The 46,689-nt window shown below is 45.4% G+C and carries 45 protein-coding genes and 1 pseudogene (1 of these 46 cut by a window edge); 30 read left to right on the plus strand and 16 right to left on the minus strand.

Features of this window, described 5'->3' with window-relative positions; translation table 11 throughout:
- Nucleotides 1–625, plus strand: the 3' portion of a protein-coding gene (gene thrS, locus NLX78_RS15045; protein ID WP_254350834.1) for a threonine--tRNA ligase. Its footprint begins 1,289 nt before the window's first position; only the last 625 of its 1,914 coding nucleotides appear in the window; the start codon falls outside the window, past its left edge; it ends in the stop codon at nucleotides 623–625.
- Between the two features lie 157 nt (nucleotides 626–782).
- Here the strand turns inward: thrS and NLX78_RS15050 are convergent, their stop codons facing one another.
- Nucleotides 783–1,583, minus strand: a complete 801-nt coding sequence (locus NLX78_RS15050) for a GTP pyrophosphokinase (protein ID WP_061829985.1) — start codon at nucleotides 1,581–1,583, stop codon at nucleotides 783–785.
- 275 nt (nucleotides 1,584–1,858) lie between these two features.
- Between NLX78_RS15050 and NLX78_RS15055 the strand changes: the two genes are divergently transcribed.
- Genes NLX78_RS15055 through NLX78_RS15065 form a run of 3 tightly spaced genes read left to right on the plus strand, consistent with a single transcriptional unit; the run spans nucleotide 1,859 to nucleotide 4,003 of the window.
- Nucleotides 1,859–2,320: an S-ribosylhomocysteine lyase gene (locus NLX78_RS15055; RefSeq protein WP_029515967.1), complete on the plus strand. Its 462-nt coding sequence runs from the start codon at nucleotides 1,859–1,861 to the stop codon at nucleotides 2,318–2,320.
- 5 nt (nucleotides 2,321–2,325) lie between these two features.
- Nucleotides 2,326–3,096, plus strand: coding sequence for an SDR family NAD(P)-dependent oxidoreductase (locus tag NLX78_RS15060; RefSeq protein ID WP_254350835.1), 771 nt, complete (start codon nucleotides 2,326–2,328; stop codon nucleotides 3,094–3,096).
- A gap of 25 nt (nucleotides 3,097–3,121) precedes the next feature.
- The gene (locus NLX78_RS15065; protein WP_250259534.1) at nucleotides 3,122–4,003 is read left to right on the plus strand and encodes a MetQ/NlpA family ABC transporter substrate-binding protein; all 882 of its coding nucleotides are present in this window, start codon (nucleotides 3,122–3,124) and stop codon (nucleotides 4,001–4,003) included.
- A 44-nt stretch (nucleotides 4,004–4,047) separates the two neighbouring features.
- Here the strand turns inward: NLX78_RS15065 and NLX78_RS15070 are convergent, their stop codons facing one another.
- Nucleotides 4,048–4,887 (minus strand): AraC family transcriptional regulator, encoded by an 840-nt coding sequence (locus NLX78_RS15070; RefSeq protein WP_250259533.1) that lies wholly within the window; start codon nucleotides 4,885–4,887, stop codon nucleotides 4,048–4,050.
- A gap of 238 nt (nucleotides 4,888–5,125) precedes the next feature.
- Here NLX78_RS15070 and NLX78_RS15075 point away from each other — a divergent pair, with 238 nt between their 5' ends.
- From NLX78_RS15075 to NLX78_RS15100, 6 genes are all read left to right on the plus strand, one after another.
- A complete protein-coding gene (locus tag NLX78_RS15075; RefSeq protein ID WP_254350836.1) occupies nucleotides 5,126–7,309 on the plus strand; it encodes an alpha-galactosidase in 2,184 nt (727 codons plus the stop codon).
- Between the two features lie 119 nt (nucleotides 7,310–7,428).
- Nucleotides 7,429–9,210 (plus strand): cache domain-containing sensor histidine kinase, encoded by a 1,782-nt coding sequence (locus NLX78_RS15080; RefSeq protein ID WP_254350837.1) that lies wholly within the window; start codon nucleotides 7,429–7,431, stop codon nucleotides 9,208–9,210.
- A complete protein-coding gene (locus NLX78_RS15085; protein WP_254350838.1) occupies nucleotides 9,207–10,757 on the plus strand; it encodes a response regulator transcription factor in 1,551 nt (516 codons plus the stop codon). Before NLX78_RS15080 ends, NLX78_RS15085 begins: the two co-directional genes overlap by 4 nt.
- 87 nt (nucleotides 10,758–10,844) lie before the next feature.
- Complete coding sequence (locus tag NLX78_RS15090; RefSeq protein WP_061829979.1) at nucleotides 10,845–11,801, plus strand: ABC transporter permease; 957 nt, start codon at nucleotides 10,845–10,847, stop codon at nucleotides 11,799–11,801.
- Nucleotides 11,802–11,815: 14 nt separating this feature from the next.
- Nucleotides 11,816–12,754 (plus strand): carbohydrate ABC transporter permease, encoded by a 939-nt coding sequence (locus tag NLX78_RS15095; protein ID WP_165178879.1) that lies wholly within the window; start codon nucleotides 11,816–11,818, stop codon nucleotides 12,752–12,754.
- Nucleotides 12,755–12,792: 38 nt separating this feature from the next.
- Entirely contained in the window at nucleotides 12,793–14,472 is a 1,680-nt protein-coding gene (locus tag NLX78_RS15100) for an ABC transporter substrate-binding protein (protein ID WP_254350839.1), read from the plus strand.
- Nucleotides 14,473–14,790: 318 nt separating this feature from the next.
- Here the strand turns inward: NLX78_RS15100 and NLX78_RS15105 are convergent, their stop codons facing one another.
- Both NLX78_RS15105 and NLX78_RS15110 read right to left on the minus strand, forming a co-directional pair.
- Entirely contained in the window at nucleotides 14,791–16,761 is a 1,971-nt protein-coding gene (locus NLX78_RS15105; protein WP_250259527.1) for a glycosyl hydrolase, read from the minus strand.
- Between the two features lie 325 nt (nucleotides 16,762–17,086).
- A complete protein-coding gene (locus tag NLX78_RS15110; RefSeq protein WP_069290999.1) occupies nucleotides 17,087–17,980 on the minus strand; it encodes an AraC family transcriptional regulator in 894 nt (297 codons plus the stop codon).
- 157 nt (nucleotides 17,981–18,137) lie between these two features.
- Here NLX78_RS15110 and NLX78_RS15115 point away from each other — a divergent pair, with 157 nt between their 5' ends.
- Complete coding sequence (locus NLX78_RS15115) at nucleotides 18,138–19,043, plus strand: DMT family transporter (protein WP_254350840.1); 906 nt, start codon at nucleotides 18,138–18,140, stop codon at nucleotides 19,041–19,043.
- 56 nt (nucleotides 19,044–19,099) lie between these two features.
- Nucleotides 19,100–19,432 (plus strand): chaperone CsaA, encoded by a 333-nt coding sequence (csaA, locus tag NLX78_RS15120; RefSeq protein WP_069291001.1) that lies wholly within the window; start codon nucleotides 19,100–19,102, stop codon nucleotides 19,430–19,432.
- Between the two features lie 271 nt (nucleotides 19,433–19,703).
- Here the strand turns inward: csaA and NLX78_RS15125 are convergent, their stop codons facing one another.
- Nucleotides 19,704–22,124, minus strand: coding sequence for a UvrD-helicase domain-containing protein (locus NLX78_RS15125; protein ID WP_254350841.1), 2,421 nt, complete (start codon nucleotides 22,122–22,124; stop codon nucleotides 19,704–19,706).
- Nucleotides 22,125–22,273: 149 nt separating this feature from the next.
- Between NLX78_RS15125 and NLX78_RS15130 the strand changes: the two genes are divergently transcribed.
- The 3 genes from NLX78_RS15130 (at nucleotide 22,274) to NLX78_RS15140 (ending at nucleotide 24,140) form a co-directional block, all read left to right on the plus strand.
- Nucleotides 22,274–22,432, plus strand: coding sequence for a hypothetical protein (locus tag NLX78_RS15130; protein WP_254350842.1), 159 nt, complete (start codon nucleotides 22,274–22,276; stop codon nucleotides 22,430–22,432).
- Nucleotides 22,433–22,434: 2 nt separating this feature from the next.
- Nucleotides 22,435–23,286: a zinc ribbon domain-containing protein gene (locus NLX78_RS15135; RefSeq protein WP_254350843.1), complete on the plus strand. Its 852-nt coding sequence runs from the start codon at nucleotides 22,435–22,437 to the stop codon at nucleotides 23,284–23,286.
- A 65-nt stretch (nucleotides 23,287–23,351) separates the two neighbouring features.
- Nucleotides 23,352–24,140, plus strand: coding sequence for a TrmB family transcriptional regulator (locus tag NLX78_RS15140; RefSeq protein ID WP_069292056.1), 789 nt, complete (start codon nucleotides 23,352–23,354; stop codon nucleotides 24,138–24,140).
- A gap of 7 nt (nucleotides 24,141–24,147) precedes the next feature.
- Here the strand turns inward: NLX78_RS15140 and NLX78_RS15145 are convergent, their stop codons facing one another.
- Nucleotides 24,148–24,780, minus strand: coding sequence for an NUDIX hydrolase (locus tag NLX78_RS15145; RefSeq protein ID WP_250259522.1), 633 nt, complete (start codon nucleotides 24,778–24,780; stop codon nucleotides 24,148–24,150).
- 172 nt (nucleotides 24,781–24,952) lie between these two features.
- On the opposite strand from NLX78_RS15145, the gene NLX78_RS15150 reads away from it, so the two are divergent.
- Together NLX78_RS15150 and NLX78_RS15155 are read left to right on the plus strand one after the other, a co-directional pair.
- The gene (locus tag NLX78_RS15150; RefSeq protein ID WP_069291005.1) at nucleotides 24,953–25,246 is read left to right on the plus strand and encodes a hypothetical protein; all 294 of its coding nucleotides are present in this window, start codon (nucleotides 24,953–24,955) and stop codon (nucleotides 25,244–25,246) included.
- A gap of 79 nt (nucleotides 25,247–25,325) precedes the next feature.
- Nucleotides 25,326–26,027 (plus strand): histidine phosphatase family protein, encoded by a 702-nt coding sequence (locus NLX78_RS15155; RefSeq protein WP_367988263.1) that lies wholly within the window; start codon nucleotides 25,326–25,328, stop codon nucleotides 26,025–26,027.
- Between the two features lie 85 nt (nucleotides 26,028–26,112).
- On the opposite strand, the gene mscL is transcribed toward NLX78_RS15155, so the two are convergent.
- Nucleotides 26,113–26,607, minus strand: coding sequence for a large conductance mechanosensitive channel protein MscL (gene mscL / locus NLX78_RS15160; protein ID WP_061831079.1), 495 nt, complete (start codon nucleotides 26,605–26,607; stop codon nucleotides 26,113–26,115).
- Between the two features lie 151 nt (nucleotides 26,608–26,758).
- Here mscL and NLX78_RS15165 point away from each other — a divergent pair, with 151 nt between their 5' ends.
- Both NLX78_RS15165 and NLX78_RS15170 read left to right on the plus strand, forming a co-directional pair.
- Entirely contained in the window at nucleotides 26,759–27,202 is a 444-nt protein-coding gene (locus tag NLX78_RS15165; protein WP_254350845.1) for a carboxymuconolactone decarboxylase family protein, read from the plus strand.
- A gap of 18 nt (nucleotides 27,203–27,220) precedes the next feature.
- Nucleotides 27,221–28,162 (plus strand): sigma-70 family RNA polymerase sigma factor, encoded by a 942-nt coding sequence (locus NLX78_RS15170; RefSeq protein ID WP_254350846.1) that lies wholly within the window; start codon nucleotides 27,221–27,223, stop codon nucleotides 28,160–28,162.
- A 74-nt stretch (nucleotides 28,163–28,236) separates the two neighbouring features.
- On the opposite strand, the gene NLX78_RS15175 is transcribed toward NLX78_RS15170, so the two are convergent.
- The 6 genes and pseudogenes from NLX78_RS15175 to NLX78_RS15195 all read right to left on the minus strand — a co-directional run bounded on the left by NLX78_RS15175 (nucleotide 28,237) and on the right by NLX78_RS15195 (nucleotide 32,684).
- Complete coding sequence (locus NLX78_RS15175; protein ID WP_254350847.1) at nucleotides 28,237–28,575, minus strand: DUF4870 domain-containing protein; 339 nt, start codon at nucleotides 28,573–28,575, stop codon at nucleotides 28,237–28,239.
- Between the two features lie 115 nt (nucleotides 28,576–28,690).
- Nucleotides 28,691–28,790: pseudogene (locus NLX78_RS26910) on the minus strand (YggS family pyridoxal phosphate-dependent enzyme); the annotation flags it as partial.
- 110 nt (nucleotides 28,791–28,900) lie between these two features.
- A complete protein-coding gene (locus tag NLX78_RS15180; RefSeq protein WP_061831083.1) occupies nucleotides 28,901–29,584 on the minus strand; it encodes an MOSC domain-containing protein in 684 nt (227 codons plus the stop codon).
- A 554-nt stretch (nucleotides 29,585–30,138) separates the two neighbouring features.
- Entirely contained in the window at nucleotides 30,139–30,420 is a 282-nt protein-coding gene (locus tag NLX78_RS15185) for a hypothetical protein (protein ID WP_061831084.1), read from the minus strand.
- A 30-nt stretch (nucleotides 30,421–30,450) separates the two neighbouring features.
- Nucleotides 30,451–31,602: an MGDG synthase family glycosyltransferase gene (locus tag NLX78_RS15190; protein ID WP_254350848.1), complete on the minus strand. Its 1,152-nt coding sequence runs from the start codon at nucleotides 31,600–31,602 to the stop codon at nucleotides 30,451–30,453.
- 44 nt (nucleotides 31,603–31,646) lie between these two features.
- Nucleotides 31,647–32,684 (minus strand): serine hydrolase domain-containing protein, encoded by a 1,038-nt coding sequence (locus tag NLX78_RS15195; RefSeq protein ID WP_254350849.1) that lies wholly within the window; start codon nucleotides 32,682–32,684, stop codon nucleotides 31,647–31,649.
- Between the two features lie 365 nt (nucleotides 32,685–33,049).
- Here NLX78_RS15195 and NLX78_RS15200 point away from each other — a divergent pair, with 365 nt between their 5' ends.
- Together NLX78_RS15200 and map are read left to right on the plus strand one after the other, a co-directional pair.
- Entirely contained in the window at nucleotides 33,050–33,238 is a 189-nt protein-coding gene (locus tag NLX78_RS15200) for a hypothetical protein (RefSeq protein ID WP_007428354.1), read from the plus strand.
- Nucleotides 33,239–33,342: 104 nt separating this feature from the next.
- Nucleotides 33,343–34,125 carry a type I methionyl aminopeptidase gene (gene map / locus NLX78_RS15205; RefSeq protein ID WP_235307130.1) on the plus strand — a complete coding sequence of 261 codons (783 nt, stop codon included), beginning with the start codon at nucleotides 33,343–33,345 and terminating at the stop codon, nucleotides 34,123–34,125.
- A gap of 66 nt (nucleotides 34,126–34,191) precedes the next feature.
- On the opposite strand, the gene NLX78_RS15210 is transcribed toward map, so the two are convergent.
- Nucleotides 34,192–35,478 carry a hypothetical protein gene (locus NLX78_RS15210; protein WP_254350850.1) on the minus strand — a complete coding sequence of 429 codons (1,287 nt, stop codon included), beginning with the start codon at nucleotides 35,476–35,478 and terminating at the stop codon, nucleotides 34,192–34,194.
- 145 nt (nucleotides 35,479–35,623) lie between these two features.
- Between NLX78_RS15210 and NLX78_RS15215 the strand changes: the two genes are divergently transcribed.
- On the plus strand, nucleotides 35,624–36,136 hold the full coding sequence (locus NLX78_RS15215) for a GNAT family N-acetyltransferase (RefSeq protein WP_254350851.1): 513 nt from the start codon (nucleotides 35,624–35,626) through the stop codon (nucleotides 36,134–36,136).
- Here the strand turns inward: NLX78_RS15215 and NLX78_RS15220 are convergent.
- Nucleotides 36,125–37,384 (minus strand): DUF438 domain-containing protein, encoded by a 1,260-nt coding sequence (locus tag NLX78_RS15220; RefSeq protein ID WP_254350852.1) that lies wholly within the window; start codon nucleotides 37,382–37,384, stop codon nucleotides 36,125–36,127. The genes NLX78_RS15215 and NLX78_RS15220 overlap by 12 nt on opposite strands.
- A gap of 14 nt (nucleotides 37,385–37,398) precedes the next feature.
- Entirely contained in the window at nucleotides 37,399–37,626 is a 228-nt protein-coding gene (locus NLX78_RS15225; protein ID WP_061831090.1) for a DUF1858 domain-containing protein, read from the minus strand.
- Nucleotides 37,627–37,861: 235 nt separating this feature from the next.
- Here NLX78_RS15225 and NLX78_RS15230 point away from each other — a divergent pair, with 235 nt between their 5' ends.
- From NLX78_RS15230 to NLX78_RS15265, 8 genes are all read left to right on the plus strand, one after another.
- Nucleotides 37,862–38,581 (plus strand): hypothetical protein, encoded by a 720-nt coding sequence (locus tag NLX78_RS15230; RefSeq protein ID WP_483311681.1) that lies wholly within the window; start codon nucleotides 37,862–37,864, stop codon nucleotides 38,579–38,581.
- Between the two features lie 41 nt (nucleotides 38,582–38,622).
- Nucleotides 38,623–39,024 carry a GntR family transcriptional regulator gene (locus NLX78_RS15235; protein WP_013308618.1) on the plus strand — a complete coding sequence of 134 codons (402 nt, stop codon included), beginning with the start codon at nucleotides 38,623–38,625 and terminating at the stop codon, nucleotides 39,022–39,024.
- Nucleotides 39,025–39,065: 41 nt separating this feature from the next.
- Nucleotides 39,066–40,001, plus strand: a complete 936-nt coding sequence (locus NLX78_RS15240; protein ID WP_254327005.1) for an ATP-binding cassette domain-containing protein — start codon at nucleotides 39,066–39,068, stop codon at nucleotides 39,999–40,001.
- Between the two features lie 2 nt (nucleotides 40,002–40,003).
- Complete coding sequence (locus tag NLX78_RS15245) at nucleotides 40,004–40,906, plus strand: ABC transporter ATP-binding protein (protein ID WP_069291013.1); 903 nt, start codon at nucleotides 40,004–40,006, stop codon at nucleotides 40,904–40,906.
- Nucleotides 40,899–42,218 carry an ABC transporter permease gene (locus NLX78_RS15250; RefSeq protein ID WP_254350854.1) on the plus strand — a complete coding sequence of 440 codons (1,320 nt, stop codon included), beginning with the start codon at nucleotides 40,899–40,901 and terminating at the stop codon, nucleotides 42,216–42,218. Before NLX78_RS15245 ends, NLX78_RS15250 begins: the two co-directional genes overlap by 8 nt.
- An 83-nt stretch (nucleotides 42,219–42,301) precedes the next feature.
- Nucleotides 42,302–43,474 (plus strand): hypothetical protein, encoded by a 1,173-nt coding sequence (locus NLX78_RS15255; protein WP_254350855.1) that lies wholly within the window; start codon nucleotides 42,302–42,304, stop codon nucleotides 43,472–43,474.
- 543 nt (nucleotides 43,475–44,017) lie between these two features.
- A complete protein-coding gene (locus tag NLX78_RS15260) occupies nucleotides 44,018–45,043 on the plus strand; it encodes a phosphoribosyltransferase-like anti-phage protein (RefSeq protein WP_254329008.1) in 1,026 nt (341 codons plus the stop codon).
- 16 nt (nucleotides 45,044–45,059) lie between these two features.
- Nucleotides 45,060–45,722, plus strand: a complete 663-nt coding sequence (locus NLX78_RS15265; protein ID WP_302057391.1) for an NADAR family anti-phage protein — start codon at nucleotides 45,060–45,062, stop codon at nucleotides 45,720–45,722.
- Nucleotides 45,723–46,689 lie beyond the last annotated feature (967 nt).

The following is a 46,689-nucleotide window of genomic DNA, read 5'->3' on the forward strand; positions in this document are numbered from 1 at the left end:
CGAGCCAGCACTGTGGGATCAAGCGGAACAAGCTCTACAAAACGTGCTGGATCACCTGGGCATCAACTACCGTATTAATGCGGGAGATGGAGCATTTTACGGTCCGAAAATTGACTTCCACATTCTCGATGCGCTCAAACGCAGCTGGCAGTGCGGAACGATCCAATTGGACTTCCAAATGCCTGAAAAATTCGACCTCACTTATGTGGGCGAGGACAACCAGAAGCACCGTCCAGTCGTTATTCACCGTGCCATCTATGGTTCGATTGACCGCTTCATGGGCATCCTGACTGAGCATTTTACAGGTGCATTCCCATTGTGGTTGGCTCCTGTTCATGCGAAGCTGTTGCCAGTATCCGAGAACTATATCGAGACTGCCAATGAGATACAGGATACGTTGCTGAAAGCAGGTCTGCGCGTCGAAGTGGATACTCGCAATGAGAAGCTTGGTTATAAAATCCGCGAGGCGCAATTGGAGAAGGTTCCATATATGTTCGTTATCGGGGAAAATGAAAAAACAACCGGTACTGTAGCGGTTCGTAAACGCGGCGAAGGCGATCTGGGATCACTCAGCATTTCGGACATCGTTGAGAAAATCAGCACAGAGATTCGCGAGAAACAGTAATATTTGATCGGAAAATGTGTAAAAGAGCCATCAAAACCATGATGAACGTGGTTTTGATGGCTCTTTTTTTGTACCCAATACATAAAATCCAGCGTAAGACTGAACCATAGTTTTTGCAGCCTCAACTGAATTCTCAAATTATCTTGTACACAAATACTTAGCAGGTTTGTGGCCGTGAAGTGGCGTGATCTGCAGGGAGGGAGAGTGTCTTCAAGGACGTCTCTTCGGATTGTTTGGCCGGGGATTCTTCCGCATCCTGTTCCTCGCTAAGCGATAAAATTTCGCCGCGCAACTTCAGCATTTTCTGATCCAGTTCGTAGGTTGCACGTGCAGCTTCGGTCAATCCATTAACGACATGTTCAGGCACTTTCTTATCGAACTTATAGTACAAAATATGCTCCATACTGGCCCAGAAATCCATAGCCAATGTACGCAATTGAATTTCAACCTTGATCCAGCGTGTGCCTTCAAACAGGATCAGCGGAATTTCCACAATGACATGCAGGCTCTGGTAGCCGTTGGGCTTAGGATGGGCTATATAGTCCTTGACCTCCAGAATACGAATGTCTTCCCGTGTGTGAAGATGATCCATCAGACGATAAATATCTTTCACAAAAGCGCATACCACGCGCATTCCAGCGATATCATGAATTTCACGCAATATATTGTCCAAGGTCACTTCATGCCCTTTGCGCCGAACCTTTTCCACGATGCTGTGGGGCTCTTTGATCCGGGTTTTAATATGCTCAATCGGGCTAAAACCGTCTAACAGCTTCCATTCCGTCTGGATTAGCTTAATTTTATTCTTTAATTCCTCCAGAGCCAGCTGATAAAGGACGGGAATCTTTCTCCACTCCTCTAGTTGCTTGGCGTCGACACTGTTTTGATCCAGCTGTAGCTGAAATTCCTGCAGGGGTAATGGGACAGCATTCAGGTGCTTCCAATCCGGTTCATTCACAGAGCATTCTCCTAAATGAGGCTTATGATGTCCTCGATCTTTTTCGTAAAAATGCATTATCGTATACATTGTACACTATGTCAAAACCTACAGGCAAAGGAGAGACGATCAAAGAAAAAAGAAATACGACAAGAATTATAGTGGTAAAACCGAGTAATCCGATGTATAATTACAAAAATGCTGATTTGGAGCATTTAATTCTTTGAAAAAATCACAAATGTAGAGTATCCATCATTAGATTAAAAATATAAATTACAGAAAAGAGGATAAGAAAAATGGCAAAAGTAGAAAGTTTTCAATTAGATCACACGATTGTAAAGGCTCCTTATGTAAGAGCGGCGGGAGTAGAGCATGACGAAAAAGGAAGCACAGTACAAAAGTATGACTTGAGATTTTTGCAACCCAATGAAGATGCACTCCCTACAGCTGCTGTACATACGCTGGAGCACTTATTAGCAACGTATCTGAGAGATGAAATCAAAGGAATTATTGATATCTCTCCTATGGGATGCAGAACGGGGTTCTACTTGATTTTATGGAATGAACACGAGCCTGAGGAAATTGCACTCGCTTTGGAAAAAACCTTGAAAAGAATTCTGGAAACGACAGAGGTTCCGGCTGTTACTGCTTTGGAATGCGGGAACTACAAGGACCACTCTCTTTTTTCCGCGCAGGAATATGTGAAGATTGTATTGGAAGCTGGTATTAGCCGCGATCCTTTCGAAAGAGTACTTTAAAACCTATGATTTCGATTGACCTATCTCATCAGACAGCGGTAGTGACAGGCGGCAAGTCAGGCATAGGCAAGGGAATTGTAGAGCTTTTCATTCAAAGCGGAGCTAAAGTGATTTCTGCTGATATTTCTTATGAAGAGCCGTATAGAGTGGTAAATCCACAGTTGGTTGAAACGCAATTGGACATATCGAAACCGGATGATATCGAAAGATGGTGCGATCTACTAATCAGCGAAACGGGAGTTCCTGACATATTGGTGAACTGCGCAGGTACTTCTACGATGGATTATGTCATTGATAGTGAGTTAGCTGATTGGGAGAAAGTATTTTCGATCAATTCAACTGGGCTGTATGTAGCGTCCAAACGGTTTGCCAAGGAAATGGTGGATGCGCGCAAATCAGGACGAATTATCCAAATTGCTTCACAGGCTGGAAAAAATGGATATCGGGCCATGGGCGGATATTGTGCTTCCAAACATGCGGTTCTCGGCTTGACCAAGGTGATGGCCATTGAGCTTGCTCCGCATCAAATTTTGGTGAATGCGGTTTGTCCAGGTATCGTAGAAACGCCGATGAAGCATCGTGAACGGATTGAAGGGGGCGTCATTCGAGGAATGACCGCTCAAGAAATATACGAAGAAGATTGTTCACAGGTACCTTTGGGAAGAACGGCCGAGGTTGAGGATGTCGCCAATGTGGTGCTGTTTCTGGCCAGTCCGCTCTCTGCATATATGACAGGACAAGCGATTAATGTTACAGGTGGAATGACGATGCACTAGCATACATGATCTGGGGGAAAACAACATGAAGAAATCGTTCGTTTTACTATTAGGGATTAGTTTATTATTGGTTGCTGCAGGATGCGGTAATAAAAGTTCTGACAGCAATGGCTCCAGCGCCGCTTCCGGTTCGGAAACGCAAAAAGTAGTCATCGGCTCCATGGGCTCTGACGCCCAGATCTGGAAGCATATTGCCCAGTCCCAGGCCGCCAAGGATGCCAAGCTGGACATTGAAGTGAAAGAAATTAACGGCGGAATCGAAACGAACAATGCGACCAAAGAAGGCGAAGTAGACGTGAATGCATTCCAATCGTGGGCGTACCTGGTTAGCTATAACAAAGAGAGCAAAGCTGATTTGAAGGCTATAGCCACAACCTACCTGGAGCCCATGGGGATTTATTCGCAAAAATTCAAAAGCATCGATGAAGTGACCGACGGGGCCCTGGTAGCTTTGGCAGATAACCCAGCCAATACGGCAAGAGGTTTAAAGTTATTGGAAGCCTCCGGTTTGATTAAGCTTAAGGCTGACTTTAATGATGCCTTGGGTACAGTCAATGATATTACTAGCAATCCTAAAAACCTGAAATTTGAACTAATTGATGATAAAACAGGACCACGCGTGATTCAAGATGTAGGCTTGGTGCTGATTGGGAATACGATTGCTTTAGAAGGGGGTCTGAATGTACTGAAAGATTCCTTGTTTCATGAGGAGATTAGTCAGGCAACCAAAAATAATATTAACGTCCTGGTTACTTCATCTGATAAGGCGAATGACAAAGGGCTGCAAAAGTTAGCGGATCTCTATCATAACGAGGATACTCAAAAATACATTAAAGATGAATTTGGCGGCACCAAAGTAGAGGTTAAAGAGCCGGTTTCTTATTTGGAAGGACAAACTGCAAAATAAACTTATGAGGTCAGCCAGTTTTTTGGGTTGACCTCTTTTGTTCGTTAGTATTCGACTTGAGTTTGAGTATGGGTTTCGGTTCGATAATGTTTGGGGGAGAGTCCCTTTACCTTTTTAAAAATTTTCGAGAAGAGTAAAGGGTCGTTATAGCCGACTGAACGGGAAATATCACCGATCGAAAGTTCAGCGTTTCCCATCATTTCACATGCTCTGTTGATCCTATAGCGAACCAAATAATCCTGAATACTTGTGTTCACTTGTTGTTTGAATAACGAACATAAATAGCTTCGATTGAGTCCGATAAAATTTGCAATGTGCTCAATGGTAATTTTCTGAGCATAATTCATTTCGATAAAATCCTTCACTTTTTCCACGTAAATTTCCGACCGGCTTTCCTTTTGTTCGGGAGGTGTTACCGGACCGAATTCTATAAGCTCCGATATCATTAAGCAAAGCAGACCGGTCAGTCTGGTTTCCCGAGCTTTATGGCATTCACTTGATTCATTCATTCGCTGCAAATACTGATGAATCAAATGGTCTCCTTCAAAGTTGAGGATTGGACGCGTCATCGTTAGACCTGCTTGCTTGAGGAGTGTTTCTGCCAGTGCCCCGTCAAATCCAAACCAGCAATAAGACCAAGGATTCACTACATCGGCTTGATAATAAGTAATGACCTGGGGGCAGATTAGAAACCACTGTCCTTTTCGCAAGCGATAACTGAACCCACCGACCTCGAAGGTACCTTCTCCGTCCAAAATATAATGAAGCAGATAGTGATCTCTTATCGCAGGTCCAAAAAAGTGACTCGGTATGCATTCCTCTATGCCAAACTGAGTTAGATACAATTCAGAATGCTGTTTACTACGCGGCAAATATTCTATCACGCTAAATCTCCTTATGTAAATTATCAAGCATTATAACATAAATAGTGAGCACCATGCCATGTACTTCATATCTAAAATTAATATATGATTTCTGTAGAACCTACTGCTATATTGTTGAATCTTATCAAGCTTTACACCATATGAACATAGTTGATGGCTGTTACAAAATGCTTCTTCTGAGTGTCTTTTTGGTGTGGAACTCCGATGATTATTATCTAAGAGAGGGGTTATTTTCCCAATGGGTATCATTGTTCAAGAGCAAACAGGGCTGTTTCATTTGCAGTCGTCGGGCATGAGTTATATTATTCAGATTGTGGATGGATTTCCTGTCCATGTATACTGGGGAGACAGGTTGAAGCACCGCGAACCCATGGCTGACCTATTGCTTCACACTCCCGCGAAGGCTGGATTGGATCGGTTGCCGCAAGAATATCCGCAGTATGGGAGCGGGGACTTCCGTAACCCGGCGTATCAAGTAGAGCTTGAGGATGGAACTCGTATCACGGAGTTAAAGTATATTGGCTACCGGATCACTAAGGGAAAGCCATCATTAACCGGGCTTCCGGCCGTATATACCGAAAATGAAGACGAAGCGGATACGCTGGAACTGGAGTTACAAGATGACTTTTCAGGCCTTAAAGTTGTTCTTCTTTATACCGTCTTCGCAGATCGAAACGTAATCGCTCGTTCGGCTCGTTTGAGTAATGCGGGAGCCAAGAATCTTCGGCTTCTCCGTGCTCTAAGTGCCAGTGTCGATTTTTCAGGTAAAAGCGATCTAGAGTTCATGTATCTTTCGGGAGCATGGGCTCGGGAGGGGAATATTACCCGCAAACCGATTCTTCAAGGTGAAACCCGAATTGATAGTAAAAGGGGCATGAGCAGCCATCAACTCAACCCTTTTGCTGCATTGGTCACCCGAGGAACAACGGAAAGCTATGGTGAGGTATTCGGCTTTAGCCTCGTGTACAGCGGGGGCTTTGAGGCGGGAGCAGAAATAGATTCATTCGGCTCTACACGGTTTAGCATCGGCGTGAACTCCTTTGATTTTTCGTGGTTACTGAGCCCAGGTGAGAGCTTCCAAACGCCAGAAGCCGTTATGGTTTACTCTGGTCAAGGGCTGGGAGAAATGTCGCGTACATATCATCGCTTGTATCGGACTCGTCTTTGCCGAGGGAAATATCGGGATGAAGAACGCCCTATTCTGGTCAATAACTGGGAAGCTACCTATTTTGACTTCAATGCAGATAAGCTGGTATCGATAGCGAAGGAGGGGGCAGAGCTAGGCATCGAACTTTTTGTCTTAGATGACGGTTGGTTCGGAAAACGGGATTCTGACAATTCGTCTCTCGGCGATTGGTACGAGGATCGTCGGAAGCTGCCAGACGGACTTGCCGATGTCGCGAAACGCATCAATCAATTGGGGCTTAAATTCGGACTCTGGTTTGAGCCGGAGATGATCTCTCCAGACAGCGAGTTGTACCGGGAGCATCCAGATTGGTGCCTTCACGTTCCAGGACGGCGACGCAGTGAAGCCAGATGGCAGTTGGTGCTGGACTATACTCGCAAGGAAGTACGCGATTACATCTACGATTCGCTGGCTGCCATTTTCTCCAGCGCCCCAGTTTCTTACGTGAAATGGGATATGAATCGCTGCCTGACGGAAATCGGTTCCGCAGCTCTGCCGCCAGAGCGCCAATCTGAGACTGCCCATCGCTATGTTCTTGGATTGTATGAGCTGCTGGAGCGCGTCACCGCCGAATTTCCGCATATTCTTTTCGAGAGCTGTTCAAGTGGCGGAGGACGTTTTGACCCAGGCATGCTTTACTACATGCCTCAAGTATGGACTAGTGATAATACCGATGCGGTGGAACGTCTGAAGATTCAATATGGAACTAGCCTTGTCTATCCTGTAAGCGCCATCGGAGCGCATGTGTCGGCAGTTCCGAACCATCAAGTTGGACGCATAACACCCCTTGACTTTCGAGGTGATGTGGCCATGTCCGGAAATTTTGGATATGAGCTTGATCTCACGAAATTCACCGATGAGGAAAAAGAGACGGTCAAACGCCAAATCGCAGTATACAAGCAGATACGTGGCTTAGTACAAAAAGGTGACTTGTATCGCTTAAACAACCCGTTTGAAGATAACGAATCGGCTTGGATGTTTGTTTCTGAAGACCAAGAGGATGCCATCGTCTACTATTTCCAAGTGATGGCTGTCCCGAACGCGCCTTGGCGAGCCCTGCGCCTTGACGGACTAAATCCAGAGCTCGAATATGAAGTTAAGTCAGGAAATAGCGGGCAAAAGTCTATCCATGGGGGGGATCGGCTTATGAAGTTGGGCCTCCCTCTTCTCTACAGACAGAAAGACTATGAAAGTGGATGGTTCAGGCTTCGGGCAATAAAGCCTGGTAAGGCTTAAGGATCAGTACAACAGTATAATTGCCGAAAGAGAGAAAACAATCGATGGAGTTATGCCCCTTTTTATATGAAAAGGGGCATTTTGCGCGCATCAGCGTACTGATTGGGGAGGGGCAAACCATGTTTTTTATACGAATGATGAATGACATGAAACTGAGAAAGAAGATGACGCTTACATTCATTTCGGTAGCTGTTCTTCCCTTGCTGTTGTGTGGCCTGTTTCTGACGGGGAAGCTTCGAGAGGCCGTTATTAAAGACGCCTTTATGCAAGTATCCAACAATGTCGAGCGGGTCCGAAATCGTACAGAAGAATTGATCAAAGTGCCGCTGGACATCTCGTACCGGCTGACCAATGACAATCGGATGAAAATGGTAGCCAGCCAGAAGTATGACAGCTACATCGAAGTCATTCAGGCATACCGGGAGTATACAGGTATTCGTGACTACCTCCAGTTGTACAAAGAGATATCCGGCATCCGTGTCTATGTCTCTAATCCTGGAGCACTTAATAATTGGGAATTTATCCAACCGGATGATAGGATCACAACCGCAGATTGGTACAAGGAGGCCATCGCACAGAAAGGATTGGCCGGCTGGAATTTAATTAAGGATGAGAGGGACGATGCCGATTATCTCAGCCTGATTCGATCATTTTCAGTGGATTCACCAGGACGAAAAGGGGTTCTGGTCATAAATGTTAACAAGCGCCAATTAAATTCAATCCTGAATCAGGAATCGTTCCCTACCTTGATCGTGGATAACCGGAATCAGATTGTCGCGTCCAATGAAGCAGAGTTGTTCGGGAAGAATCTTTCTGAAATTCATGCCGACGAAAATATACTTTTCCATCAGGAAGGAAGTTACAACATGCTCATCGATGGAAAAGCGTCGAAGGTGGTTATCGCTAATCTAGCTCCACAGAATAGCTGGAATGGACTTCGCATTATTTCCATTTTTTCCGTTTCTGAGATTACCCGAGATGCTAATCAAGTGATATGGCTCGGCGGAATCGCGATCACAGCCAGCCTGATATTTGCAGCCTTGCTTATCTATGCTTCTGCTTCGCTATTATCCAGAAGGCTTCTTCGCTTGAGCAAGCATATGACCCAAGTAGGGGCAGGCTCATGGGAAACCTATCTCCATATTGATGGGAAAGATGAAGTGGGTCTATTATCGAGGGAATTTAACGCGCTCGTCAGCAGCGTAAACCATTTGGTCCAGGAGGTCCAAGAGACGAATCGCCAGAAAAGACTCGTGGAGCAAAGACAAAACGAGATCAAGTTCAAAATGCTGGCAAGCCAGATCAATCCGCATTTTCTCTTCAATTCTTTGGAGTCTATCAGAATGGAGGCCCACATTCGCCAACAGGACGATATCGCTAAAGCAGTCTGGCAGTTGAGCGCGTTGTTGCGCAGCAGTCTGGAGGCTGGTAACGACAAGATTCCACTGCGTAAAGAGCTTGAACAAGTGTACTGTTATCTCGATCTTCAAAAGTTTCGGTATGAAGACCGTTTGGAGTATCGCTTAACCGTTGATCCAAATTTGGAGGAAATGTTGGTTCCACCTCTGATTATCCAACCATTGGTGGAAAATTCTATTGTACACGGTCTGGATAATCAAGCAGAAGGAGCTGTCATTGAAGTGAAAGTTAAGGAAATCCCGGAGGGGGTTCGAGTTATGGTATGTGACAACGGCGCTGGTTTCACGGCCGATCGTCTCGCCCTAGTACAAGCAGAGCTTGCTGCATCCGTACATGAACAGGAGGTCCAGCGAATTGGACTACGAAACGTAAATGATCGTCTCGTCTTACTGTATGGGACCTCTAGTGCTTTACATATTGAGAGCGAGCCTGGGAAAGGCACTTGTATTCAGTTTTTTATACCTGGGGGTGAATCCAAATGATTAAGGTAGTCATCGTTGACGATGAGCCGAAGCTTCGTCAAGGGCTTCAAACGCTGATCCCATGGGAAAGCCTCGGATTTATCGTTACAGCTACGGCAGCCAATGGAAAGGAAGCACTGGGAGTCATCGAGGAAAAAGCTCCTGATGTTGTAATCGTCGATATCCGCATGCCGGTTATGGATGGTTTACAGTTGATTGAGCGCTTGACAACCGACGGTCATCATTTGCACTTTATGATCCTCAGTGGATATGCCGACTTTGAGTATGCCAAACAAGCGATCAAATACGGGGTGTTCGGCTATCTCGTTAAACCGGTCGACATTGATGAAATGTCGTCCAGTTTAAAACGGATACGCGAGCGGATCGAAGAGGAGCGTCTTCAAGGGGAGTGGCGTAAGAGAGAGGTTATAAATCGAGATTTATACCTGCATAGCTTGCTCGTCTCTCAAGAGAGAACTGAAGATCCGGCCAAGTTGAGAAATAAGGCAAAAGAAGCAGATTTGTTGTGGAGCAACTACGAAGTCGTGGTCGTCTACCCGCGTGTTTCTGAAGTGGACCGTTCTGATGTCGCATACCAGCTTTCGAATGGATTGAAGGCAAAGATAGAGGGGCAGATGATGGGACTTGTCACAGTAATCCCCCCGTATACAGTCCTGTTGCTCAACGCGCCGCTGCGCGGAAGAGAACGGCGTGAAATTCTGCACAATGAGATTCGTAATGTTGCGGATAATGTCCGGTTCGCCGCTGCAACCGGAGGGGTAGTATCTGCTCCTGAAGATATTTGTAAATCTTTTTTAAAGGCCCAGGAAGCGGTAAAACAATCCTTTTTCAGCGAGAAGAACCGACTGCTAGGTCCGTATCCTTTCTTTTCTTCTTCGCTGGATTCTCCCCGATTGTCTGCTGATAAAGCTGAGGAAACGATGGAGGAATTCATCTTCCGCCTGTATTACAGTCTGGAGGTAGGAAACCAAACCGCAATACTGCCATTATTGAACGAGGCGGCTGCATTTTTACTCAAACAGGGGCAAGATGAGAAGTCGATCAAAGAGTCCTTCTTTTTTCTGTCCAATGCAATCATTCATAAGCTGACCGCGGGTTTCTGTATCGAGTTGAAAGAGACGGAGGAAGTTTCCCGTTTTTTAAATGGGATATACCAGCATGATCATCTATATGATCTTTTGGAAGAGACCCACCGTTTCCTGCTAACATTGGCGCAAGACTCTGAACACCGTGGAAAGGAGCTGGAATTCAAAAAAATGATCGACTTCATTCACAAGCATTATGCAGACAACCTGAGGCTGGAAGCGTTAGCCGGACTACTAAACTATAGTACCGCCTATTTGGGTCAGCTTTTCAAGAACAAGACGGGGGAGTACTTTAATACCTATCTGGACCGAGTCCGTATTCAAAAGGCCAAGGAGCTGCTGGGTCAGGGAATGAAAGTATACGAAGTCGCCGAAAGCGTCGGCTATACAAGCGTCAACTACTTTTACAGCAAATTCAAAAGATACGAAGGCCGTTCACCGTCGGAATATAGAAATCCATAATTTGTGGATGATTTTTTCCGAAATCCGTTGTATGGGTTCTGACTCTCCTCTGTTTTATGATTGGTTTTAAGAGAGGGGATGAAAAAAATGAAAGCGGTAACAGCAAATTCGGAAAACGTATACAAAAAAACGAAGCGGAATGCTTGGAAGGTATTTAAAAGCCAGAGGTATCTTTACTATATGTCCATTCCGTTTGTTATCTGGGTCTTTATCTTTCAGTATTTGCCGCTATGGGGCTGGACAATGGCATTTCAGAAATACAGACCTGGTTTGAGTTTTTTTGAACAGAAGTGGGTGGGCTTGGAGCATTTTCGTACATTGTTCCAAGATGATCATTTCTACCAAGTATTGCGGAACACGCTGGCTATGAGCCTTATGGGACTGGTCGCTGGCTTTATTGTACCCGTTGTCTTTGCTCTATTGCTCAACGAGGTCCGCATACAAGTGGTAAAACGATTTGTTCAGACCGTATCTTATCTGCCGCACTTTGTTTCATGGGTGGTTGCTGCAGGCATTGTCACCAAAATGCTTTCAGCGGATGGCGGTGTCGTAAACGATATGCTCATGGGTCTAGGCATCATCGATCAGCCAGTCCAGTTTATGGCCCAAGGTAAATTATTTTGGTGGGTTGTAACTTTCGGAGACATCTGGAAGGAAACGGGGTGGAACGCCATTATTTATCTGGCTGCCATCGCCGGGATTGGTCCTGAATTATACGAGGCTGCGCGGGTGGACGGCGCTAGCCGATTACAGCAAATGTGGCATATCACGCTGCCGGGGATCCGGCCGACTATTATCATTCTCCTGATTATGTCTATTGGTCATCTGCTCGGTACAGGATTCGAGAAACAATTTCTGCTGGGCAATCACCTGGTCATTGATTACTCTGAAGTACTTGATTTGTATGCGCTTAATTATGGTCTGGCGATGGGACGTTACTCTTTCGGAACGGCCATTAATATTTTTAATTCGGTGATAAGCCTGATCCTATTGTTTGCGGCTAATGGAATCTTTAAGCGCTATACCAACGAGAGCATTATGTAAGGAGGAGAATGGACATGGAGGCTGTCAAAAGCACTACGCCGGTCGGCGGATTAAACAACAAGCTTCAGGCGAAATCACCACAAGACCGAATCCTGGGGATAGTTGTTTATGTTTTCATGATTGTGGTTACCGTTCTGACGATCTACCCGTTCTTAAATGTGCTAGCTATCTCTTTTAACGATTCGGTAGACACCATTAGAGGTGGGATCACCATCTGGCCAAGGCAATTTACGTTGAAGAATTACGACTTGATTTTCACCTATGAGGGGTTAATCACTGGATTCAAGATCTCCTTTCTGCGAACCGTCATTGGCACCGTAGCGGGCTTGGTCAGCGGCTCGATGCTTGCCTATACGCTTGCACGAAGTGATTTTCAAGCTAGAAGGTTCATCTCCATCTTTCTGGCCGTCACCATGTATGTTTCTGGAGGGTTGATTCCAGGTTTTATCCTGATGAAGGAATTGCATTTAATTGATACATTTGCCGTCTATATTTTACCAGGTCTTGTAAGTGCGTTTAATGTCTTCATTATTCGTTCCTTCATTGATGGTCTGCCTTATGCGTTACAGGAATCAGCCAAGCTGGATGGTGCCAACGATTTCACGATCTACTGGCGCGTTATTCTTCCTCTTTGCAAACCGGCATTAGCGACCGTAGCGCTCTTCTTGGCAGTTGGGCAATGGAACTCTTGGTTCGATACTTACCTGTTTAATGGGTCCAACGAATCGTTGACGACCCTGCAATATGAATTGATGAAAATTCTGCAAAGTACGACAACAAGCGCAACCAATTCCCAGGACGCTGCCAATATGGCCGAGCGTATGGCACAGGTTTCACCGGAATCCGTCAAAATGGCAATCACCATCATTGTTACAGTGCCGATTCTTATCGTCTATCCTTTTTTACAAAAATATTTTGTTAAGGGTATGACGCTCGGAGCGGTAAAGAGCTAAACGAAGCAAACATTCATTATAATGGGAGGTTTCGCTCCATGAAGTCAAGAAAAAATAGAATGGTCCTGTCCTTCGTAATGTCACTGACTTTAGTCGCGACCCTTGCAGGGTGCAGCGGTAATAATCCGTCTGAGGCTACCAAGGCCGTAACAACAGGAGACATCACACTTACTTATTTTTCGGAAGACTCCAGCACAAATTGGAATAGCATGAAGGATCAAGTCGGTAAGGTCATCGCTGAAAAAACCGGAGTAACTCTAGATGCTGAATTCGCTGTCGGAGACCCGGTCCAAAAGATTTCGTTGATTGCAGCCACAGGAAACTATCCTGATTTGATCGCTGCTAAGGCGGATGTCGGCAAACTTGTCGATGCTGGCGCAATCATTGATTTGACGGATTTGATCGACAAGCACGCACCGAACATCAAAAAAATGCTGGGTGACAAGCTTGTTCGGACAAAGTACAGTTTGGACGACCCATCGATCTATGTGATTCCGACCTGGTCCGCTGTCGAGGAGAAAAAAATTAAACCCGACGTGGGATTTAAACTCCAGCATCGTGTCGTCAAGGAAGCGGGATACCCGGACATTCGTACGGTACAGGATTTTGAAAAAGTCATTAAGGACTATATCACCAAGCATCCGACGGACGAAAATGGCAATAAAAATATCGGATTGTCCCTTAATGCCGACGATTGGCATATGTACCAGGTAACAAACTCAGGATTCCAAACGACCGGGGGACCAGACGACGGCGAATACTACATTGATCAAAAAACACACCAAGCGACTTATCATTTCCGCCGACCGGAAGAAAAGGAATATTTCCGCTGGTTGAATCACATGAACTCCATTGGATTGCTTGATCCGGAAAGCTTCGTGCAGAAGACCGATCAGTTTAAGGCGAAGGTGGCTTCAGGCCGCGTACTTGGCCTTGCCGATCCAGAATGGGACTATGGCGACGGGCAAAATGCGCTAAAAGCGGAGGGCAAATTCGACCAAACATACGGTCATTATCCAGTCACCATGAGCAAGGAATATAAGGACACCAACTTTTGGCTTCCTGGCTTTGATGGGGGATATGGAATCTCGATCTCTAGCAAGTGCAAGGACCCGGTTCGCGCTATCCAGTTCCTCGACTTTCTGGCATCGGAAGAGGGGCAAATCCTGAATAATTGGGGGATTGAAGGAAAGCATTACACGGTTAAAGACGGCAAACGGACGATTATTCCGGCTGTGCTGGAACGGATGAACAATGACAATGCAGCTTTCCAAAAAGAATCTGGAATCGGTCTATATTGGAACTTGTCGGTCCATTATGGTGATGGCATCAAGGACTCCACCGGCAACTACTTTACTCGTAGTTATCCGGAGATGCTGACAGCAACTTATAACAAGTCGGAGAAGGAAGTCCTAAAGGCCTATAAGATTGATCATTGGAAAGATCTATTCCCAAAAGAAGAAGAATTCCAACCGAGAGCATACGGAGCAGCCTACACGATGTCTCTCCCCAATGACGATCCGGCTGTTATTCTCGGAGCCAAGATGAAGGATATTACATGGAAACGAATTCCGGAGGCTGTCATGACCAAGCCGGAGAACTTCGATAAGGTTTGGGATGCCTATATGGCAGAGCTGGAGAAAGCCGGAGTACAAGAAATGGAACAATCCTTTACCAAACATATTCAAAACCGGATTAAGCTATGGTCCACCAATTAATTCGTTTTGCATAAAGAACGGGTCCGTTTCCACTTTCCAATTGGAGAGGAGACGGTCCTTTTTCATTAAGGTTTGCTATAGACTGCATTCGTTCAAGTTACAAACCAACAGCGGCCGCCTCGGTTATTTTCTGAGGTGGCCGCTGTTCGTTAGGGGCAGGCTTATGCGTTACTTCATGGTGCTGGGTGGGACGGTAAAATTACAGGCACGTTCAAAGTAATTACCAATTTGTCGACGTTGTTATCAGAATCCAGCCACATACCCATCGTCCGAAGTATCTGCTACCTTCCGTGGTACGGTGAGCCCCGTAAGAGCGCCTTACTCCGCTTCATTCTTGGAGGAAGTAAATAGGTCTTGAGGAAGCTCATCCCTCGTGATCACGTAATCGCTGTTGAACACTTTTATGAGATGATCCAGGGAGTTATATTGTCCGTTGCGGACGAAATCGCCCGTCCATGTGGTGAAAAAGAGCCAATGCGCTGAATATGCTTGAAGCAATTCGGGATCGCCAATCGGGCCGTTTTCGGACAGACCAACCAGTTTCTTGCCTTGCACGAGATTTACCAAGCTGTCGTACTTGCCGATACTTGGGTGATAATTAGCCGCCGGGTTGTAGATATCCACACTTACAATATCGACGACATCGTCCCCCGGATACCATTCGGGGCTCTCGGAGTTCCATACCCAGATCAGATTGTTCAGATGATGGTAGTGTGTTAGACGGTCGTACATGATACGGTACAGCTGCTTGGCGGAGTCTGGCCCTTGGGCGCCCCACCAAAACCATTTGCCTTCCGCCTCGTGCAGTGGTCTCCACAGCACCGGAACGTGAGCGTCTTGGAAGCGTTTCAACTGAGCGGCAATGGCATCAATGTCCCGCAGGATTAGCTGATATTCTTCCGACTTGGGATGATTAAGCGCATATTGAACGTCGAATGTAGTCGCCTCGGTGTAAAATCCGCGATACCATTCTTTGCCTGGAATGTCATGCAGTCCCTTAGGGGCATTCCAGTGCCATACAAACGTGACAATTCCACCTTCTTTGGCCCATTGGATCGCCTTGTCCACCTCAGTTGAGGTGGCACCATGCTCGACGCGAGAGGGGGAGTAATCCATCATGTCCGTTGACAACATCGCAGGATACTTTCCAGTTTGGTCTTTAATCCACTGGGCATCCTCCAGAGTGTGCTGACCGGAAAGAATTTTGTTCCCGTAAACATCCACGAGATAACTCATGAGTGCCTTGGTTTCCGCAGTCGCATTCGGGTTTACCGGCTTTTTCTCAATCTGATGCAGTTTCGGGGGGAGCACTGCTGCCAGCTTGATGTAGTCGATATGATACTGGCCCAAGTCGACATTGAACTGTATTGTGTTGTTTCCCGAATTCAGCATGATTTTACCGCCGGATACCTCGGAATAGCTTGCTGTTGTCGGAAGGGATATTTCGCTTGTCTGACCGTTGACCACCATATGGGTCTTTTTGTCACTATTTGGATTACTGTAACCGATTGCAATATTGTAAAAGCCACTTGAAGCTGCGTTATAGGCAAGGGTTAACGACCCTGTGCCTTTAAAGGCTGCGTAACCGGTACCAGAATAGCCCGTGCTGGCGGTTTCGGTGCTGACCTCACCAGTAATGACTCCGTCTTCGGCTTCAATTTTGCTGTTTGTAGCAGGCAAACTGGCGAATTCAACCTTCACGTATTCGATCCCGTAATATCCCCAGCCTCTTGAAAAAGTAACCTCGTTTGTACCGGCATTCAACATGATCTTGCTTACCAACTTCTCGTTTACAACCGCACCTCCCGGAGGGGGAACCAGCGTTATGCTTTCAGCCATTGTACCATTGACCTCGAAGCTGGTATCCTTGGAGCCGGTGTCCGCCGGAATATAGTAACCGAGGCTCAGCTTATATAGACCTGCTGTCGGCACATTCACTTTAAACGTAGCCGTCCCGTCAGACTTGCCCGAATTTGGGTCATAATCATAAAAGAAGGATACATAGCCATCGCCTTTATAAAGTGTATCGCCGGTATAGGGAGTATCCCGTTTTTCTACGCCGTAACCTTGAATAATTGCATCTTTGGAGCTGACAACTGTAGAAGGAGATTTGCCATTAGTGGATAAATCTTGACTTGCACCCATCGTCGTTTCGTCTTCAACATGGGTGACCAAGTTAGTTGATTCTGCTTTTGCTAAGCTTGGAATTAAATCGAGAGATACCAACAAAAAAGATAAGAGAACAAAACTAAGAATACGGAAAAATCTTCTTTTCCACGGATCTGGCATATGACTCACTCCTTGAATTAGATGTTACCACCTTAATTGTCCTGCGGCGCAGATTGAAGAAACCGTTTTCAAAAATAAAAAAATTAAATAATAAACAACTGCTTCCATAATCGCATCTTTATTTGTATGCGTTTTCAATATTTCCTTTTAAATTTTTTAGTTCATCACCTCGCTTTAATTTCATCATAAATTAGAGGCGAGGCAGGAACCATACTATGAATTTCGGAAGAAATCATCCTTAAATTATGGATTTTTAACTCCGATGGTAAACAAACTTCATATCTTCTGAATTTGTCTGGGCGAAATTTGCTGAACGAATTCTTCCTTAATTGATGAATTCATTTCTAAATTTCCGGAATTCTTTAGGTGTTTTTTTATGATGTTTCTTAAAAGACTGAATGAAGTGATTTACATGATTGAACCCCACTCTGTGGGCTATTTCAGTTATTGTAGAATCTGTTGAAATTAATAACTCGCTGCTTTTCTTGATACGGTACTTAATTAAGTAGTCGTAAGGTGTCATATGAATGGTTCTCTTAAAACTACGAGTGCATTCCGAAATACTTAAATGTGCTATAGCAGCAATTTCTTGCAGTGTTATATTGTCTGAGTAGTTTTGATGGATAAAGCTGAGCATCAATTGAAGTCGCTCCTGTTGCAATTTCATGTATTTAGGTGCTTCCTCAGAAGACAGCGAAATATTAGATATTAAGACTAACCATAATTGTGCCGTTTTGATGGAAACCTCGTATTCCCAGCCCCACTTTTTTTTCATATCAAATTTCTGTTTCATATCCCAAAGCATTTGCAGTATTTGAATTTGCCATTCAACATCTCCTTTGATTACGAATGACAATAAGAGAGAGTTTGTATAAGGAAGTACATAATTTTTTTCCATCGCACTATCTGCATAAAAGGCCAACAGCTTCTCAGGGAAATTAAAACTGACATATTGACCGTTATGTGTAAGGTGTGTAGTAACGTGAAGAACACCTTTATTAATTAAAATGGCCTGACCTGTTTGTAATTCATGATCAATCCCGTTAACTTGTATCACTAGCTTTCCTTTGGTTACCAAAGTGATTTGTAGTTCCTCATGCCAATGTAAATCGTTGAATCCTCTACCTTCAGGATTACTTGCATGAATAGTATGGGTGTACATGATGTATGGAAATGAAACATCGGGATATAGAATGGTCTCATGCAATTGTTTTTCCATTTTAGCGAGGTCCTTTCTGATGACGATATTTCTATATAAATTAAAGATATAGTTACACAAATAAAATAAGAGTGGTGATATTATTATACCAGATCTTCGGCTTATCATTACAATCCTGTGCACAGGCGATTGGATAAGACATCTTGGAGGCGTACATGTGAAAATAAATCAATCGTCGTTACCGTTTCATCCGTATATCTTGCTTTTAATCAGCATATTGTCTGTTTCTATCTCATCCATCATGATAAAATCCTCCGATACTCCAACCTCTGTGGCTGGGATGTACAGATTGTATATGTCAGTACTCATAATGCTTCCTTTTGTACCTTGGAAAATGTTCCGTTCCTTAGAAATGAACAAAAAAGATTGGAGTACCGTTTTCATAGCGGGTCTTTTTCTCGGGTTATATTTCTTATTCTGGATGGAATCTTTAGTATATACCTCAGTTGCGAGCTCCATGGTCATTCTATCGTTACAGCCTTTATTTGTAATGATGGGTTCATACTTTATGTTCAGAGAACGAGCAAACATATTGACCCTTCTTTGTTTGATCGCCGCTCTTGTCGGTTCAATCATTATAGCTTGGGGAGACATTGGGATTTCGAGAGAGGCATTAATCGGAGATGGATTATCTTTAGTAGGAACAATTTTGGTTTCAGCATATATGTTGGCAGGACAGAAAGTAAGTCACAAAATAAATGCAAATGTATATAGTGTTATTGTTTTTTTTATTGGTGGCAGCGTCATGCTGGTCTACAATTTATTGAATCATTATGCCTTGATCAAATATGACTCGTCGGATTGGATGTATTTCTTGTTACTTGCAGTAATCCCAACTATTTTTGGACAATATATTTTTAATCTGTTGTTGAAATCAATGGGTGCAACTACGGTCTCAGTTGGTATTATTGGAGAGCCTATTCTTGCCATAATTCTCGCCTACTTATTCTTGGGAGAAATAATCTCTGCATTTCAATTCATAGGTGGAATCATGACTTTATTCGGTATGGGGATGTATTTTTGGGCAAAATCTTTAAAGTATACTACAGTTGCAAAATATTAAATTTGAAACTGATTATCGCGAAATTGAAGAAAACAATCGATGAGGAGAATGTTTAGATGGCAACGATTGATGATTTTTTGAAACTAGATATTCGAGTTGGAACCATAATTAAAGCTGAATTTTTTGCAGAAGCAAAAGTACCTGCTATTAAACTTGAAATTGATTTTGGACAAGATATCGGAATAAAAGCTTCGAGTGCACAAATTACAAAAAGATATGTGGCTGAAGATATTATAGGGGAACAAATCATAGGTGTAGTCAACTTTCCACCTCGACGGATAGCAGGCTTTAAGTCAGAGGTATTGGTCCTTGGAGGAATACCCGAAAAGGGGGATGTGGTTCTATTGAAACCAGATACCAAACTACCTGACGGAACACCTATTGGGTGATGGAACGCTTGTTTAATCATTAAAATATATAACTTCACAACAGGCAAGGCATTGAACTAACGGGATACGATCGTTCGATAGCAAGTTAAAACAGATAGCGGCAGACGAGGATTTTATTTTCATATCCTAGTCTGCCGCCTTTTCTTTTATTGGTCTGTCTACAACTTAACTTTTTTGATTCATTAATAATCTGCAACAGGTAGGCTGGAAATCACGAGTGTCACCAGTCCAGTAAAAGAACAATTCTCCATACCAGCTATGCGCCTTCTGCCTATCTGGCTGGGATGCTGCGTGTCCCCTCTGTCATCGGGGAGGCGCAGAGCGGGCACACCGGCGGCGTGCCTGTGCTAGCCGCGCTTGTACGGCGTCCGCTTGTTGTGTCGCGACGCATCCACGCTTTGCAGGCACCGTCGGTGCATTTCCACACGGGCACGTTGATGCGTGGCTCCGCCGGAGACCCTGTCACCGACGAGGTCGTCCGTATCGTAGCGCTGCCTGGTCCCGGCCTGCTGCTCACGCGGGTCGCTGTGCCAGACGCTGGCGATCCAGCACGGTTGCTATACCCGGAAGCACCCTTCGGTTGGCCGAAGCTGCTGCGGCGTGCTTCCGGCTTGGAAGCCTCAGGGGTGACCCCATAGGCTTCCAGCAGGAAGCGTGACACGGCGGCAGGCTTGCCATGATTAGAGGCGGGAGAGGTGATGTACAGCAACTCCTTCGCCCGGGTGACGGCCACGTAAGCGAGGCGGCGCTCTTCTTCAAGCGCTGCATCGTTATCCACAGCCGTAGTCGGGGCGGCGCCTGCCCGCCGATCCTCCGGCAGCTCGCTGTGCAGCGCCGAGCTGTGCGGCAGAATGCCCTCGCTGGCTCCGATCCAATATACGCAAGGGAATTCCAGCCCTTTGGCGCGGTGGATCGTCATGAGCCGAACAGCATCGCTGTCTTCTTCTCTGCGCAGCGATTCCATTTGGCGGTGACGCTCGGAAAGCTCGTCCGCAAAGCTGACGAACGCCTCCACGGTGTCAAAGCGCTTGGCTGCCGTTTCGAGCTCCTCCAGACTTTCTTGCATCGTTTCCTTATAATGAGTCCACGCGCCCGTATCTCCGCTTTCCAAATATTTGTCATAAAAGACGCGCCGCATTTCTTGAATGGCATAGGCAGGTTTCATTGTAGTGAGACTGCGAATCAGACGAATACGCTCTTTCACCTGCTCACGCTGAAAATCACGTAGTCGATCCCAGCGGCTGAGATGAATCAGCGGGTATTTTTTAGCCTGCTGTTTCTCCTCGCGCATAATCCATTCCATCCCCGCCTCACGGGATACGTACAGCGGCCCGAGGGTGCTCGGAATGGATTCCATACGCCGGGGATTTAGCGACAAGCGCAGGTGATCCATTAAGGGACGAATCAGGGACTGATCATAAAATACAGCCCCTGCTCCGTACTGAATAAATGGGACATCCCGCATAATTAATTGCTCAAAAATAGATCGGCTTCCGCTGGCTGTCCGGTGCAAAATAGCGATATCCCGGTAGCGCAGCCGACCTTCCTCTACCTGCCCGAGTAGATGAGTAACAATATGCCCCGCCTCCTCCTCGGGTCCGGATGGGGTGGCAAACTGCGGCGGCAAGCCTTCACGCCCGGCAGCCGAAAGACGTTTGGAGCGTCGATGAACATTTTTGGCGACAATGTTAGAGCCCAGCCCCAAAATCCGCGCATCGCTGCGATAATTAATATCCAGGGTAATGACCTTTGCATCCTTATAGACCTTGTCAAACTCCAGAATGGATTCCTGGCGTGCCCCATTAAAGGTATAGATCGTCTGATCATCATCTCCGACGACCATCAGATTGCGATGTCGGGCAGCCAATCGCTGCACCATCTCATATTGCAGGGCATTCGTATCCTGAAATTCATCGACCATGATATGTGAAAAACGTCGCTGAAGCGGCTGAAGCACATCCGGGTCACGCAGCAGTGCGGAGGCACGCAGCAGAATATCGTCAAAATCCATTTTATTGCGCTCCTGTTTCCACACTTCATAAGCGAGCATGGCACGCTTTGCATCCGATTCCTCGCGTACGGTTTCCGGCAGCTCGTCCGCGCTGCGGCCTTCCGCTTTCCAGGCGGAGAGGGCAGACAGCAGGCTTTCCGGTTGGAAAGCCTCGCTAAGCCCAAGCTGACGCAGCATCATTTTCATGACGGTATGCTGGGCCTGCGTTTCACCGAACACTTCATCTTGCACGCCGCGATGACGCAGCATCGCCAAAGCGAATGAGTGAAACGTGCGAGCCTGAACTGCACGTGCAGCAGCAGGGCGCACACCGGGTAATCCCGCGATGCGCAATTTCATTTCGGCAGCTGCCTTGCTGGTGAAGGTCACCAGCAGAATGGACGATGCAGGGACATCCCGCATCGCCATGAGGTAGCCTGCGCGGGCAGCCAGCACTGTGGTTTTGCCGCAGCCCGCCCCTGCAAGGGTCAGAAGGGGGCCTTTGCCGTGTCGGACGGCCTGGATCTGCGGGCGGTTCAGGTGAATGCCGGCGTTCTCTAAAGCACGAAAATAGGCCGAGTCTTGGTCGGTGTCAGGCACCAGCGTCATACTGGTATCCATGGAAGCACGACGTGCCTGAGGGCTCGACGTTGAGTAAGGAACCCCGATGGGTCGGGGGTAAAAAGAAGGATTTGGGTCCATAATCCTGAAACCCCTTTCGTTCTTAAAATCTTCCATTTTCACAAATGGGGGTAGTTTTTGGTATGATAGAGTTCTAGTCAGCTTTAGCTGACGAAAAGAACAAGGCGATGGACTAAAATAATGCTGAAATTCATGCGGATCATGCCGGAGTGACAGAACGTCAATACGTTGACGCTAATGCCTATAGCCTTCAAACAGGCGATATGACCGCATTCCATTATACAGGAGTTCGACGTTTGCCAACAGAAAAAAACTTTGGGATATACGGACGGTACAGTGAAATCCGGCTGGATATGGGGAGGAAATAACGATGAAGCTGATTCAACGTATAAAGGAAGGCGCTAATCGCGCAACAGAAAAGGCGCAGCATGCTGTCGAGATTAGTAAGATCAATTCACAAATTACAACGATTCAGCAGGAAATGGATGTTCATTTCTTGCGAATGGGTCAGATCTTTTACGAAGGTTACCGCGCATCCGACATGTCGGTGGCAGAAACCGAGATGACACAGCTATCCACCGCATGTGATGAGCTTCAGGATGAAATTGACGAGCTGCGCAGTAGAATTGCAGAATTAAAAAACGCTCATTTATGCACCTGTGGAGCAGTTGTGCCACTGGATGCCAACTTTTGCCCCAAATGCGGACGCAAGCTGAATGAAGGACAGGCTGCCTCCAAGCAGGTGGCTGCTGTGCGTGAAGAGGTGCCAACGGACGTCTATTCTTTTGATCTGCGCAAGCCAGAGGTAGTGAAGGATGCTACGCCTGCTTACACGGAGTATGCAGAACATGAAGTAGTCGATCGGCATGAACAGGAACAGGATGAGCGGTATGAAACACACGAACCAGCGGGACTAGACCGCGATTACACAGTATCTGATTTTACACCGGAGGAAAAAGCGGCATTCGACGCTGAGTGGGAGCGCCGTCGCCAGGAAGATCTGGAAAAAGAACACCGTCGTCTTGAAGAACTGGCACGTGAGCGTGAGCGTCAGGAGGAGCTGGACGAGCGGATTCGATATTGGAAGGCCAACAACTCCGGGGCTGATAAGCCGGCAACGCCGTCTGCACAAGTACGTGAGAATGTAAAATGCCAAATCTGCACCGCAGAACTACCCAAAGGGTCCAAGTGGTGCCCGCGTTGCGGAGCTGAACAGATTTAACGCAGCCGAACAGGCTGCTGCAGGACACAGACATAACGCCGGGCAGCATAGGGGGAACAGAATATATGGAGCGTTTGCTGCATCATCTGCGGAATCTGGGTTTTACGGAAATGGAAGCCAAGGTTATGGTCGAGCTTTCGAGGCAAAATGCGGCTTCCGGCTATGAAGTGGCTAAGCGTCTGGGCGCATCGCGCTCCAACGTGTACGCGGCTTTACAGCGTTTGGCCGGGCAGGGATACCTCAGAACCAGTGCTGGAGAGCCTGTTCGTTACAGCATGCTGCCACCGGGTGAATTGACCCGGATGATCGAAGGGCAGATGCAGGAGTCCCTGCGTGCGGTGGAGAAGGAAATGCCACGAACAGAACCAACCAAGCCGACCTTTTATAACGCGGAAGGTGACCGGAAGGTACTGGAAAGTCTGACACGTGAGTTGGAACGGGCAGAGCATGAGATTGTGTTGGATTTGTGGCGCGAGGAAGCCGAACTGCTGCGGACAGAGTTGGAGAAAGCCGAGAGTCGAGGTGTGCGTCTGCTCTGGTCCTGCGATAACGGAGAAAGCATGATGGGACCGTGGTTATCGCTTAGGTCTGGTACAGACGGACAGGAACCAGCAGGGCGCAAGTTTTCTTTTGTTATTGATCGGCGTTGGTGCATGCTGGGTATGCGGGGAGAGAATTGCCCGACACAGGCGCTTATTACCGAGCATCCGGTAATGACAGGCCTGCTGCTTAATCATTTTGCTCAGGATCTTATTCTGTATGAGCTGGAGCATGATATGGGCAGAGAGCTGTCGACCCGGTATGGCTGGCGGTATGAAGGCATTATCGGCAAATATATGTCAGCTGGAGAATAGCTTAAGATTACCGGCTAGGAAGTTCCATCAGTGCCCGGCATATAGATGTAATATAGCCCGCCTTATGAGGCACGAATTGATCCGATGTAATCAGGCGGCGAGTTTTTTCTGGATTCGGCCCCGACGTAATGCCTTGGGCTTCGATAAAGGGAATATGGCCTTCAAAAAGGGCCAGTGCTTGGTTAAGATCTGCTTCGTACAGTCCGGCTACTTCTTCTTGCTGGAGGTGATAAGCTTCCAATGGCTGGTTCGATAGCAGTCCAAACACCGAGCTAACCTCCCGGTCCCAAAAAGAGGTACCCTGTGCGGTACCTTTGCTTTCATACCGAACGGTCATCAGCGGTGTTAATGAGGCAAAGGGCACATGAATACCCAGTTCTTCCTCCAGCTCACGAGCCGCCTGAGACATATCTTCGCCTGCCGTCAAGTGACCGGCTGCTGTAATATCGTAGCATCCAGGGAAGGTGTCCTTCGTATCCTGACGCTGTTGGAATAGTAAGCGACGGCCTATCGAAGTGTCTCGTGCTAGCCAGCAGTGAAAGGTATGGTGCCAGTATCCCTTGGCATGTGCGTCTTGTCGGGAAGCTGTGCCAAGGGGGTTGTCTTCATCATCGTAGATATCCAGAAGCTCGCTAGTCATCGTGGTTCCTCCTATAGTAAGCAGAAATCAAAGGTCTACTTTACAGTATAACGTGTTTTCCTTCCTGACGATATGAAGGCGGGTGTGGAATGTGGAGTGGCATTTGGGGTATGCTGGGAACATGAGGATTTGCAACATCACACAGGTTTACGATTGAAAGGAGCGATTTTACATGGAATGTATAGTACATTTTCGAGTCATGCATCCGGAGGAACCCAAGGAACTTCGTGGGTTAATTATGCTGGAAAGTGGGGGCAAGCCGGGGATTGATCAAATCACGGATATGTTCAAAAATATGGGCTATGATGTCCGTCCAGACAATCCGGAGGAATTGATTTTTAAACCAGTCGATGTCAGAGCCAATTATACATATATCCGGGTTATTGAGCTGGATACGGGTGAGGAAGTCTACCAGGAAGACAGGGATTTGCGCGCGATTTTGGAAAATTTGCTGAATAAACATTAAACGTTAAAGATCAGGAGAACTAATCGATGGAATGAGATAAAGCGATCCTGTCGCCATTCATAGGAACGGAGAACCAATGATGAGATTGTATATTATCCGACACGCAGACCCCGATTACCCCAACAACACCATCACGCCGGAGGGGCATTTGGAAGCCCAGGCACTGGCCAAACGGCTTTCCAGTCACGGACTGGATCGAATTTATGCCTCTCCTTTGGGGCGGGCTTTGGATACGATGCACTACACTGCCGAGTCTTTGGGTATGACTCATGAAGTGGAACACTGGACGCAGGAGCTGGCCCTAAAGCTGGAGGAAACTCCATACGGCCGTCTTTCCCATTGGGATTTGCCTGGTGAAGTGATCCGTTCCGAGTTACCCCTGCCGACTCATGACTCTTGGCAGGAGATTTCCTATTATCAGGGAACGAAGAGTCCCGAAGCCTTCGAACAGCTGAAGCTTCATTCTGATGAATTCCTGAAACGGCAAGGCTTTGAGCGGGTGGAGGGCAGGTACCGGATTCTGAAGCATACCGAAGATCAGGTGGCCGTATTTTGTCATGGCGGCTTCGGGCTGACCTGGCTTGCTCATCTGTTGGAGCTGCCATTGGCTTTGGTCTGGTCCGGTTTTTGGATGCCGCCTAGCTCCGTAACCACGATCTTGTTTGATGAGCGCTCCCAGGAATGGGCAGTTCCCCGTTGCATCGGCTTCGGTGATGTTTCCCATCTGTACGCTGAGGGCTTGCCCGTCAGACCCCGTGGCATTATCACCAATTTCAACTAATCAGATCTCCTACACCATACCAAAACGGCTTAAGACGGTATACCGTCTTAAGCCGTTTGTTATAGTCATATAGGTGTGGGTTGAGTCAGCGTGCTTCGACGTACCCTTCCAGCTTGGAGGTGCAATGCGCGCAACGGGTAGCGGCTACAGGAATTTCGGATAGGCAATGTGGACATTCCTTAATCGTTTTTTCCTGAGGAGGTTTTTCTTCCTCTTTGCGTTTCAGCATGTTAATTCCCTTGACCAGCATGAACACACAGAAGGCCACGATCAGGAAGTCCAGCAGGACGTTAATGAACTGCCCATAGGCGAGGACCGCAATCCCTGTTTCTTTGGCCTGTGCCAAAGTCATGCGTGTACCGTCAGCATTTACAGGATCGGCATTTTGTAAAGCTACATACAAGTCTGGAAAATTCATGCCGCCCAGAAGTTTACCAATCGGAGGCATGATAATATCGTTTACCACAGAAGTGACAATCTTGCCAAACGCTCCACCGATGATAACACCGACCGCGAGGTCAATCACGTTACCCCGTACAGCGAATTCTTTAAATTCTTTTATAATACCTTTTCCGCTCATGTGAGTGCTCACCTTCTTTGCATAAAATCATTTATCTATAATACATGCTATGCCAATTGAGGGCAATTCCAAATTGATGTATTGCATTTTGTCACAAAATCACATGTTCATTTGTCTTCTATATGTAAACCAATAATGGAGGCGATGTATCGTGAGTTTAAGATTCAATCACAGTGCAGTGAGTCCTAGTACGTTCAAGGCAATGATGGAGATGGAAAAATATATTTCCGGTCGTTTTACAGACAAAGTATTGTATGAACTACTGAAAATTAGAGTATCCCAAATCAATGGATGTTCCTATTGTCTGGATATGCATGCGAAGGATTTGCTCAAGCTGGGGGATTATGCTGATCACATTTTGCAGCTAGCCTTATGGCGGGAGGTTCCTTTGTTCACGGAAAAAGAACGTGTTATGCTTGAATTAGCTGAAGCGGTCACCCGTATATCTGAACAAGGGGTACCTACGGATTTGTACAATAGGGTCAGAGAACAGTTTACAGAGGAAGAATACGTAGACTTGATAACCGCGGTTAACGTGATTAACAGTTGGAACCGGATTGCGATTGCAACGGGGATGTATCCGGGTATTCTTTAATGAACAGGGGGCTATGCTTTGTCTGGCAAAGAACATAGAATTGAACAACAATCGGTGGATGTAAATCTGGAGGAGCTGTATCAAAGATATCGTAAATATTCTTTTTCCATTGCTTATCGCATGCTTGGAACGGTTACAGATGCCGAGGATGTCGTTCAAGACTGCTTTGTCGAGCTGAAGAATAAGCCCCTGGATGATTTACACAATCCCAAAGCCTATGTAGCCAAAATGACGATGAATCGGTGTCTAAATCTGTTGAACTCTGCACGCAAGCAAAGAGAGACATATGTAGGACAGTGGCTGCCGGAGCCGTTGGGTGAAAGTGCAGATCTTCCTGCGGATTGGTTGGAACGTAAAGATATGATATCTTACGCATTTCTGGTTCTGCTGGAGCAGCTAAAGCCGATAGAGCGGGCTGTTTTTGTACTGAGAGAAGCTTTTCAATATGATTACAAAGATATTGCAGAATTGCTAGGGAAGACTGAGAGCAACTGTCGTCAGTTGTTCAGTCGCTCCCGTCGTATTCTATCTTCGGGAGAATCTGCTCTTGAGGCTCAGTCCAGTCGCAATGTGAACAACTCTTCCCGAATAAAACTACTAGAACGTTTTACAACCGCCTTTCTTGCCTACGATGTGACTGCTATGCTGGAACTACTGGCTGAACAACCTGTATTCGTGTCAGATGGCGGAGGTAATGTGCATACGGTGATGAGACCGATGGTTGTACGCAAAGGTGTTCTTGCCCTGTTGACTTCTCGTCGGGTATTAACCGTTTTACGAGAAAGAGATGTGTTCCACACCGTTATCAATGGCGAGGTCCAGCTGGCGTTTCTGGAAGATGGAAAAGTGAGAGAAACCTTATGTCTCAGACTGACACCGGACGGGGAGCATATTCAGAGTTTTTATTTAATGGTCAACCCAGATAAGCTGGGATACATTCATATAGGACAGAAGAAGTGAATTTGCGATAAAAAGTAATCATTAAAACAGCAAAAACCTTGAATCCTGCTAAGGATCAAGGTTTTTTGTTGTTTTCACAACTGCCGGGCTTGATGAAGAGCCAGATCGCCTACCCAGGGAAGCTTGAGCCACTTGCCTTGTCCCGCGCGAATTAACAGGATGACCCACAATACAAGGCCTGCCAGCGTTAACAGGGAAGCGAGGAAAGGACCGAGTAGCGGAATGAATCCGACCAGCACATGTCCGATCATGAGGGCTACAAAAAGAAGTATGGATTGCAGTGCGTGAAATAATACGAATCGGCTTTTCTTTTCCAGCATGACAAAGGCCAGCGCGCCAATAAAGGCGAACAAATAGCACAGGACAGCTGCTATATTTTCATCCAATCCTGTGGAAGACTTATAGACTGACATGTCAGGCATATCCTCCTTTATAAGAGATTCAAGCTAAGTCTCCGTACTATACAAGCTATGAGGGCAGGATTGAAGGATATGCCCGATCTCGGTAAAAAAATTGGCTCTACACAAAGGATAAGCGGTCAAGCGAATGGATATATTCGAATTTGGCGATAACCTTTTTTTACTTTATTGGTTTGCAAATGACCGATAAAGTGCCACGTTCCGTGGTTGAAAGGCCTCCCATTTGGACTGCGCTTCTGTCGCATCGCCCACAAGCTTCGCAGATTCGATGTTCGACTGCAGCCAGACGAGCTTGCAAATTCATTGAACCACTTCCACCTTACGAATTGCCTGATAGTCTTTCCCGAGAATCCGTTTCGGTTCCCGCCAAACGTTTTAGAAACGTATTTCTCCAGTTTAAGGACAATTCTTCCACTTCGAGAATTTGTTTAATACCCTCGATATGAGCCTTCTCTTGATGCATAATTCGATTGGCAAATGAAACCGTAATTGCTTTCGGATGGCGATGAAGGAGGGATAATCCCTCGGCTTTAGAGACAACTCCCTCTTCCAGAACGCGGAAGTAGAATCCCGTGTAGCCTGTTTGCTGTACCTTCAAGGGCATGTCCGGTACGCCGTACTTGATGGACAACTTGTAGCAAGGCTGTCTCGGCTGGCTAACTTGAACGATAGCTTTGCCAAGCTTAAAGACGTCTCCAATGCAAACGTCGGATTCTAGCAAACCCTTTATCGTTAAATTTTCCCCGAACGCGCCGTAATCGAGCGGTCTCCGCAATTCATTTTCCCAGAACGGATAGTGCTCGTAGGGATATACGCATACAGCTTTCTCTTTACCCCCGTGATGAACTAGATCGCCCTGCCCATCCCCTTCGAAGTTTAGATAAGATAAATACAAATATTCATCTGTGGCCGACTTGAATATCCCCGTAGAAACGTCCTTCTGATTAAACTGGATCTGCTTGGGCATGCCGACATTAAGTGAAAGGATTTTAATAGATGCCATTCGGATCACCCCTACTTCTAAATTTTGGTCAACGATTTTGCTAGATGCTTCTATATACCGCGTTCCTGCATATGTTCGCCCGCCTGAAGCGAGAATTTCTATGATGACTACGCCTTTTTACATTTCGGTAATTCCTCTTTTGACTCTGTTCGTCCCCGTTTCCATTTTACACTCCTCTATGCGCTATTTGCGAATTTTCGATTAGTCTTCGTTAATGGGATAGAGTCCTTTTTGGGCAACTCATCGTTCTGGGAGCGATGTTCTCGTTCGAACATACCCGATCTCGGTAAAAAAAGAATTAGAGAATGTGTATAAAAATACGAAAAAGGCTGAACGAAAAGGATTCGCTCAGCCATTCACACGGTTATGCACAGGTTTTGCACATCTTGTACGCACTTTATCCACCGCACATTACTATTTATCCACAAAAACAGCATGCTTTATGCACAATTTGTGCACAAACTGTAGACAATATAACGATATCTCACACTTTGCACACAGATTGTCCACAAACTATCAACATATTGGGAGTAACTGTGGATATACTTCCGTAATTATCGGTCGCCAGTTTTTAAATGGCGGCGCGGATGTGTGATTTTCCCCATTTTATTCTTGTCATCCTTTTTGGGGATAAGTCGTTCATCAGTACGTCCTTCATGATGATTATCAAAGGCGTATTCGGTCATTTTCCACTCGGAAGTACCCAAAACAACATCAGAGGGAAAATGCTGACCTCTGTGCAAATGCTGTTCATGTCCATCCTCATCAATATAAACACCATCCACTTCTACCTTTTCACCCGAAAGCGGGAGCAAATCCTTTCCTTCGCGTTCCATTGGTATCCCCTCCGTCTGGCTTATTCTTCGTTAATTTGTCCGTACGGAAGGTCTTTTATCCACAAGCTGATGCAAAATATCCTCGGCAATCTGGTCTGCGGGATGAGGCTTGCGAAGCAACTCAATCGCCTGCGTCATCTCTTCGGCAAGAGAGGGGATGGAAATCAGGTCGAGACAATGCTGAATCAGCTCCTCCGTAGTGCGCGCAATACGGGCAGCTCCTTTTTGCTGCAAATACAGAGCATTATTTAGCTCCTGACCGGGCACGGGCTTGAACACAAGAATAGGCAAACCGGATGCAATGCTTTCCGAGAGTGTAATGCCGCCGGGCTTTGTAATCACCAGATTGCTCGCACGCATAAGTGCTGGAACAAAGTCCACGAATCCATAGGTGTAAATGTCCGGGTGGTCTGCATACAGCGCATCCAATTCTGCTTTCAGTTGCTGGTTACGTCCGCAGACGATGAGTAGCCGCAACTGAGGAAGCTGGCTTAATTGCCGACAGATATCCAGTATGCCGGATAGCACACCATAGGCGCCTGCCATTATGAGTAGTGTAGTAGTCTCAGCCTGTTGCGATGGAATTACCTGTTCCTGAACAGGAACTTCGTTAGCAGACATGTTATAAAAAGAAGCGTGAATCGGAATCCCCGTAGCGATAATGCGTTCGATAGGTATTCCCCGCTGGGCGGCTTCCTGCTGGATGTCCTCAGTGGCAACATAGTAGCGGTCAATATCGGGATGCAGCCAGCGCCCATGCAGATCGAAATCTGTAACCACGTTGACAATAGGCAAATTCATTCCCATTTTGCGGCGTAACGCCGGGAGCGCGAGCTGCGGGAACGTATGTATCACGAGATCCGGCAACTCCTTTTTCAGTGTGAGCGTAAGTTGACGCATTCCGAATGAATGCAATACATGGCCAAAGGCCGATTTAGCCTGCATACCGCGCGTGATGTTATAGACCCAGCCGTAAAGCTGAGGAATGGTTTTGAAGCTTTGCATATATACAAATTTGGTCAGACCGTTCAACCAGGGATGAGATTCAGCCATCAGGTCGAGAAGTTGTACCTCGCAGCGTCCGAGTCTTCGCAAACTGTCCATAATCGCCCGAGCGGCCTGCACATGGCCTTCCCCGTAACTGGCGTACAATATTAGAATTTTTGGTGCTGAGACTTCCATGATTGTTTAGCCTCCTATATTCAATAAGCACATTAAAGCTCATTTCAGGAACGTTCCAAGTTGAGGGAGGATACGGCTGGCAAAACGTAGCGCTCCAGCAGTGTTCGCGGATTTTTCCAGCGGCTCACCTTGCTATCTGCTGTAAATACTGCGACTGCGTTCGCTTCTGGCACAAGATAAATTTGCTGTCCTCCATGTCCGTGCGCACACGCATAGTTGATGCCGTGGAGTCGTCCTGTCCACCATTGGAATCCGTAATCTCCGAATTCTGGATAACCTTCAACCTGTCGCTGTGTCGCTTGATGCAGCCAATCGGCCGGAATCAATTCTGTTCCGTTCCAGCTGCCTTGATGAAGGCAGCAATCGCCGAATTTAGCCATGTCACGCGATGTCAGATATAGCCCGATGTGTCCCATGGTGTAGCCCTCTGGATCTTGTGCCCAACCACTTCTCCCGAAACCTAAGGGTTCGAACAGGTGCTGGAGAGCGTACGCATAGGCGTCAATCCCACAACAATGGGTCAGCAGAACGGACAACAGGTGCGAATCAACACTACGATATTGGAATACACCGAGTTGATCCTCCTGTACAGGTAAGCGTAGAGCAAAGGATGGCCAGCTTTTGCTGCGATGAAAACGGTGGATAAAAGCTTCTCCGAGCTTTTTACCCGTTTGCCAATACAAGCCGGATGTCATGGTCAACAGATGGCGAATCGTAATCTGCTCTAGCAGTGTTTCCTTCCGCCTAGGTAAATACTCAGGCAACAGCTTATGCACAGCCGTCTCTGGCCCGGGCATATCACCGCGAGCCATAGCTATGCCGATGAGCGTGGAAGTGAAGCTTTTGGTCGCGGATCGCAAATCGTTCAGAGAGCTTACTTCATGCCCGTTATAATAGCGTTCCCAGATCAGTTTGCCGTGGCGTAGTAGCAGGAAGCTGTGCATTTTAGGAAACTTGGCTTGGATTTCACGGTCTGCCTGATCAAGTAGGGAGACATTGACGCCCTCCTCTTCACAAGTTCCTATGTTCAGGGCAGACATACGGGCAACAGGTGCAGTGAACAGCGGAGCAAAGCGGCTCATCCTTTTCCCTCCTTGTTATGTTTATTTATTTTACCCCAAACACATACACTCCAAAAACCGATAAATAAGGTATACCCCCTATGCAACAGCTGATTGAGTACCCCAAATGACATGATGCGTAAAAGATAGGTAAAATCAATGTAAATTTACTGGAAAGCTGAAAGCTGTATCTGAATATGTTATAATGGGGTAGTGATTCAGCCAAAAGAAAATCGGTTAATAATAGTGTCAGGTACATGCCTTGTATAAGGTGTTCCCGACCTAAGCTGCAATTAGACATACTACTTCACTGCATAAGGACATCAATACTTTTCGGCATTCTCTTCAACGGAGCACTTATTTTCAACGTTTTGGGAGGGAGTTACATGGCAACGAAAGGTCACAATGAAGTTAAGGAAAGTCTGCGGGAAATGACTCGAATTTTCCGGCCTAAGGATCCCAAAAAATTTGTAAAGGAATATGTGCGAAAATACCGGATTACAGGAGGGTATGAGGAAGAGTTGACCATGGTGGTGGAAAACGAACTCGGTCGCATAAATTCTTCAGTATCTTAAAGGGTTCGATTACCGAAAAACTAGAAATACGACTTTTATAAACCGTCTATCCACAGAGGAGACGGTTTTTTTGTGTCCGCCTTGCATACAATGGGATAGGTTTAGTGAATTTGTATGCTCAAAGGAGGCGGATTCCAATAGAGATAGCAATACGAACACCGGAGGAAATCGGCTACATGAGGGAGGCCGGACGTATTTTGGCAGATTGCCATCGTGCGCTGGAAAGTCGTATTCTTCCAGGAATCACAACGCTTGAAATCGATGCTTGGGTGGAGCAGTTTTTAAGCAAGCGCGGAGCTACGCCTGAACAAAAGGGCTATAAAGGTTTCCCTTATGCCACCTGCGCCTCGGTCAACGAGGTGGTATGTCACGGTTTTCCCTCGGAGCGAGTGCTTCATGATGGGGATATTGTGACCATCGACATTGTGGTTAACAAGGACGGTTGGCTAGCTGACCGAGGATGGACCTATGCGGTAGGTAACATTAGCCGCCCGGTAGCACGACTGTTGCGGCAGACCCATAAGGCACTGATGCGCGGGATCGAGGTTGCCCGCCCGGGGAAGACGTTGGGGGATATCGGGCATGCTGTGGAAAAAGCGGCAGGCTGGCGGCGGTTCGGCAACGTCAAGCCTCTGATCGGGCATGGCATTGGCCGCCAAATGCATGAGCCGCCAGAGGTTCTGCACTATGGTCGTCCCAAAACGGGATTACCGCTGCGCGAAGGGATGGTGATAACCATTGAGCCGGTATTTACCCTCGGAACCGAGGGGGCGGTGCTCTGGGGGGACGATGGCTGGACCATTAGCACAGCAGACGGCAGTTGGGGAGCTCAATACGAGCACACGATTGCGATTACAAAGAACGGTCCTTATATTTTGACCTCGTAAAAGAGAGTTGTGCCATAGGGAGTCAATGTGCGGGTCGTTAGCATAAGGCTCTCTAGGTAAGTTTTTTCAGGATGACACATTCATCGTGGTTGTAGAGATTTTACGATAAAGCAACAGATAAATCCCCAGCTCAACAGGCGAGGAAACAGCCATTACAATTCCCGCCACTTTGCCGTCCAGTCCTGGAAAAAAGCAGATACACAGAATAAGCGCGAGAATCGCAAAGCTCACAGAAAACAGCCTACCAATAAAGATAGGTTTAGTATTACCGATTAATATCGACCGTCCTATAAAATATTCCACCCAAGGATAAAATGCAACATAGACAGCCAGTATGCGAAGCAGTCCTCTGGTTTCTAGCAACAGTTCTCCTTCCAATCCCAATACATTCCGTAACACAGGATCACCAGCAAATCCGAAGGAGAGTAACAGGAGTAGCATTGGCGACAGGATAGACAAAAAGCTTAAAAATATCAGCACTTCCCTGCGCTTGGTCGTATAAAATTGAATCACAATTTGATGCAAAGAGCTGCAAAACCAGACAAATAGATTCAGGATTTGCAGTGCTACAGAAAAGGATGCCACGGCCAACAGTGGATCAGTTGTATTGTTCAGCGCAGCTTGGATGGAAGGATTCAGGATAACCAGCACCAGCGCCGAATATAGCAAAGGAAGGTAAAAAGGTAGGAGATGCTTCGCGTGATGGATGGTTTGCTCCGCGTTGTCAGGAGGCAGCTTTCTTTTGAGAACCCGGCCTTCTAAAAAAGTAACGACCAGCTCTATGAGAATACCTGCAATAAAAATGGCGGCACCGACTCGTCCGTCATTCGTCCAGCCAGCACGGATCAAAAACCAGGAAGCAATTAGCATGACGATAATACGTATGGACGAGCTGAATGTCATCCATGCCGTTCGGTGCTTGTTAATAATAAGTCCCTGATATATGTTACGGACAGCTACCAATATGTATAGTAAAGTAAGAACCTGAAATACGCTCTTGGTGGGTTCGACCAATACTGGGGACACACCAAATACATATTGAAAGACCAGATTGCCTACGGGCGTCAACCCGATGCACCAGCCGATGATCAATACAGCCACAGCCACGAACGTACATAAAATACCGATAGAATGAACGGACTTGCGATCATAACCGAATTTCGTGGTCATTTGCCGTACAGCGGTTAACGGAGTTTCCAACAGTAGGCACAAGCTGACGGCGACCGCATAGCTGCTTAATGTAAACGAAGGATGTTCCGAACGAGCAAGCACGGCATTGACGATGACATGCGTTAGTGCAGCAATTAATGACGAAATGCCAAGCGGCACATAAAATGAAACAATTTTATTCAAGTCGAATCCCCCAGTAAACGAATAGTGTAGTGAACGGGTTATCCTATCCAACTTCACTAAACAATGAATATCCTTATTATAGATCAAGATTTGGATCGTCGATATAATAGAGTGCATAATATTGGAAACTAGGAGTGGAACTTACATGAACATCAGGGAAGCAACGATATCAGATGCCGAGGGCATCGCCAAGGTGCACGTAGATTGCTGGAAGACGACCTACAAAGATATAATGCCTGCCCAGGTTCTGGAACAGCTTTCCTATGAGCAAAGAACAGAACTGTGGAATGCGAATCTATCCAGTGAAGACGGTCATCGGGTATATGTTGCTGAAAATGAGAAGGGGGAAATCATCGGATTTGTGAGTGGGGGGCCGGAAAAATCAGGTGAATATCCCCCGTATGGGGGAGAAATAACGGCTATTTACGTTTTGAGTGAATACCATAGTTTAGGCTTGGGGAAGAGACTATTTTTACGTCTGCTTCAACAATTTAATAGTATGGATATTCACTCTGTAATCGTATGGGTGCTAGCAGATAATCCAGCATGTACTTTTTATGAAAGGCTGGGGGCCAAACTTATAGTAGAACAACATATTATAAATATGGGTGGCAAAAATCTGAACATGGTGGCTTACGGTTGGATACTATTCGGATAGAATACGCTTTTGTCCTTCCAAAGCACGAATCGGTGCGATATTTTGCGTAAATTCCAACGTTCCCAGATAGCGGCCCTCTGCATCACGGATGGAAAAATAACGAATGTAGACAAATTTGTCCTTGATTGGAATCCAAAAATCTTCAACATCCTTGCGACCTGCCTTAAAATCTTCCAGCAGCTTCTCAACGACATGCACGCTTTGGGGTGGGTGGCAATTCTGTACGGTACGACCAATGACGGCTTTCGTGCGCGCGAAGATTCGTTCCTTACCATGGGAAAAATAGCGAACAACATCATTTTCATCAATAAAAGTCAGGTCAACGGGTAGATGATTCAACAGTAGTTCCAATTGTTGTACAGATATAATCCCCGTCTCGAATCGCACGAAGCCCTGCGGTGTTCCAGATGTGCCTTCCGTTTGCTCAAGGGCTTCTGCCGGTTCCTCTTCCCGTTCAGGTATCCATTCACGTTCGGGAGCGGTCAGGCAGAACCCGATTTCTTCGCTTTCCCGGGCTATTTTCAGCCACTCATCCTCTGTCAGCTTACTGAGTGCCATCGGTAGCAAAATATTTTCTTCCTTGAATATCATTTCATTCACTTCGCTCATGATATGGGCAAGTGCCTTCCCAATCTGTTCACGATCTCCGTTATATTCGGTGAGCAGACTCTTTGCCTCCTTAATCGCGGCACGAATGCTGTCGTCCACACCCCACATAACTTTGGTTGGGCCAAAAATTCCATAGCGTTCTAGATAAGGAAAGACCAGATTTTCTTTGCGGCTATAGTGCTTGTCGAGATCGAGCAGCAGACTTAAATCTTCCAGTAACTTGTAGATAATTTTGGGGCTGTCATCTTTTTGAAATTGGTCCGCGTGCAATGACAACTTGAAGTTGACCAATCGTTCGATCTCCCGATTTTCCAGCTTGAAGGTATGAACGGGATGTCCCGGTTGTTCCTCTGGTCCTGAAGGACGGTGAATATCCTCAATGGAACCCTTGAATATCGATGTATGCACGGAACAAAGACGCTGCACTTCCGATACGGGAATTCCCTCCTCGGTCATCAATGCATGCTCCATAGCTGAAATTTCCGCTACGCTTACTCCGCCAACAGCCTCTGCGAAACGAGCTTTGACTTCCTCCACGCTTTTCCCGGCATGTAATTCTTTTATAATTTCCTTTAGCGTTTGTTGGCGTTCCGTTAATTCCTGTGCTGTATGTTCACGGTTGTTAATTAGCTCGCTCATGATCGTTAGCTCCTTTATTTTTGAATGGTAAAACCATGTTGCAAAAACGTGCGTTCCACGGTTTCCATAGCTACTTTTTTCATTGCAATACCTTTGGACAGTGTCATAAAACGACCTGCGGTCTGTAACATGCCAGGCTTGGCGATATCGTGAAAACCCAGCTCTACCATAATGTCCTTCACTTCGGGGTAACGGTTAACAAGGTTAAATATGGGCTCATCCCAGTGCAGTATCTTATCCATTTGGTCATCCCCTTGATTGAGAACGTTTATCATTTACAGAGTAGCATAGGTTCTGACGAGCTTTTGTGATTGTACGCACAATTTACATTCAGGTGTTGACAGTTGTAATTCATGGTTTATATACTGTGTATAAAGATATATACAGTAATAACACTGATTACTGTAATAATAACTTCGTATGAAGAGAGAACGAGGTCGTCATTACAGGCAGTGAAGAAGGGATCAGGATATGAAAATGACAATCATCAAGCAGGCATGGAAGATTAACCGGCACGATTTTCGCAACAATCCATATGTCATGCTGTGGACATTGCTGTTTATTGCGTATTTGGGATTAACTATGAGTTTTGCTGTAAGTGTGCAATGGGGTGAACTTGGAAACTTGAGTCCAGTAGCCGATTTTATCATGCTGGTGTTGATTCCGTTTCTCGGATTCATTTATAACCGCCGTGCTTTTAAATATCTTCAGGAAGATTCCTATACGCATATGCTAGCCTTTTTCCGCACCTTGCCTATACCGATGAATGCGGTGATTATGAGTCGAATTCAACAGGCGCTTTTGGCGTTTGTTGTGAACAGCGTAATATTTTTCACTCTATTGTTTACGTTGTCAGCTACGTTTCGGGTATATGCCAGTACAGGTTTCTTTGTATCGTTTGCACTTTCCTGGATAGGCTACGGAATGCTGATTCAAGCCATTTATATTCATTTGGAATTTCTTAAAAAAGGGAAATCCTACTTTTGGCTATCCATTGTCGTCATGCTCATTTGTGGGATAGTTACGATTATAGTTCGAGTATGTGGAGCCAATCTGGTATCGTTAACGGCATTTTATAGCAAGGAATGGCAGCTGTTGTCTCCGGTGATGTGGGGAGCGCTGCTGGCAGGAGTTCTGGGTATGTGGGTGTCCTATAAGGTGACACAGCGTAGACTTATGAAACGGGACTTAACTTAGGGGTATGTGTACAAAGATAGATAAAAAGGGGGGAGAAGCAGGTGAATATACCAGTGCAAATTGATGAGAATAGCGCGGAACCGCTGTATGCACAAATTGAAAAGCAACTTCGTTCACTCATCGTAACCGGACAGATTGCAGCGGGAACGCTGCTTCCCTCCATTCGGGAGTTTGCAGGGACGCTCCGCTGCAGCGTCATCACCGTCCGGCGGGTCTATCAGGATTTGGAGAACGAGGGCTTGCTTCGTACCCGGCAGGGGACGGGCACCTTCGTAGCTCTGGTTGAGGATGATAAGCGCTCAGGTTACCGCCTTAAAGCAGTGACCGAGGCGTTGGAAACCGCGATTGACACAGGCATTGCTGTGCAGATGACAGAACAGGAATTGTTAGTGCTTTTCGCAGAAATGGTGAAGAGAAGGTATGAAGTCCAAGTGAAGGAGTGACGCCCGTGAAGAACGAAGTAAATCATCATGTGGAAGTTCCTATGGGGATACAGATAAAAACACCCATTATTGAGATGAGCCAAGTCTATAAAACCCGAGGTAACCGGGAAATTGGACCGATTAATCTAACCATTGAACCGGGATATGTAGTCGCTTTGGCTGGACATAACGGATCGGGCAAAAGTACATTGATTCATCTGCTGACTCAGCTTATCCACCCGGATTCCGGTGAAATCCGTTGGTTCGGTCAAGCGTATCCAGACGGCATGCCGGCAGATACACGACAATGGGTTGGGTATATGTCAGAGCAGCCAAGCCGTGAGGAAGATCAACTCACGGCAGAAGCAGCAGCGGCTTTTCGAGCCTTGTGGTATCCCGGCTGGGATGAAACACGTTTTCAGCGTCTGATGGAACGATTTCAGGTTCCTCAGCATACGAAATTATCGCGGATGTCTAAGGGAGAGCGCCGCAAGTTTGAACTGGCTGCAGCCTTGGCGCCTCATCCCCGTTTGTTGCTGCTGGATGAGCCTTCGTCAGGTTTAGACCCTTTTGCCTGGAAAATCATGCTGGAGGAACTGCGGGATTGTATGGAGAACGGCAAAACAACGGTTATTATTGCTACTCATATTATAGACGAGATCAAGCGTTTGGCAGATTATATTGTCCTGATGCATGATGGCAAGCTGCTCGGCAAGTTGGAAAAAGACCATTTGCTCGAAAATAGCAAAGAAATGTGGTTTGAAGGCACGCCAGAGGAGGCATCGGAGCTTCCGGGAGTGGTAGAGACGGAGAGCGAAGGCGGATTGCAGCGAATTGTAACGTTGGCAGCCGGAGAGACCAGCGCCATATTGGAACAAGCGGGCATTCGCCCTATCCGTGTGCGGCGTTTGGAGCTGGATGATATTTTAATACATTGGTCTGCTGGACAACTATCAGAAGATGCGGAGATATACACGCAGAAAAAAGGAGCGGAGTAATCATGAGCATGCTGCAATTGAAAGAGGTCGTGAAGCAATATGGGAACCACACGGCGGTGAACGGAATTTCGCTGAATGTGAATGGCGGGGAGATTTACGGATTACTGGGAGGCAATGGAGCAGGCAAAACGACAACGATGCGCATGGTGCTCGGCCTGATTTACCCTGATGGAGGAAGCATTCAATATGAGGGAAAGCCCTACAGCAAGGAGCTTCAGCGGACGATGGGCTATTTGCCTGAGGAGCGTGGACTATACCCCAAGGTGAAGGTGAGCGAGCAAATTAACTATTTGGGCAGGCTGCGCGGCATGTCGGCCAAGGAGGCGGACAAAAGTCTACGCTACTGGCTGGAACGCTTTGGAGTGCCGGAATACTACGACAAGCGGATTGAGGAGCTATCCAAGGGGAATCAGCAGAAAATGGGCTTTATTGCCGCTGTTGTGCATCGCCCCACGCTGCTTATTTTGGATGAGGCCTTCAGTGGGCTTGATCCGGTGAACGTTGAATTGCTTAAGGATACGGTGAAAGAGCTGCGGGACGATGGGGCTGCGATTTTATTCTCGACCCACCGCATGGAGCATGTGGAGGAACTGTGCCGCCATATTACGATCTTGCATCGCTCAAATACAGTTGTGCAGGGAAGTGTGCAGGAGATTAAGGGCCGTTACCCACGTGAAAAAGTTCGTCTCATTACTACAGGTGAAGTGAATGGACTGGAGCAGCTGCCCGGCGTGCGCCGTGCAGAGCCTATGGATCGCGGCTGGATGCTGCATATTGAGCAGCCGGATGCGGCGAAGTTGATTTTACAAACGGCGTTGGAGCAAACGGATGTAGAGCATTTTGAGATCAAGGAACCTACGCTGAACGAGATTTTCATAAGAGAGGTGGGGGATTCCCATGAATAGACTGGGTACGGTGATCGGTTTTACGTTCCGTCAGAAGGCGAGAACCAAATCTTTTATCATTACAACGCTGGTACTGGCCTTGCTCATTACGATTGGTATGAATCTGCCGTATTTGATTTCTTTGTTTAAAGGAGATGGGGCAGGAGGTTCGGGCACAACGGCAGCCGAGCATCATCGCTTGGGACTGATTGCTGGGAGCCGGATAGAAGTGGCAAATCAGCTGGAGCAATTCACCAAGGAGCAATCCAACCCGGCAGCCATCTGGGTGCGTTATGACAGCGTACAAACGCCGGCCATGCAGCAAGCCTTGAAAAACGGGGAGCTGCAAGGTTACGTGCAGTTCACGGAGCCTGCCGCCAAGGGAGGCGCGTTTCCTAAAGTGGAGTATGTCTCTGTAGAAAAAGAGCCATCTCCTGCTGTAATTACATTGTTGCAGACGGGACTTCAGGAAGCTAAGGTCAAAGCCATTATGGGCGGCAATGCATTGACCAGCGATCAAATTCGTGAAATTAGCACACCTGTATTGGTGGATAGCAGGGAAGTAGACGGTCCGTCTGAGGCAGGGGGAGCCGTGGGGACAGAGAAAAAAGAGACCTCTATGATTAACTATGGTTTGGTCTATGTACTGATGATTTTATTCTTCACCTCCTCCATGATGACGGGGAATATGATTGCTGCAGAGGTGACATCGGAAAAAAGCTCACGTATCATGGAGATTCTCATCACAAGCGTCTCACCGTTGACCCAGATGTTCGGAAAAATTATCGGCATTTTCCTGGTCGGCCTGCTGCAAATTGCTGTCTTTGCAGCCGTTGTATGTGCCAACCTTATGCTGCCGCATAATAATGTCATTCTTAGCTCAGCTGGGCTGGATCTGTCGCAACTGAATATCGCAGTGTTGGGCTATGGTCTGGTATTCTACATCCTCGGCTACTTTCTGTACGCAGTATTGTTCGCTGCGGTGGGTTCTATCGTTAGCCGTACCGAGGAGTTGGGACAGGCGATCATGCCGATTACCGTGTTGTCACTGGCAGCCTTTTATATCGGTATCTTCAATATCGCCGCACCGGATACGATTTTCGTAAAGGTGGCCGGGTATATCCCATTTTTCTCGCCGACTGTCATGCTGTTGCGGATTGGTCTGGAGCGGGCGAGCCTGCTGGAAATTTGGCTGTCACTTGGTATACTGGTCGTCTCCATTTTGTTGTTCGGTTGGCTGGCCGCCAAGATCTACCGTACGGGCGTCTTAATGTATGGCAAACGTCCTTCATTCAAAGAGTTAAGAAAAGCTATGAAGGCTTACAAGATTTAAATTTTTTAATTGCGGTGTGAGTGTGTGGTGTCATAATTAGTGAGAATATTTTCATAATTAATGAGAAAACTTTTTCATAATTAATGAGAAATGTATATTTATTCATAAATATGCATTTCTCTATTGGAATTAGCTTGTATGCATCTGAGGAGGAGAACACGATCTTTAAACTGACTAGAGAACATGGGCTTACGATTGGGAAAATCAAGAACAAAGAGAATGTTACTAAATCGGCGCTTGCTTCGTTGAGAATAGGAGTTAAGTCATATTTTAAAACATATCAAGTAGCCTCGGATAAGCGCGTAGTTAAGGATATGTACATTGAAAAAGACCATCCCTTTTATGAAGACTCAATGGAACGTATTGCTTTGTTCTGTGAAAATACAGATTATCAGGAAGTGTATCTGCAATGTGTATTCCATTTCCATCATTTTTTTGAGCTATTATTGAAGGATATATTAGGAAGTGTTCATCCTAAGTTAGCCTATAAGGTAAACCTAAATGGGGACAACTCATCTACTATCCTTGATGTTCTCTTGAACAAAAGACCTTATGACTTAACAAGTGATAATACTGCTGAATTTATGACTTCGCTAAATCGAGTAATCAGCTTAATGAAACTTGAAGGTGACACCAGTAGTATACCTGTCATATCAAAAATTATTAGTGATAATAAGCAGACCTTAGTAGATCTAAACCAGTTAAGAAATCGTGTCTGGCATAAAGGCGTGTATGTACTACGTTTAAATGAGTTGGATCAGTTTATTTCTCAAAATGTATTTCCCTTAGTAAATAAGTGCTTAGAATTCAGTGATTATAATAAACTTGAATCCTATTGGAAATATAAAAAATCTACATTAGACCCGATAAATGAAATAATTAAATCCGGTCAAGAACAAATCGATTACGAGCGTATTGCTTTTTTCAAAGCATATGGGCTTGCATGTTACACTATTCCTATCTGGAAATTTGACCTGGATCAAATCGAAGAAAGAGCAAATGCTATCGTAAAGGCTATAGATGATATGGATGTTACTACTTGCTTCGTTTGCAATATGGAAACCCTTCTTGTCAGTACAGAAACCGACTTTGATACAGACGAAGAGGGAGCGCCTGTGAGTATATGGGTTAAATCTATTGGTGCTGAGTGTCTGAATTGCTCACTAAAAATTTCACCTGATATTGGAGAGCCACAATCTCATGGTGTTGATTGCGACATTTTATGGAGGTTTGAAGACGTTTTGACCGAAACATAATTAATTGTTTAAAATATGTGGCTAGATGTTATTGTCAGCTAGTCCCGGTTCTAATAGTAATGAAACAACGACCGTTTCTCAATATAGAAGAACGGTCGTTGTATTTTATGAATAAATCTAATAACACAAATTGTTAAAGCGAGTGGAGAGTATTAATTAGAGTTTTGAAATTTCGTAATGACATCAGGTGTAGAATTTCAGCTTCTAATCCATCAAAATAGTTTGGTGCATTATCGCTCAAGTAAATGATTAGTTACAATATAGTAAGGATATTTAACTTGTTGATTTATTATAATCCCTTTCATAAATTTTAATGGACCAGTGTTCTCTCTAAGACCCAATACTTGGAATGATTCAAGAACCTAGGGTTGAATCTTTTTTGTTTCGTAATATGGCTAAGTTGGTTATCCGTCTTACTGGGAATTTGGCCTTCAGCAATTGCTATCAGATCAGATAAATAAATTTAAGATAATTAGGAAGGAATTTCTATATTCGTGTCGAATAAATAATACAAAATACCTAAAATATATGGAGGGATATAGTATGTTGGACACGGTTGATGAGATTGAAGAACTAATGAATAGCATTGTAGATACAACAAAGGACTATAAAAATGGAAAAGTTATGAGTAAAGATCACGTAGAAAAATGGATCGAACAGTTCAATGAATCGAGTCGTTTGACCATTTTGAAAGAAATAGATCATATTTTAAAGAAACATTATGTTTCAAAGGAACGTACTGCTGAATTCATGGAACTCCTTATAAACAAAAAAGAAATCGTAGGAGACTTTAAAACGAACTATCCCGCTGTAAGCTTTTTAGAAATTCAGAGAAAAGGAGAAAGTCAAAGAGAATTGTTAGAATTACTTGGCGATACAATGGAAGAGAAGTTTGATATTAAATTATCAGATTGTGGCAAACAGCCCAATACATATATTTACTTTGATGATTGTATGTTTTCTGGAAACACGGCATTTTGGGATATTAAGAAATGGGCTAATGAAAATGAAATACAAAATGTAACTCTACATTTAGTGTTTTTAGCAATGTACAACAGTAATTATAGCTATTTAACTAGGAACCTAAAAAGTCTATTTAAAGGAAAAAACGTAGAATTTAAATTTTGGAGAATTCATGAGTTTTCTAATAATGCATTTAATTCGAAAGAATATCTTTGTTTATGGCCGACTGAGCATAAGGGTGATGATGTTCATGTAACAAACTTCAGAAAAGCGATGGAAGAACAGCGGGAGCAAAAAGGGAATAGTAGATTCCCATTATTTCGCTCTGAAACTTACCCTACTAGTGAGACACTTTTTACTTCGAAGGAGGCTCGAGTTGTTGTTGAACAAGCATTTCTAACGCATGGAGCATACCTTTATACGTTTACTAATAACCCTAGTTTTAAACCCATGGGGTATTCATATTTTTCAGATTTGGGTTTTGGTTCATTATTCGTAACCTATCGAAATATTGCAAATAATAGCCCTTTAGTGCTATGGTGGGGTGACATTAATCAGAAACATCTCAATCAATGGTACCCTCTCTTTCCGAGAAGAGTTAATTAGAAGAAATGGAGGATTGATGGTGTCTAATCCAGAAAAAAAACTATACTCTAGGCAGAATTCAATAGTTTTCAAAAAAACCAAGGAGCCATATGGAGCAATGTCCAATATGGCTCCTGGTTTTCCAATCTCCATCAATGGAGTTAAAATTCTGACTTCTGAAGCATTGTATCAAGCTTGTCGATTTCCGCATCTGCCTAATGTACAAAAAGAAATAATTAGCCAAAATAGCCCAATGACTGCAAAAATGATAAGTAAACCATATCGTAACCAATCAAGGTCTGATTGGAATGAATCAAGAATTAAAATAATGCGATGGTGTCTTCGTGTAAAACTCTATCAAAACTGGTTGACATTTTCTGAAGAACTAAAACAAACAAGAGAATTACCTATTGTTGAAGAATCGCACAAAGATTCCTTTTGGGGAGCAATTCCTGATGATGATTCTAATTTGTTCGGTACAAATGCTCTAGGTAGATTACTAATGGAATTGAGAGAAGAAGCAAAACAAATAGATAATGAAGTAGTGCATATAAACACGCCTAAAATTGATGATTTCTTATTATATGGGAAACCTATATCAACGATACAGTGTAGACTAAGCCTTAAAAAATCTGAGAAAGACCATAGTAAAAAGCCGAACGTAAATGAAGTTACACAAACATTGTTGTTTGAAGAATAAAAAACTGACTTATACAACTATTGAACTAAATAAGGTGAGTTTCTCTTTATAGCCCTTCACTATCGTATAGTGATTGCCTTTTTTGAAACCGAATAGTATCAATAATCCTCTAAGTCTATGTTGATATCTAGGGTATGCCCATGTTTTCGAACTAAAGTTTTAAAATAATTTTTGTTTGCCTTAAGTATATCTAAAAACTTCTACTTCTGCTTCTGGGCATTCTGGAGCAGCGCATCATAGTTTCATCATGATTATGCCCTAAGCGCTGTTTTCCCCTGAGACAGATCATCCTCCTTCAAGAATGCTACAGGCTCTTTTGAATGATATGCCGTTAAAGTAATTGAATGATATCTTCATGTAAACACTTTGGACAATTAGTAGAACCCTTTTCATCAGATATTAATTTCCAGTACTTTTGGGGAGTTTTCACTCCTTTACATCTAGACTTTTATGTTTCTTATACTACGTTTTTTAACCAATTTAAACGTTTAAACGCTTCAATGATACATCTAAACAAATGGTTTAAAGACTTTCATCTCTTTTATATACTTACACTGTTAAAATAAAACACTAAATATTACAATAAATTGAGTAAACTCATATATAAATGTATTATCTATAAAAATCTGTGCTTAGTGAACAAGGAAAATATAAAGCTATAGACTGATGTTGTTGATTCTACGTGGTTTTCAAATGCTAAAATCGTCTGCCTATCATAAATAAGTTTTAAAGTATTAGACTGGGTTCGTTAATTTGACGCGGTTTCAGAGTTTGAATTAGTTCAGGTATTAGAAAATAAGTTTTAGATTGACCCCTATATATACACTGGCGGCAGCCCTGAACGAGAAAATAAAGTCTTATACTGCCGTTGCTTTGTTGAATTAACGTTCCCCGTTAGAATTCCTGTAAAACGAATAATCTGGTCTTTGCACAAAAACGAGCGCCTCGGTACGATGGGGTTACGTCA

The sequence above is a fragment of the Paenibacillus sp. Lou8.1 genome (genome assembly GCF_024213565.1).
Taxonomy (GTDB): domain Bacteria; phylum Bacillota; class Bacilli; order Paenibacillales; family Paenibacillaceae; genus Paenibacillus; species Paenibacillus polymyxa_B.

Coding starts and splice junctions, on each gene's coding strand:
- NLX78_RS15055 (WP_029515967.1), top strand. CDS start 1,859: ATGGCAAAAGTAGAAAGTTTTCAATTAGATCACACGATTGTAAAGGCT.
- NLX78_RS15060 (WP_254350835.1), top strand. CDS start 2,326: ATGATTTCGATTGACCTATCTCATCAGACAGCGGTAGTGACAGGCGGC.
- NLX78_RS15065 (WP_250259534.1), top strand. CDS start 3,122: ATGAAGAAATCGTTCGTTTTACTATTAGGGATTAGTTTATTATTGGTT.
- NLX78_RS15075 (WP_254350836.1), top strand. CDS start 5,126: ATGGGTATCATTGTTCAAGAGCAAACAGGGCTGTTTCATTTGCAGTCG.
- NLX78_RS15080 (WP_254350837.1), top strand. CDS start 7,429: ATGTTTTTTATACGAATGATGAATGACATGAAACTGAGAAAGAAGATG.
- NLX78_RS15085 (WP_254350838.1), top strand. CDS start 9,207: ATGATTAAGGTAGTCATCGTTGACGATGAGCCGAAGCTTCGTCAAGGG.
- NLX78_RS15090 (WP_061829979.1), top strand. CDS start 10,845: ATGAAAGCGGTAACAGCAAATTCGGAAAACGTATACAAAAAAACGAAG.
- NLX78_RS15095 (WP_165178879.1), top strand. CDS start 11,816: ATGGAGGCTGTCAAAAGCACTACGCCGGTCGGCGGATTAAACAACAAG.
- NLX78_RS15100 (WP_254350839.1), top strand. CDS start 12,793: ATGAAGTCAAGAAAAAATAGAATGGTCCTGTCCTTCGTAATGTCACTG.
- NLX78_RS15105 (WP_250259527.1), bottom strand. CDS start 16,761: ATGCCAGATCCGTGGAAAAGAAGATTTTTCCGTATTCTTAGTTTTGTT.
- NLX78_RS15110 (WP_069290999.1), bottom strand. CDS start 17,980: ATGGAAAAACAATTGCATGAGACCATTCTATATCCCGATGTTTCATTT.
- csaA (WP_069291001.1), top strand. CDS start 19,100: ATGGCAACGATTGATGATTTTTTGAAACTAGATATTCGAGTTGGAACC.
- NLX78_RS15125 (WP_254350841.1), bottom strand. CDS start 22,124: ATGGACCCAAATCCTTCTTTTTACCCCCGACCCATCGGGGTTCCTTAC.
- NLX78_RS15135 (WP_254350843.1), top strand. CDS start 22,435: ATGAAGCTGATTCAACGTATAAAGGAAGGCGCTAATCGCGCAACAGAA.
- NLX78_RS15140 (WP_069292056.1), top strand. CDS start 23,352: ATGGAGCGTTTGCTGCATCATCTGCGGAATCTGGGTTTTACGGAAATG.
- NLX78_RS15145 (WP_250259522.1), bottom strand. CDS start 24,780: ATGACTAGCGAGCTTCTGGATATCTACGATGATGAAGACAACCCCCTT.
- NLX78_RS15150 (WP_069291005.1), top strand. CDS start 24,953: ATGGAATGTATAGTACATTTTCGAGTCATGCATCCGGAGGAACCCAAG.
- NLX78_RS15155 (WP_367988263.1), top strand. CDS start 25,326: ATGAGATTGTATATTATCCGACACGCAGACCCCGATTACCCCAACAAC.
- mscL (WP_061831079.1), bottom strand. CDS start 26,607: ATGAGCGGAAAAGGTATTATAAAAGAATTTAAAGAATTCGCTGTACGG.
- NLX78_RS15175 (WP_254350847.1), bottom strand. CDS start 28,575: ATGTCAGTCTATAAGTCTTCCACAGGATTGGATGAAAATATAGCAGCT.
- NLX78_RS15180 (WP_061831083.1), bottom strand. CDS start 29,584: ATGGCATCTATTAAAATCCTTTCACTTAATGTCGGCATGCCCAAGCAG.
- NLX78_RS15185 (WP_061831084.1), bottom strand. CDS start 30,420: ATGGAACGCGAAGGAAAGGATTTGCTCCCGCTTTCGGGTGAAAAGGTA.
- NLX78_RS15190 (WP_254350848.1), bottom strand. CDS start 31,602: ATGGAAGTCTCAGCACCAAAAATTCTAATATTGTACGCCAGTTACGGG.
- NLX78_RS15195 (WP_254350849.1), bottom strand. CDS start 32,684: ATGAGCCGCTTTGCTCCGCTGTTCACTGCACCTGTTGCCCGTATGTCT.
- NLX78_RS15200 (WP_007428354.1), top strand. CDS start 33,050: ATGGCAACGAAAGGTCACAATGAAGTTAAGGAAAGTCTGCGGGAAATG.
- NLX78_RS15215 (WP_254350851.1), top strand. CDS start 35,624: ATGAACATCAGGGAAGCAACGATATCAGATGCCGAGGGCATCGCCAAG.
- NLX78_RS15220 (WP_254350852.1), bottom strand. CDS start 37,384: ATGAGCGAGCTAATTAACAACCGTGAACATACAGCACAGGAATTAACG.
- NLX78_RS15225 (WP_061831090.1), bottom strand. CDS start 37,626: ATGGATAAGATACTGCACTGGGATGAGCCCATATTTAACCTTGTTAAC.
- NLX78_RS15230 (WP_483311681.1), top strand. CDS start 37,862: ATGACAATCATCAAGCAGGCATGGAAGATTAACCGGCACGATTTTCGC.
- NLX78_RS15240 (WP_254327005.1), top strand. CDS start 39,066: ATGGGGATACAGATAAAAACACCCATTATTGAGATGAGCCAAGTCTAT.
- NLX78_RS15245 (WP_069291013.1), top strand. CDS start 40,004: ATGAGCATGCTGCAATTGAAAGAGGTCGTGAAGCAATATGGGAACCAC.
- NLX78_RS15250 (WP_254350854.1), top strand. CDS start 40,899: ATGAATAGACTGGGTACGGTGATCGGTTTTACGTTCCGTCAGAAGGCG.
- NLX78_RS15255 (WP_254350855.1), top strand. CDS start 42,302: ATGAGAAATGTATATTTATTCATAAATATGCATTTCTCTATTGGAATT.
- NLX78_RS15260 (WP_254329008.1), top strand. CDS start 44,018: ATGTTGGACACGGTTGATGAGATTGAAGAACTAATGAATAGCATTGTA.
- NLX78_RS15265 (WP_302057391.1), top strand. CDS start 45,060: ATGGTGTCTAATCCAGAAAAAAAACTATACTCTAGGCAGAATTCAATA.